55 protein-coding genes and 2 tRNA genes (2 of these 57 running past the window's edge) are annotated in these 55,237 nt (G+C 63.3%); 34 read left to right on the forward strand and 23 right to left on the reverse strand.

What is annotated here, in order from left to right; all coding sequences use genetic code 11:
* Positions 1–22, reverse strand: the beginning of a protein-coding gene (cls, locus tag CAER_RS0123440) for a cardiolipin synthase (protein WP_027237654.1). Its footprint begins 1,394 nt before the window's first position; 22 of the gene's 1,416 nt are visible here — the first part of the coding sequence; the start codon lies at positions 20–22; its stop codon lies beyond the left edge, outside the window.
* 146 nt (positions 23–168) lie between these two features.
* On the opposite strand from cls, the gene CAER_RS0123445 reads away from it, so the two are divergent.
* On the forward strand, positions 169–1,035 hold the full coding sequence (locus CAER_RS0123445; protein ID WP_027237655.1) for a YihY/virulence factor BrkB family protein: 867 nt from the start codon (positions 169–171) through the stop codon (positions 1,033–1,035).
* A gap of 129 nt (positions 1,036–1,164) precedes the next feature.
* A complete protein-coding gene (locus CAER_RS0123450) occupies positions 1,165–1,353 on the forward strand; it encodes a hypothetical protein (protein ID WP_027237656.1) in 189 nt (62 codons plus the stop codon).
* Positions 1,354–1,359: 6 nt separating this feature from the next.
* Here the strand turns inward: CAER_RS0123450 and CAER_RS0123455 are convergent, their stop codons facing one another.
* The 3 genes from CAER_RS0123455 to CAER_RS0123465 are packed head-to-tail and all read right to left on the reverse strand — an operon-like array spanning position 1,360 to position 3,651.
* The gene (locus CAER_RS0123455) at positions 1,360–2,076 is read right to left on the reverse strand and encodes an RlmE family RNA methyltransferase (protein ID WP_027237657.1); all 717 of its coding nucleotides are present in this window, start codon (positions 2,074–2,076) and stop codon (positions 1,360–1,362) included.
* Between the two features lie 52 nt (positions 2,077–2,128).
* The gene (locus CAER_RS0123460) at positions 2,129–2,509 is read right to left on the reverse strand and encodes a hypothetical protein (protein ID WP_027237658.1); all 381 of its coding nucleotides are present in this window, start codon (positions 2,507–2,509) and stop codon (positions 2,129–2,131) included.
* Between the two features lie 29 nt (positions 2,510–2,538).
* The gene (locus CAER_RS0123465) at positions 2,539–3,651 is read right to left on the reverse strand and encodes a Ppx/GppA phosphatase family protein (RefSeq protein ID WP_027237659.1); all 1,113 of its coding nucleotides are present in this window, start codon (positions 3,649–3,651) and stop codon (positions 2,539–2,541) included.
* A gap of 284 nt (positions 3,652–3,935) precedes the next feature.
* Here CAER_RS0123465 and CAER_RS0123470 point away from each other — a divergent pair, with 284 nt between their 5' ends.
* Genes CAER_RS0123470 through CAER_RS0123480 form a run of 3 tightly spaced genes read left to right on the forward strand, consistent with a single transcriptional unit; the run spans position 3,936 to position 6,257 of the window.
* On the forward strand, positions 3,936–4,232 hold the full coding sequence (locus CAER_RS0123470; protein WP_027237660.1) for a virulence factor: 297 nt from the start codon (positions 3,936–3,938) through the stop codon (positions 4,230–4,232).
* 27 nt (positions 4,233–4,259) lie between these two features.
* A complete protein-coding gene (locus tag CAER_RS0123475; protein WP_027237661.1) occupies positions 4,260–5,186 on the forward strand; it encodes a methylenetetrahydrofolate reductase in 927 nt (308 codons plus the stop codon).
* Between the two features lie 9 nt (positions 5,187–5,195).
* Positions 5,196–6,257 (forward strand): methyltetrahydrofolate cobalamin methyltransferase, encoded by a 1,062-nt coding sequence (locus tag CAER_RS0123480; RefSeq protein ID WP_027237662.1) that lies wholly within the window; start codon positions 5,196–5,198, stop codon positions 6,255–6,257.
* 205 nt (positions 6,258–6,462) lie between these two features.
* On the opposite strand, the gene CAER_RS0123485 is transcribed toward CAER_RS0123480, so the two are convergent.
* Positions 6,463–6,552 (reverse strand) — tRNA-Ser (locus CAER_RS0123485).
* Positions 6,553–6,671: 119 nt separating this feature from the next.
* On the opposite strand from CAER_RS0123485, the gene CAER_RS0123490 reads away from it, so the two are divergent.
* The 7 genes from CAER_RS0123490 to CAER_RS0123520 all read left to right on the forward strand — a co-directional run bounded on the left by CAER_RS0123490 (position 6,672) and on the right by CAER_RS0123520 (position 12,973).
* A complete protein-coding gene (locus CAER_RS0123490; RefSeq protein ID WP_027237663.1) occupies positions 6,672–7,523 on the forward strand; it encodes a DUF2059 domain-containing protein in 852 nt (283 codons plus the stop codon).
* 202 nt (positions 7,524–7,725) lie between these two features.
* A complete protein-coding gene (rplU, locus tag CAER_RS0123495; RefSeq protein ID WP_027237664.1) occupies positions 7,726–8,280 on the forward strand; it encodes a 50S ribosomal protein L21 in 555 nt (184 codons plus the stop codon).
* 11 nt (positions 8,281–8,291) lie between these two features.
* Positions 8,292–8,561 carry a 50S ribosomal protein L27 gene (gene rpmA, locus CAER_RS0123500; protein ID WP_027237665.1) on the forward strand — a complete coding sequence of 90 codons (270 nt, stop codon included), beginning with the start codon at positions 8,292–8,294 and terminating at the stop codon, positions 8,559–8,561.
* Positions 8,562–8,845: 284 nt separating this feature from the next.
* Positions 8,846–9,382 carry a GNAT family N-acetyltransferase gene (locus CAER_RS0123505; RefSeq protein ID WP_027237666.1) on the forward strand — a complete coding sequence of 179 codons (537 nt, stop codon included), beginning with the start codon at positions 8,846–8,848 and terminating at the stop codon, positions 9,380–9,382.
* Between the two features lie 121 nt (positions 9,383–9,503).
* Positions 9,504–10,538 (forward strand): GTPase ObgE, encoded by a 1,035-nt coding sequence (obgE, locus tag CAER_RS0123510; protein WP_027237667.1) that lies wholly within the window; start codon positions 9,504–9,506, stop codon positions 10,536–10,538.
* Entirely contained in the window at positions 10,526–11,632 is a 1,107-nt protein-coding gene (proB, locus tag CAER_RS0123515) for a glutamate 5-kinase (RefSeq protein WP_027237668.1), read from the forward strand. The genes obgE and proB overlap by 13 nt, the downstream gene beginning before the upstream one ends.
* A 75-nt stretch (positions 11,633–11,707) precedes the next feature.
* Entirely contained in the window at positions 11,708–12,973 is a 1,266-nt protein-coding gene (locus CAER_RS0123520) for a glutamate-5-semialdehyde dehydrogenase (protein ID WP_027237669.1), read from the forward strand.
* Between the two features lie 62 nt (positions 12,974–13,035).
* Here the strand turns inward: CAER_RS0123520 and CAER_RS0123525 are convergent, their stop codons facing one another.
* A complete protein-coding gene (locus CAER_RS0123525) occupies positions 13,036–13,632 on the reverse strand; it encodes a histidine phosphotransferase family protein (protein WP_027237670.1) in 597 nt (198 codons plus the stop codon).
* Between the two features lie 34 nt (positions 13,633–13,666).
* Between CAER_RS0123525 and CAER_RS0123530 the strand changes: the two genes are divergently transcribed.
* From CAER_RS0123530 to tsf, 5 genes are all read left to right on the forward strand, one after another.
* Positions 13,667–13,849 carry a DUF3553 domain-containing protein gene (locus CAER_RS0123530; protein ID WP_027237671.1) on the forward strand — a complete coding sequence of 61 codons (183 nt, stop codon included), beginning with the start codon at positions 13,667–13,669 and terminating at the stop codon, positions 13,847–13,849.
* Between the two features lie 106 nt (positions 13,850–13,955).
* The gene (olsB, locus tag CAER_RS0123535; protein ID WP_027237672.1) at positions 13,956–14,717 is read left to right on the forward strand and encodes a l-ornithine N(alpha)-acyltransferase; all 762 of its coding nucleotides are present in this window, start codon (positions 13,956–13,958) and stop codon (positions 14,715–14,717) included.
* A complete protein-coding gene (gene olsA / locus CAER_RS0123540) occupies positions 14,714–15,544 on the forward strand; it encodes a lyso-ornithine lipid O-acyltransferase (RefSeq protein WP_027237673.1) in 831 nt (276 codons plus the stop codon). Before olsB ends, olsA begins: the two co-directional genes overlap by 4 nt.
* A 187-nt stretch (positions 15,545–15,731) precedes the next feature.
* Positions 15,732–16,505: a 30S ribosomal protein S2 gene (rpsB, locus tag CAER_RS0123545; RefSeq protein WP_027237674.1), complete on the forward strand. Its 774-nt coding sequence runs from the start codon at positions 15,732–15,734 to the stop codon at positions 16,503–16,505.
* Positions 16,506–16,583: 78 nt separating this feature from the next.
* A complete protein-coding gene (tsf, locus tag CAER_RS0123550) occupies positions 16,584–17,459 on the forward strand; it encodes a translation elongation factor Ts (RefSeq protein WP_027237675.1) in 876 nt (291 codons plus the stop codon).
* Positions 17,460–17,928: 469 nt separating this feature from the next.
* Here tsf and CAER_RS0123555 read toward each other — a convergent pair whose 3' ends face one another.
* Both CAER_RS0123555 and aroQ read right to left on the reverse strand, forming a co-directional pair.
* Positions 17,929–18,684, reverse strand: a complete 756-nt coding sequence (locus CAER_RS0123555; protein WP_027237676.1) for an autoinducer binding domain-containing protein — start codon at positions 18,682–18,684, stop codon at positions 17,929–17,931.
* A complete protein-coding gene (aroQ, locus tag CAER_RS0123560; protein WP_027237677.1) occupies positions 18,681–19,130 on the reverse strand; it encodes a type II 3-dehydroquinate dehydratase in 450 nt (149 codons plus the stop codon). Before aroQ ends, CAER_RS0123555 begins: the two co-directional genes overlap by 4 nt.
* A gap of 274 nt (positions 19,131–19,404) precedes the next feature.
* On the opposite strand from aroQ, the gene CAER_RS0123565 reads away from it, so the two are divergent.
* The gene (locus CAER_RS0123565; protein WP_027237678.1) at positions 19,405–20,616 is read left to right on the forward strand and encodes a serine hydrolase domain-containing protein; all 1,212 of its coding nucleotides are present in this window, start codon (positions 19,405–19,407) and stop codon (positions 20,614–20,616) included.
* Positions 20,617–20,685: 69 nt separating this feature from the next.
* Positions 20,686–21,549, forward strand: a complete 864-nt coding sequence (locus CAER_RS0123570) for an acyl-CoA thioesterase (protein WP_027237679.1) — start codon at positions 20,686–20,688, stop codon at positions 21,547–21,549.
* Between the two features lie 328 nt (positions 21,550–21,877).
* Here CAER_RS0123570 and CAER_RS0123575 read toward each other — a convergent pair whose 3' ends face one another.
* From CAER_RS0123575 to pdxH, 5 genes are all read right to left on the reverse strand, one after another.
* Positions 21,878–25,522: a vitamin B12-dependent ribonucleotide reductase gene (locus CAER_RS0123575; RefSeq protein WP_027237680.1), complete on the reverse strand. Its 3,645-nt coding sequence runs from the start codon at positions 25,520–25,522 to the stop codon at positions 21,878–21,880.
* 724 nt (positions 25,523–26,246) lie between these two features.
* Positions 26,247–26,323 (reverse strand) — tRNA-Pro (locus tag CAER_RS0123580).
* Positions 26,324–26,366: 43 nt separating this feature from the next.
* Complete coding sequence (locus CAER_RS0123585; RefSeq protein WP_036797559.1) at positions 26,367–26,843, reverse strand: DUF192 domain-containing protein; 477 nt, start codon at positions 26,841–26,843, stop codon at positions 26,367–26,369.
* Positions 26,844–26,847: 4 nt separating this feature from the next.
* Positions 26,848–27,387 carry a cold-shock protein gene (locus CAER_RS0123590; protein ID WP_027237682.1) on the reverse strand — a complete coding sequence of 180 codons (540 nt, stop codon included), beginning with the start codon at positions 27,385–27,387 and terminating at the stop codon, positions 26,848–26,850.
* A 133-nt stretch (positions 27,388–27,520) separates the two neighbouring features.
* Positions 27,521–28,126: a pyridoxamine 5'-phosphate oxidase gene (gene pdxH / locus CAER_RS0123595; RefSeq protein WP_027237683.1), complete on the reverse strand. Its 606-nt coding sequence runs from the start codon at positions 28,124–28,126 to the stop codon at positions 27,521–27,523.
* 134 nt (positions 28,127–28,260) lie between these two features.
* Between pdxH and fabI the strand changes: the two genes are divergently transcribed.
* The 5 genes from fabI (at position 28,261) to trpE (ending at position 34,468) form a co-directional block, all read left to right on the forward strand.
* Entirely contained in the window at positions 28,261–29,064 is an 804-nt protein-coding gene (gene fabI, locus CAER_RS0123600; RefSeq protein ID WP_027237684.1) for an enoyl-ACP reductase FabI, read from the forward strand.
* Between the two features lie 70 nt (positions 29,065–29,134).
* Entirely contained in the window at positions 29,135–29,638 is a 504-nt protein-coding gene (gene gpt / locus CAER_RS0123605; RefSeq protein WP_027237685.1) for a xanthine phosphoribosyltransferase, read from the forward strand.
* Between the two features lie 167 nt (positions 29,639–29,805).
* Positions 29,806–30,981, forward strand: coding sequence for an aminotransferase (locus tag CAER_RS0123610; protein ID WP_027237686.1), 1,176 nt, complete (start codon positions 29,806–29,808; stop codon positions 30,979–30,981).
* A 118-nt stretch (positions 30,982–31,099) separates the two neighbouring features.
* Positions 31,100–32,941 carry a peptidyl-prolyl cis-trans isomerase gene (locus CAER_RS0123615; RefSeq protein ID WP_027237687.1) on the forward strand — a complete coding sequence of 614 codons (1,842 nt, stop codon included), beginning with the start codon at positions 31,100–31,102 and terminating at the stop codon, positions 32,939–32,941.
* Between the two features lie 15 nt (positions 32,942–32,956).
* Positions 32,957–34,468 (forward strand): anthranilate synthase component I, encoded by a 1,512-nt coding sequence (gene trpE, locus CAER_RS0123620; protein WP_027237688.1) that lies wholly within the window; start codon positions 32,957–32,959, stop codon positions 34,466–34,468.
* Between the two features lie 70 nt (positions 34,469–34,538).
* Here trpE and CAER_RS0123625 read toward each other — a convergent pair whose 3' ends face one another.
* Positions 34,539–36,131 carry a divergent polysaccharide deacteylase family protein gene (locus CAER_RS0123625; RefSeq protein ID WP_027237689.1) on the reverse strand — a complete coding sequence of 531 codons (1,593 nt, stop codon included), beginning with the start codon at positions 36,129–36,131 and terminating at the stop codon, positions 34,539–34,541.
* 191 nt (positions 36,132–36,322) lie between these two features.
* Here CAER_RS0123625 and CAER_RS0123630 point away from each other — a divergent pair, with 191 nt between their 5' ends.
* From CAER_RS0123630 to lexA, 7 genes are all read left to right on the forward strand, one after another.
* The gene (locus tag CAER_RS0123630; RefSeq protein WP_027237690.1) at positions 36,323–36,904 is read left to right on the forward strand and encodes an anthranilate synthase component II; all 582 of its coding nucleotides are present in this window, start codon (positions 36,323–36,325) and stop codon (positions 36,902–36,904) included.
* The gene (gene trpD, locus CAER_RS0123635) at positions 36,901–37,920 is read left to right on the forward strand and encodes an anthranilate phosphoribosyltransferase (RefSeq protein WP_027237691.1); all 1,020 of its coding nucleotides are present in this window, start codon (positions 36,901–36,903) and stop codon (positions 37,918–37,920) included. The genes CAER_RS0123630 and trpD overlap by 4 nt, the downstream gene beginning before the upstream one ends.
* Entirely contained in the window at positions 37,917–38,570 is a 654-nt protein-coding gene (locus CAER_RS0123640) for a uracil-DNA glycosylase (RefSeq protein WP_027237692.1), read from the forward strand. Before trpD ends, CAER_RS0123640 begins: the two co-directional genes overlap by 4 nt.
* A 14-nt stretch (positions 38,571–38,584) precedes the next feature.
* Positions 38,585–39,397, forward strand: coding sequence for an indole-3-glycerol phosphate synthase TrpC (gene trpC / locus CAER_RS0123645; protein WP_027237693.1), 813 nt, complete (start codon positions 38,585–38,587; stop codon positions 39,395–39,397).
* Positions 39,398–39,409: 12 nt separating this feature from the next.
* A complete protein-coding gene (gene moaC / locus CAER_RS0123650) occupies positions 39,410–39,880 on the forward strand; it encodes a cyclic pyranopterin monophosphate synthase MoaC (RefSeq protein ID WP_027237694.1) in 471 nt (156 codons plus the stop codon).
* A complete protein-coding gene (locus CAER_RS0123655) occupies positions 39,881–41,053 on the forward strand; it encodes a molybdopterin molybdotransferase MoeA (protein WP_027237695.1) in 1,173 nt (390 codons plus the stop codon).
* A 153-nt stretch (positions 41,054–41,206) separates the two neighbouring features.
* Complete coding sequence (lexA, locus tag CAER_RS0123660) at positions 41,207–41,911, forward strand: transcriptional repressor LexA (protein ID WP_027237696.1); 705 nt, start codon at positions 41,207–41,209, stop codon at positions 41,909–41,911.
* On the opposite strand, the gene CAER_RS0123665 is transcribed toward lexA, so the two are convergent.
* The gene (locus tag CAER_RS0123665) at positions 41,905–43,977 is read right to left on the reverse strand and encodes a ComEC/Rec2 family competence protein (RefSeq protein WP_027237697.1); all 2,073 of its coding nucleotides are present in this window, start codon (positions 43,975–43,977) and stop codon (positions 41,905–41,907) included. The genes lexA and CAER_RS0123665 overlap by 7 nt on opposite strands.
* Before the next feature lie 79 nt (positions 43,978–44,056).
* Here CAER_RS0123665 and gltX point away from each other — a divergent pair, with 79 nt between their 5' ends.
* The 3 genes from gltX (at position 44,057) to CAER_RS0123680 (ending at position 48,061) form a co-directional block, all read left to right on the forward strand.
* Entirely contained in the window at positions 44,057–45,457 is a 1,401-nt protein-coding gene (gene gltX, locus CAER_RS0123670; RefSeq protein ID WP_027237698.1) for a glutamate--tRNA ligase, read from the forward strand.
* A 126-nt stretch (positions 45,458–45,583) separates the two neighbouring features.
* On the forward strand, positions 45,584–46,879 hold the full coding sequence (locus tag CAER_RS0123675; protein ID WP_027237699.1) for a citrate synthase: 1,296 nt from the start codon (positions 45,584–45,586) through the stop codon (positions 46,877–46,879).
* Positions 46,880–47,185: 306 nt separating this feature from the next.
* The gene (locus CAER_RS0123680) at positions 47,186–48,061 is read left to right on the forward strand and encodes a calcium-binding protein (protein WP_027237700.1); all 876 of its coding nucleotides are present in this window, start codon (positions 47,186–47,188) and stop codon (positions 48,059–48,061) included.
* Positions 48,062–48,090: 29 nt separating this feature from the next.
* On the opposite strand, the gene CAER_RS0123685 is transcribed toward CAER_RS0123680, so the two are convergent.
* The 8 genes from CAER_RS0123685 to murI all read right to left on the reverse strand — a co-directional run.
* Positions 48,091–48,867: an enoyl-CoA hydratase-related protein gene (locus CAER_RS0123685; protein WP_027237701.1), complete on the reverse strand. Its 777-nt coding sequence runs from the start codon at positions 48,865–48,867 to the stop codon at positions 48,091–48,093.
* Between the two features lie 103 nt (positions 48,868–48,970).
* Positions 48,971–49,453 (reverse strand): cytochrome c-type biogenesis protein, encoded by a 483-nt coding sequence (locus CAER_RS0123690; RefSeq protein ID WP_027237702.1) that lies wholly within the window; start codon positions 49,451–49,453, stop codon positions 48,971–48,973.
* Positions 49,450–51,414 (reverse strand): heme lyase CcmF/NrfE family subunit, encoded by a 1,965-nt coding sequence (locus CAER_RS0123695; RefSeq protein ID WP_027237703.1) that lies wholly within the window; start codon positions 51,412–51,414, stop codon positions 49,450–49,452. The genes CAER_RS0123690 and CAER_RS0123695 overlap by 4 nt, the downstream gene beginning before the upstream one ends.
* A 110-nt stretch (positions 51,415–51,524) precedes the next feature.
* Positions 51,525–52,100, reverse strand: coding sequence for a holin family protein (locus CAER_RS0123700; protein ID WP_027237704.1), 576 nt, complete (start codon positions 52,098–52,100; stop codon positions 51,525–51,527).
* Entirely contained in the window at positions 52,091–52,702 is a 612-nt protein-coding gene (locus CAER_RS0123705; RefSeq protein WP_027237705.1) for a holin-associated N-acetylmuramidase, read from the reverse strand. The genes CAER_RS0123700 and CAER_RS0123705 overlap by 10 nt, the downstream gene beginning before the upstream one ends.
* Positions 52,703–52,882: 180 nt before the next feature.
* The gene (gene ccmE / locus CAER_RS0123710) at positions 52,883–53,326 is read right to left on the reverse strand and encodes a cytochrome c maturation protein CcmE (RefSeq protein WP_027237706.1); all 444 of its coding nucleotides are present in this window, start codon (positions 53,324–53,326) and stop codon (positions 52,883–52,885) included.
* Between the two features lie 38 nt (positions 53,327–53,364).
* The gene (gene argC / locus CAER_RS0123715; protein WP_027237707.1) at positions 53,365–54,393 is read right to left on the reverse strand and encodes an N-acetyl-gamma-glutamyl-phosphate reductase; all 1,029 of its coding nucleotides are present in this window, start codon (positions 54,391–54,393) and stop codon (positions 53,365–53,367) included.
* A 113-nt stretch (positions 54,394–54,506) separates the two neighbouring features.
* Positions 54,507–55,237: the 3' portion of a glutamate racemase gene (gene murI, locus CAER_RS0123720; RefSeq protein ID WP_027237708.1), read on the reverse strand. It continues 79 nt past the right edge of the window; 731 of the gene's 810 nt are visible here — the last part of the coding sequence; its start codon lies off the right edge, out of view — the gene reads right to left on this strand; it ends in the stop codon at positions 54,507–54,509.

Below are 55,237 nucleotides of genomic sequence, written 5' to 3' on the forward strand. Positions count from 1 at the left end.
TGCTGATAATTAACCAGAACATTCCGCAGTCCCGAATTTGAACCTTTGCACTTACCTAATATGCGCATCGCCCGCACACCATAGGCGGTTATGCTACAGGCAACGCTAAAACCGCATAAAGGGCCATTGCTACTGGATATTTGCGGGCGCCTGTGGAACCTTGCCTGCATGCCGATCCTGCCCCCTCTGAGCCGCTGGCCCGCAGCCCTTCTGACCGCCGCCCGCCGGTTCAACCGGAAGAACGGCTGGGTCATGAGCAGCCACATCGCGATGTCGATGATGCTGGCGCTGTTCCCGTTTGTTCTGTTCACGGTTGCGCTGGCCGGCACCGTGGCCAGCCTGCTGTCGCAAGAGGTGGAAATGGACCTGATGACCGAGCAGGTTTTCAGCGTCTGGCCGGACGCCGTGGCGCGGCCGATTCTGACTGAGATGAAGGCAGTGCTGCAGACGTCGAACACCCAGCTCGTGACCCTGGGCGGGCTGTTTGCGCTGTATTTCGCGTCCAACGGGGTTGATGCGGTGCGGGTGGCGATGGTGCAGGCCTACCACGATACCGACACCAGACCGTTCTGGCGCGCCCGCGCGCTGTGCATCGGGCTCGTCATCATGGGCGGAGCGGGCATTCTGGCGGTCGCCTTTTTTGAGGTGTTTCTGCCGCTCTACGTGCGCCACATCACCAAGCTTCTGCCGTTTGCCAGCGTTCCGCAGGGCTGGGAGCAGGGGCTCAGCGGCCTTCTGGCACTGGCGCTGCCCATCGGAGCGGTGCTGGCCTTTCACATCCTGCTGCCGGGGCGGATCCACCGGTTCCGACGGATTTTGCCGGGGGCAGTGCTGACCCTGCTCCTTTGGCTGGCCTGCGGCAGCGGGTTTGCGGTCTACGTCGGCTCATTCGCCCGGTACTCCGCCACATATGCCGGTCTTGCCGGGGCGATGGCGGCTATGATCTTCCTCTATCTGAATTCCGCGATCCTGATCCTTGGTGCGGAATTCAACGGCGCCTTAAGCGACATGGCAGACGGGATGGGGCGGACGTGACGGCTGCGGCTTTCGTGCAACTGTTTCCGTTTTTGCAACAATAAGGCAGCCCTGCCACAATTGAGCCCCGCTTGCGGCCTAATCCCCATCTAAGCCTGCAACAAAGCAGCGGAACCAGAAGGGGCCATCATGACAAAACTGCAAAACAAACTGCGCCACATGCGGCTGTTCGAACTGATGCGCCAGCGCGATATGGCCAGCCATGTCAGCCGCAAGCTGCGGGTGTCCCGGCTGACCGATGACGATGGTGAGGAGGCGATCCTGCTGCGCACCCTAGCAAGCCGGTCGCTGACAACCCCGCATAACCGGCCGGTCTGATCCCGCTCAGCCGCGGAACCCCGTGGCAACGACAAATTTTTCGGAGCTGTCCGACCGCGAGGAGGGCGGCTTCATGTTCATCACCTTGGTGAACTTCTGTTTCAGCAGTTTCTGAAGCTCTCCCTCGGCGCCGCCGGCCAGAACCTTGGCCACAAAGGTGCCGCCCTCTTCCAATACGTCAAAGGCGAAATAGGCCGCGGTTTCGCACAGCGAGATAATCCGCAAGTGGTCAGTCTGCTTGTGGCCGGAACTGGCCGCCGCCATGTCGGACATCACAACATCTGCCTTGCCGCCCAGCCATTCCTTGACCTTGTCGTCGGCCCCGTCATCCATGAAGTCGAGCTGGTGGAACTCGGCGCCCGCCAGCGGCTCCACTTCCTGCAAGTCAATGCCGATGATGCGGCCCACGGCCTTGCCTGGTTTCTCCCCCAGGGCATTGATGCGCTTCACTGCAACCTGCGCCCAGCCGCCCGGCGCGCAGCCCAAGTCGACAACCCGGGCACCGTTGACCAGGAACCGGAATTTGTCGTCCAGCTCCATGATCTTATAGGCGGCTCGGCCGCGATACCCCTCAGCCTGGGCGCGTTTCACATAAGGGTCGTTCAGTTGCCGCTGCAGCCAGCGGGTCGAGCTCAGCTTGCGGCCGCGCGCCGATTTCACCTTGACCTTCAGGTCGCGCTGCCCGCGCCCGGAAGTGTTTTTCCCAGTGGGGGTCTTTGCCATAAGCGTATTCTCCGAAAGTAAGGGCTGCAGATAACCTCTTGCTCCAGCCGGATCAAGGCGATGCTTTCTCCCCGGACAATGCTAGCTCGGGCCAGGGAGCGGATACGCTGCAAAGGACATATCCTAGAATGTTTGCAGCCTTGTCCCGAAGGCGCTTTTTCTCTAGCGGCGCGGGAAGGGTATCAGCTTCGCACCCTTCTGTTTCCAGAGGGCTGATAGTCCCGCTGTGAACTGCTTTGAGAAACTCAGAGGCCTCGGCTGCAGTTTTGGGCGGAACAGCGATCGGAACGCCGCCAAATGCCAGGCTGTAATGGGGCAGCAGCGTCATGGTGTTGATCCACGGGCAAAATACCTTGAACCCCGCTGCCTCCAACGCGGAAACCGTTACTGAAACGGTGCTTAGCCGGTAAGCTATGGCAATGGTCGTATACATGAACAGGACCTTCAGACGATGCTGAGCTGTTAGTAGGGGCCGTCCTCCAGAACGCCATCCGCACTCATCTGCGCATAGAGCAGGCCCTCGCGCAGCCCGCGGTCGGCAACCGACAGCCGGTCGGTCGGCCAGCAGCGCAGCAGCGCCTGCAGGATTGCGGATCCGGACATGATCAGCGCCTGCCGGTCCTCGCCGATGCGGGGGTCGCGGCGGCGGCCCTGGGGCCCGAGTTCCAGATAACCCCGGATCACTTTGTCAATCTGATCGCTGGTCATCCGCAGCCCGTCCACTTTGGTCCGGTCATAGCGCTTGAGCCCGAGGTGCGACGCGGCAACGGTTGTCACGGTGCCGGAGGTGCCAACGATCTGGAAGCCTGCGCGCGCCTGCTCATCTTTGTAGGGGGCAAAATCCGCCAGGTTCTCCTCAAAGAACCAGCTCATCAGCGCAAAGCGGGCGGCATCATCCTCCACATCGTTGAACTGATCGCGCAAAGTGGCGACCCCCAGCGGCACGGAAATCCAATCCACCACCTTAGCAGCGGGGAAGGGGCTTTCGGTCGAGTGGAACCCGTTGTGCAGCCGCATGATGGCGGATGGGCGGTCGCGCCGCGGCACGGAGGAAATGTCGATCCACACCAGCTCTGTCGAGCCGCCGCCGATATCAACCACCAGAAGCTGTTCCGTCTTGGTCGAAACCAAAGGTGCGCAGGAAATGACCGCCAGACGCGCCTCTTCCTCCGGCTGGATGATTTCCAGCGTCAGGCCTGTCTCGCGCTTGACCTGGCGGATGAAGTCGCGGGCGTTTTTGGCGCGGCGGCAAGCCTCAGTCGCGACCAGCCGCATCCGGCGCACGCGGTTGCGCTTGAGTTTCTGCTGACAGATCCGCAGCGCCTGAATGGTGCGCGCCATCGAGGACCGCGACAGCCGTCCGGTCCGCTCCAGCCCGGCGCCCAACTGCACCGACTTGGAGAAACTGTCCACCACATGAATGCCGCTGCCCTTGGGCTGGGCAATCAGCATACGGCAGCTATTTGTTCCCAAATCCAAAGCGGCATAGAGCGCATCTGGATCGGGACGGGCCGGTGCAGGGGTCTCAACCGCTTTGGGAAACGCGCCCGCACCTTTCGAGCGCCTGGGCGCCATGATTCACGCCCTCCGATTATCGTGTTAACATTGACAATAGGTGCGCAGCTGCGGCGGCGCAAGCTCTGGCCGCCAGAAGCGGAGCAATTTCCGCTGCCTAGCGGGCTCCTCATAATCCACATGAATATTTTGGCGGAAAACCCCTGTGGCATTCGAATGTGCACAAAGCTAGTGTCGCGGCAGCAAAACGTCGCTCAATCCCATCGTGTTGTCGAAATTCGACCAACTTGCCGAGCGCCACCGCTCTAGAACGTGGTCTATCCAGGCTAGGAGGAAAACAGGGCATGCCCGACGTTACGATCGTTTACTGGCGCGATATCCCCGCGCAGGTCATCGTTGGCAAAGGCCGCCGCGGCGCCAAGCGCCAGCTCGAGGAACGGTTCGAGCAGGCCATCGACCGCGCGGCCATGAAGGTGAACGCAAAGGACGCGGACGCCTATCTTGCCGAGTGGCGCAAGGCGGCACCGTTTTCCGCTGAGGGCGAAGCAGCCGATGTTGCCGAAGCCGAGGCCAAACGCCTGGAAGCTGAGTATGATCAGGACCGCCTGAAGGCCCTGATTGCAAATGACGGATGGGCATGACCCGTAGACCATTCTTGGGAGGCCGTGATGGCTTTGCTGAACTTTAAAAAACGTGACACTGGCGCCGCTCAGACCGTCAACCCGCAGGTCGAGGCCTTCTTGCAGGACTACTCGATCGAGGTCATGCCGCGCACCGCCGAAAAGGTCGCCGACTTCCGCGACCTGCTGCCCGCGGGCACCCGCGTTTATATCGCGCACATCGAAGGCACCCCGATCGAAGATATGGTCGCCACTGCCAAACGCCTGAACGCCGAAGGCTTCCCGGTGATGCCGCACTTCCCGGCGCGGATCATCAAGGACGAGGCCACGCTGGCTGACTGGATCGCCCGCTACCAGGGCGAAGCGGACGTCAAGCAGGCGCTGATGCTGGCGGGCGGTGTTGCCAAGCCGCATGGCGACTTCCACAGCTCCATGCAGCTGTTGGAAACCGGCCTGTTCGACAAGGCGGGCTTCACCAGCCTGCACGTTGCCGGCCACCCGGAAGGCAACAAGGACATCGACCCGGACGGCTCCACCAAGAATGTCTCCGAAGCGCTTCAGTGGAAGCAGAAGTTCTCCGAGCGCACCGACGCCAAAATGGCGCTGGCCACCCAGTTCGCCTTTGAGGCCAAGCCGATCATCGAATGGGCCAACGGCCTCAAAGCTGCGGGTGTCGACCTGCCGATCCACATCGGCATCGCCGGCCCGGCCAAACTGCAGACCCTGATCAAATTCGCCATCGCCTGCGGGGTTGGCCCGTCGCTGAAGGTTCTGCAAAAGCGCGCGATGGACGTGTCCAAGCTGTTGCTGCCCTATGAGCCGACCGATGTTGTGGCTGAACTGGCCGCCTACAAGGCGGAGAACCCGGACTTCAACATCACCAATGTCCACTTCTTCCCGCTGGGCGGCATCAAGACCAATGCCACCTGGGCCATCAACAACGGCGGCGCCTCGGCGAAGCCGGTCAACTCCTAAGGATCAACAATGACCCGTACAGTCGTAGAATCAAAAACAAAAACCGCGGTCCTGGGCTTTGATGAGCCGTTCTGCGTGATTGGTGAGCGGATCAACCCGACCGGCCGCAAGAAACTGGCGGCCGAGCTGGAAGCCGGCGATTTCTCCACCGTTGAGAAAGACGCTGTGGCCCAGGTTCTGGCCGGTGCAACCGTGCTCGATATCAACGCGGGCGTGGTGTACAACTCCAACCCGAACCCCAACGAGACCGAGCCGCCGCTGATGCGGAAGATCGTCGAGCTGGTGCAGGGCCTGGTCGATGTGCCGCTGTGCATCGACTCTTCGGTTCCCGGCGCGCTCGAAGCCGGTCTGGAAGTCTGCGAAGGCCGCCCGCTGCTGAACTCTGTCACCGGCGAAGAAGAGCGCCTGGAGCAGATCCTGCCGCTGGTCAAAAAGTACAACGTGCCGGTTGTGGCGATCTCCAACGACGACACCGGCATCTCTGAAGACCCCGATGTGCGTTTTGCCGTGGCCAAGAAAATCGTTGAGCGCGCTGCCGATTTCGGCATCCCGGCGCATGACATCGTGGTTGACCCGCTGGTGATGCCGGTTGGCGCCATGGCAACTGCCGGCCTGCAGGTGTTTGCCCTGGTCCGCCGCCTGCGCGAAGAACTGGGCGTGAACACCACGTGCGGCGCCTCCAACATCTCCTTTGGCCTGCCGAACCGTCACGGCATCAACAACGCCTTCCTGCCGATGGCAATGGGCGCGGGCATGACCTCTGCGATCATGAACCCGGTGGCGCTGCCGGTGACCCAGAAGGCGATTGCCGAGAAGAAGGCCGCGGTCGAAGCCGCTGGCATCATTCTGCCGGAAGGCATGGACGACGAAGCGTTTGTCACCATGTTCGGCCTCGGCTCCACAAAGCCGCGCGCAGGCAAGGAGATGGAAGCCATCCGCGCCGCCAACTTCCTGACCAACAACGACCCGCATGGCGGCGACTGGATCAAGTTCAACAAGGCACCGGCAGCCGAAGGCGAAGAAGGCCGCGGCCGTGGCGGCCGCGCCGGCGGGCGCCGCCGCCGCGCCTGATCCGCGCAGTCCAGAACACAAGAGGCCGGGCAGAAATGTCCGGCCTTTTTTGTTGTATGACAGGCTGTTGCAGCGTTTTCTTTGAGTGAATGGCTGGAGGGCGTTCAGACAGATCAAAACACAGCGAAGCAGCCAATCCGAAGATTGCCTCGTTGCTGTGGCGCAGGCTGGGCGGCTTGTCCGGGAAGCGGTCTGTAAGGGAAAATGGCGGAGAGACAGGGATTCGAACCCTGGGTGGGCTTGCACCCACAACGGTTTTCGAGACCGCCCCGTTCGACCACTCCGGCACCTCTCCGCGGGGGGTGAGGCGCGGTTTAATGTTGATTCCGGACCGGCGCAAGGGGCGAAATGCGGCTTTGACAAAAAAAGCCGGAAATCCGTTGCCAGCCAAAGGTTTTTGCCTAGATTTGCCCTATGCAGATGATCACCCCAATCCCCGCTGTGCTTGTGCGTTTTCTTTCGGTGCTGTGTCTCGCCTTCGCCGCCTGGCCGCTGCCGGCCCTGGCGGCCGACCGGGAGCGGGTGGAGGCGTTTCTGGAAGTGACCGGATTTGATGTGGCGCTCGACAGCATCGCGCTGTCCGCCTCAAGCGCGCCGGAAATGCTGGGCGTCGACACCGGCGCCTTCGGCAGCCAGTGGACCGAATTGTCGGAGGACGTTTTCGACACCCGCGAAATGCGCGGGCTTGCCGTGGAGATTCTGGAAAACACACTGGATGACGAGGCGCTGGATCACGCCGCAGCCTTTTATGCCAGCGATCTGGGCAAGCGGCTGGTGCGGGCGGAAAACGCCTCTCATATGGTCGAGGATGATGAGGTAAAGCAACTGGCCGGCAACCGGATCATTTCCGATCTGGTCAAGGAGGGCAGTGAGCGCGTCGCCATGTACCAGCGGATGGGGTCTGCCATTGATGCGGCCGGCACCGGCGTGCGGGCGCTGCAGCAAATCCAGTTCCGCTTTCTGATGGCCGCTGCCGCCGCGGGCGTGATTGAACTGGAGCTGGACGCCGAGGGCTTGCGGGCGCTGATGAAGGAGCAGGAGAGCGACTTGCGCCTCAGCCTGCAGGCGTCCAGCCTGGCGGCCTCTGCCTATACCTATCAGGAGTTCACCGACGCCGAGGTCCAGACCTATGTCGAGGCGCTGGAGGAAGCGCCGATGCAGCGGGTTTACGAGCTGTTGAATGCGGTGCAGTATGAAATCACCGCCAACCGTTTTGAGGAACTGGCGCACCGCATGGCTGACCTGACACCGGGGCAGGACATCTGAGCCCGCCAACCGTTTGGCGCGGCCTGTGGAAAACGGTTGACAGCCCTGGCATTCCGAACCATAAGCCCGCATCCCGGCCCGGAATCCGCGTGCCGGGATTCACTTGTAATCCGCCCTTTGAATGGGCGCGCTGTCCGAGGCGGCATCAGCCGGAACACCCGCAAGGGGGCCGTAGGACGCGGTAAGAAAAGGAAAGACGCATATGTTTGCGGTCCTCAAGACTGGCGGCAAGCAGTACAAGGTTCAGGCGGGCGACGTGCTCCGCGTTGAAAAACTTGCTGCAGATGCTGGCGATACCATCCAGTTCGACGAAGTTCTGATGCTTGGCGGCGACGCACCCGTTGTGGGCGCTCCGCTGGTGGAAGGCGCTGCCGTGAAGGCAGAAGTGATCGACCAGATCAAAGGCGAAAAGCTGATCAACTTTGTGAAGCGCCGCCGGAAGCACTCCTCCAAGCGCACCAAAGGCCACCGTCAGAAACTGACCCTGGTCCGGATCACCGAGATCCTGGCATCGGGTGCAACCAAATCCGCTCCGAAAGCTGCTGCCAAAGCTGCCCCGGCCGCTGACGCTGCTTCTTCGGACGACCTGACCCAGCTGACCGGCGTCGGCCCCGCAGCTGCCAAGAAACTGGCAGAAGCAGGCCTCACCAGCTTTGCCCAGATCGCAGCCTTGTCCGAAGACGACATTGCTGGTATCGAAGCAATCAAAGTGAAGCCCGAGTGGGTTGAGCAGGCCAAAGAGCTGGCTAAAGGCTAAGGAGAGAGAGAATGGCACATAAAAAAGCTGGCGGTTCCTCCCGTAACGGCCGCGACTCTGCCGGTCGCCGCCTTGGCGTGAAACTCTACGGTGGCCAGGCGGCCATCGCAGGCAACATCATCGTGCGTCAGCGCGGCACCAAGTTTTGGCCGGGCGAAGGCGTGGGCATTGGCAAGGACCACACTCTGTTTGCCACTGCTAACGGTGCTGTGACCTTCCGCAAAGGCCTGAAAGGCCGCACCTTTGTATCGGTTCTCCCAGTGGCGGAGGCCGCTGAGTAAGCCGACCCGAAGGGTAAAGAAATCTTTAGGGGGATCGGCTATAAGGCCGGTCCCTCTTTCTGTTTTTGAGTATGCGAGTGAATGATGATTTTCCCAGCACAGGCCAAGCCCCCCAGTGCAGCGCCGCCGCTCCCGGGTTTTCACGCCCGGCCTACGGGAAGTTTTGCGCAATTTGAACAGCGCGTATCTTGCCGTTGGGGCAGGACGTGCACATCTGAATTTGGCCGCCACAATAAACAGGGCCCTGTCCGCCCGGAGAAAGACGGCAGAGGAGGAGCACATCCATGAATCTGGATCAAATCGTGTGCCAGCAGGTCATTGAAACCGAGCGTTTCATTCTGCGCCCGGTGCGAAAATCTGATGCCGGGCTGATTGAGCATTATGTCAGCGACGAGCGCGTTGCGCGCATGACCCGGTCGATCCCGCACCCGCTGCCGCCCGGCGCGGCTGAGGCTTTTGTGGCGCGCGCCATGGCGGACGAACGCGACGAGGATGTCTGGGTGATTGACGGCACTGCTGATGGCGATGCCGAGCTGAAGGGTGTGATCGGCCTGAAACGAATGGACCGCAACCAGTCGGAAGTGTCTTACTGGACCGCGCCGCCGTTCTGGAATACCGGGCTTGCCTCTGCGGCGCTCAAGGCGCTGGTGGACGCAAACCCGCAAAACAACGCGGCGATGTTTGCCTGCGTGTTCCAGGATAACCCGGCCTCTGCGCGGGTGCTGATCCATTGCGGCTTTGATTATCTGGGCGACGCCGAGAGCTTTTCGGTCGCGCGCGACGCCACCGTTCCAACTTGGACCTACAGCCGAAAACTGTGATTGGCGCGGCGCGCGCTTTGCGGTAAGGCAAACCAAACATTCCTGCCACAGCCCAGGGCCTTGGCGGGACACTTGTACTGCGCGGGCAGGCCGCAAGATCCTGCCGCATTAAGGAGCTGTCATGAAATTCCTCGATCTGGCAAAGGTCTACATCCGCTCGGGCGCCGGCGGGAACGGCTGCGTCAGCTTCCGGCGTGAGAAGTACATCGAATATGGCGGCCCTGATGGCGGTGACGGCGGCAAGGGCGGTTCGGTATGGGCCGAGGTCACCGAGGGGCTGAACACCCTGATCGACTTCCGCTATCAGCAGCATTTCTTTGCCAAGAACGGCCAGTCCGGCATGGGCCGGCAGCGCACCGGCAAGGACGGCGACGACATCGTTCTGCGGGTTCCGGTGGGAACCGAGATCCTGGACGAGGATCAGGAAACCGTTTTGGCTGACCTGACCGAACCGGGCCAGCGGGTGCTGCTGGCCAAGGGCGGCAACGGCGGCTTTGGCAACCTGCATTTTAAGTCCGCCACCAACCAGGCGCCGCGCCGCGCCAACCCGGGGCAGGAGGGCGTTGACCGCACCATCTGGCTGCGGCTCAAGCTGATTGCAGATGCGGGCCTTCTGGGGCTGCCGAACGCGGGCAAGTCGACCTTTCTGGCGGCGACCTCCAACGCGCGCCCTAAGATTGCCGATTACCCCTTTACCACCCTGCACCCGAACCTTGGCGTCGTAGGTATCGACAATACCGAATTTGTGGTGGCCGATATTCCCGGCCTGATCGAAGGCGCGCATGAAGGCCGCGGCATTGGCGACCGCTTCCTGGGCCATGTTGAACGCTGCGCGGTGCTGCTGCACCTGGTCGACGGCACCTCCGAAACGGTGGTCGAGGACTACGAGACCATCATCAGCGAGCTTGAGGCCTATGGCGGCGAGCTGGCCACCAAGCCCCGCATCACCGCGCTGAATAAGGTTGACGCCCTCGACCCCGAAGAACGGGACGAGAAGCGCGCGGCGCTGGAAGCCGCGGTTGGCGGGCCGGTGATGATGATGTCCGGCGTCAGCCGCGAAGGCCTGAACGAGGTGCTGCGCGCTGTGCGGGCTGAAATCGACGATGACCGCGTGCGGATGAAACCCGCTGAGGAGGAAGATCCTTGGCAGCCCTAAGCTCAGCCAAACGGATTGTCGTCAAGATCGGCTCGGCGCTGCTGGTCGACCGGGACACTGGCGAGCTGCGGGCCGGCTGGCTGCATTCGCTGGCCAATGACGTCGCCTGGCTGAAGTCCCGCGGCACCGATGTGGTTCTGGTGTCCTCCGGCTCCATCGCCCTGGGCCGCGGCGTGCTGGGCCTGCCGCGCGCTGATCTGCCGCTGGAAAAATCCCAAGCCGCGGCCGCCGTCGGCCAGATCCGTCTGGCCCGCGCCTATGAGGAGGCGCTGGCGCCGCACCGGATCACCACTGCGCAGGTGCTGGTGACGCTGGAAGACAGCGAGAACCGCCGCCGTTACCTGAACTCCCGCGCGACGCTGGAAACGCTGCTGAGCATGGGCGCGGTGCCCATCGTCAATGAAAACGACACCATTGCCACCGATGAGATCCGTTACGGCGATAATGACCGCCTGGCCGCGCAGGTGGCGGTGACGGTGGGGGCTGATTGCCTGATCCTGCTGTCCGATGTCGACGGGTTCTACAGCGCCAACCCGGCGCTGGACCCGGACGCCCGGCGCTATGACCGGATTGATGAGATCACGCCCGAGATCGAGGCAATGGCGGGCGACGGTGTCTCCGGCCTGTCCAAAGGCGGCATGATCACCAAGCTGCTGGCCGCCAAGATGGCCACCGCAGCCGGCTGCGCCATGGCGATCACCGAAGGATCGCCTCTCAACCCCTTGAAAGCACTCCAAGAAGGCGCGGCTTGCACTTGGTTCACTGGGCAGGGTGATCCGCAAACCGCCCGCAAACGCTGGATCGGCGCCATGAAGACGCGCGGTGTCCTGACAATTGATGACGGCGCGGCGCGCGCGCTGATGTCCGGCAAAAGCCTGCTGCCCGCAGGCGTCCGTCATGTGGAGGGTGACTTTGGCCGCGGCGATCCGCTGGCCATCCTCGGCCCAGACGGGCGCAAGCTGGGGCAGGGGTTGTCGCGCTATACTGCCGATGAGGCCCGTGCCATCCAGGGGCGCCGCTCGCATGATATCGAGGCCACGCTGGGCTATCCCGCCCGCGCCGCGCTGATTCACCGCGATGATATGGCGCTTTGATCAGACCACCTGATAGTTTATTCCAGCCGGCAAGCACGGAAGTGCCAGACAGGGACCGGCAAGGGCGCGAGACACATGAAAGACAATGAGAACATTCCCGCAGTGATGGCGGAGCTTGGCAAACGTGCAAAGCAAGCGGCACAAATCCTGGCAACAGCCAGCGCGGAGCGCAAAGAGGCGGCCCTGATCGCTGCCGCAAACGCCGTTTGGAGCCGCCGGGCCGAGATCATTGCAGCCAATGCCAAGGACTTGGAGTTCGGCCGCAACAAGGGCCTGTCGGACGCGATGATGGACCGGCTGATGCTGGACGAGGCCCGCATCCAAGGCATCGTTGACGGCCTGCGTGCTGTGGCCGGCCAGCGCGATCCCGTTGGCGAGGTGATGGAGGAGTGGGAGCAGCCCACCGGCCTGAAAATCCAGCGCGTGCGCACCCCGCTGGGGGTGATCGGCGTGATCTATGAAAGCCGCCCCAATGTGACCGCCGATGCCGGCGCGCTGTGCCTGAAATCGGGCAATGCGGTCATTCTGCGCGGCGGCTCCGAAAGCTTTCATTCGTCGCAGGCCATCCACACCTGTCTGGCGGAGGGCCTTGAAACCGCCGGCCTGCCCGAGGACGCCGTGCAGCTGGTGCCGACCCGCGACCGGGCGGCGGTGCAGGAACTGCTGACCATGACAGAATATGTCGATGTCATCGTGCCCCGCGGCGGCAAGGGCCTGGTCGGCTTGGTCCAGCGCGAGGCGCGGGTGCCAGTCTTTGCCCACCTCGAAGGCATCGTGCACATCTACCTCGACAAATCCGCCGATCCGCAAAAGGCGCTGGACGTGGTGCTGAACGCCAAGACCCGCCGCACCGGGATCTGCGGCGCCGCGGAATGCCTGCTGATTCACCAGGACATTGCGCCGTCGCTGGGCAAGGCGGTTTTGGAAGCTCTGGCCGCAGCCGGCGTTGAAATCCGCGCCGAAGCAGGGCTGCCCGGACCGGACGGCATGACCGCAGCGCAGGACGAGGACTGGGGCAAGGAGTATCTGGATTCCATCATTGCCGCCAAGCAAGTAGCGGACATAGATGAAGCAATCCAGCACATCCGCGCGCACCATTCCCAGCACACCGATTGCATCATCACTGAGGATGAGGACGCGGTGAAGACGTTCTTTGCCGAGCTTGACAGTGCCATCCTGATGCACAATGCCTCGACCCAGTTCGCCGATGGCGGTGAATTCGGGATGGGGGCGGAGATCGGTATTGCCACCGGCAAGATGCATGCCCGCGGACCGGTCGGTGCCACGCAGCTCACCAGCTTCAAATACCTGGTGCGTGGCGACGGCACCACCCGCGCCTAACCCTCACAAACGCAAAACGCCGGGCGCATCGCCCGGCGTTTCTTTGTGCAAGTGCTGCTAGATCAGAACTGCAGCGTGATCTTTTCCAGGTTCTGCTCCAGGCGGACGGTGCGGTTTGCTTCCTTGGCCGCCTCGGGCAGCAGCGCGAACTGGACCAGCGCGGGGGTGATTTCAGCGTTGGATGTGCCGCCGCTGACACGGGCCCACAACTCGTCATCCACATTCAGCTTGCTGCCTTCGCCCATCACGGTCCACTTGCCGTCGGCGCAGAAAATCTTGACCGTGCCGCCATAGGGCAGCGCGGATTCAAGGCACAGCGCCGCCAGCAGCGCCAGGCGTGCCTCGCTGCGGGTGCATCCCTCCAGCGGCGACCACTGGTACTTGATCCGGCCGGATTTGCTGATGTCTTCCAGCACCGAGACCACCTCGGCGCGGCCAATTTGCTGGTCGCCGGCCGCTCCGAACGCGATCCGGAAGAACCGGATGCGGGCATTGGCGTTGGCAACGCTGTCGGAGATCAGCTCCAGCTCCGGGCCCGACATGCTGCCGGCCATGCCCAGCAGCTCCAGACCGTTATTGATGGCGCCGACCGGGCTGATCAGATCATGGCAGATCCGGGACCCTACCAATGCTGCCAGATTGGCGTTATCTACACCCATAACTTCTACTTCCTCCGAACTGGGCCACCTGCAAATGAATGACCTCAACGCTATTTTAGCCCCCGGCATGTTCGTCCGGCACCCGGATCACCCCGAATGGGGGGTCGGTCAAGTGCAGTCGAACGCCGGCGGCAAGATCACCGTGAATTTTCCCGATCAAGGAAAGCTCGTGATTGACGGAGCGCGCGTCTCCCTTATCCCCGTCTTTGAGCCATAACGGTTTATGAAGGGTTAATGAACTCCCTCAAATTAGCCTGAAATGATGCGCACTCTTTGCCTCAATGGCAGGCGGCGCTCAAGCCCGAAACATGCAAGGAAACCGAATGCAGGACAGCGTTCCGGAGTTTTCCGTGAAAATCGCCGCCACCGAGGAAGAGCTGCGGGCCGCGCAGGCCTTGCGGTATGACGTGTTCGTCCGGGAATTGGGCGGCGGCGGGGCCATGGTCGACCATGACGCCGGACTGGAGCAGGACCGGTTCGACCCGTTTTTCGACCACATGCTGGTGACCGATACCGCCAAGGGCATGGTCGTGGGCGTCTACCGGCTGCTGCGCGACGATCAGGCGGCCAAGGCCGGGCAATTCTATTCCGAGGATGAATACGATCTTAGTGTTCTCAAAGCCTCCGGCCGCAGGCTGCTGGAGCTGGGGCGGTCCTGCCTGCACCCCGACTACCGCGGCGGGATGGCGATGTTCCACCTTTGGTCGGGGCTGGCGCAGTATGTCGAGAAGCACGGCATAGAGGTGCTGTTCGGGGTGGCCAGCTTTCATGGGACCGATCCGCAGCAGCTGGCCAGCCCCCTGGCGATGCTGCACCACAACCATTTGGCACCGCCTGAACTTCGCGTCCGGTCAAAATCTCTTCAACCCATGGACTTGGTGGCCAAAGCTGACCTGGACCGCAAACGCGCGATGCTGGAAACCCCCGCGCTGATCAAGGCCTACCTGCGGCTTGGCGGATTTGTTGGCGAGGGTGCCTATATCGACCATGCATTCAACACCACCGATGTCTGCCTGATCCTGGACACCGCCCGGATGAATGAACGCCAGCGCAAGATTTATGCAGGAGGCCGCGGTCACGCATGAGCATCAGCTGGCAAAGTGAGGACGCCCCCGATCCGGTCCGGATCAATGCATTGGGCTGGTGTCTGGCGGTGCTGCGGGGCGTGCCGCTGGCGCTGCTGGTGTTTGGCGGGTTGCTGGTTCTGTTGACCGTCCGCCTGGCGGAGCGGCCGCTGTTCGGGCTGCAGCGGCCGGTCACGCCGTTCATCACCCAGTTTGTCTGCCGCAATGCGTTCCGGCTTATGGGGATCCGGTACAAAACCCGCGGCTCGCTGATGCGGCAGCGCGGCCCGGTTGTTGCCAACCATTCCTCCTGGCTGGACATCTTTGCCCTGAACGCGCGCAAGCGGATCTATTTCGTTTCCAAGGCAGAGGTTGCAAAATGGCCAGGCATCGGCTGGCTGGCGCGCGCCACCGGCACCGTGTTCATCGAGCGCAATCCCAAGAAGGCCAGGGAGCAGGCAGATCTGTTCGAGCAGCGGTTGCGCGCCGGGCAAAAACTGCTGTTTTTCCCGGAAGGCACCTCAACCGATGGATTGCGGGTTTTGCGTTTCAAAACAACCCTCTTTGCCGCGTTTTTCAATGAGCATCTGCGCAACGGCCTGCACGTTCAGCCGGTTTCGGTGGTGTATCATGCGCCCAAGGGGGCGCCCGACCGATTTTACGGCTGGTGGGGAGACATGGACTTTGGGCCGCATTTGCTGAAGGTTTTGGCCGCCCCGCGCCAAGGCGCGGTAGAGCTGATCTATCATCCGCCGTTAAAGGTGGCCGACTTCCCGGACCGTAAGGCACTGGCCGCCCGGGCAGAGGAGATGGTGCGCAGCGGCCATCAAACCGCCTTGAAGGCATGAATTGGGGGCAGGGCGCTGATTTCTGCGGGACAGCTATTGCCAGCTGACAATATCTGATCTATAGGCGCGGCTACGAACCCGCAGGCGGGGTTTGGCCTGGTCAGGGGAGACATCCCTGACGGACCCCCGGTTGGAGCATCTGCTCTGAACCCCCGCCGAGGATAGAAACCGGAAAGGAAAGAATAGCATGGCTCTTCCCGAGTTCACCATGCGTCAGCTGCTGGAAGCTGGCGTTCACTTCGGTCACCAGACTCAGCGCTGGAACCCGCGCATGTCGCCCTTCATCTACGGCGCGCGCAACGGCATCCACATCATGGACCTGACCCAGACTGTTCCGATGCTGGACCAGGCGCTGCAGGTTGTCCGTGACACCGTCGCCAAAGGCGGCCGCGTGCTGTTTGTCGGCACCAAGCGCCAGGCAGCCGGCCCGATCGCCGAAGCAGCCGAGAAGTCCGCTCAGTACTACATGAACCACCGCTGGCTGGGCGGCACCCTGACCAACTGGAAAACCGTTTCCCAGTCGATCAACCGCCTGAAGGAAATCGACGAGAAGATGTCCTCCGGCGCCGAAGGCCTGACCAAGAAAGAGCGTCTGGGCATGGAACGCGACCAGGAGAAGCTGCAGGCCTCCCTGGGCGGCATCCGCGAAATGGGCGGCGTGCCGGACCTGCTGTTCGTCATCGACGTGAAAAAAGAAGCGCTGGCCATCGCCGAAGCCAAGAAACTGGGCATCCCGGTTGTGGCTGTTGTCGACACCAACTGCTCGCCCGACGGCGTGGACTTCATCATCCCGGGCAACGACGACGCATCGCGCGCCATCTCGCTGTACTGCGACCTGGTTGCCCGCGCGGCGCTGGACGGCATGTCCGCTCAGCTGGGCGCAGCAGGCGTTGACCTGGGCGCGCTGGAAGAGGCACCGGCTGAAGAAGCCGTGGCTGAAGAAGCCGCCGCCGAAGCCTGATCCGTCCTGTCACGGAATTGACATGCGGGGCAGGGTATCTCCTGCCCCAAATCCGTTTTTGAATTGAGGGAGCCTAACATGGCAATCACTGCAGCAATGGTGAAAGAACTGCGCGAATCCACCGGCGCAGGCATGATGGACGCGAAGAAAGCACTGGTCGAAAACAACGGCGACATGGAAGCCGCTGTCGACTGGCTGCGCACCAAGGGCCTGGCGAAAGCCGCCAAGAAATCCGGCCGTACCGCTGCTGAAGGCCTGGTCGCTGTGGTCGTCGATGGCGGCAAAGGCGTTGCGGTTGAAGTGAACTCCGAAACCGACTTCGTTGCCAAGAACGGCGAATTCCAGGAAATGGTCGCTGGCATCGCCAAGGCCGCTCTGACCGCCGACGGCGTCGAAGAGCTGAAAGCAGCCGACCTGGGCGGCAAGACCGTCGAAGCGACCCTGACCGACAAAATCGCCACCATCGGCGAGAACATGTCGCTGCGCCGCATGGAGAAGCTGGAAGGCGAGACCGTCGTCTCCTACGTCCACAACGCGGCCACCGCCGGCATGGGCAAGATCGGCGTTCTGGTTGCCATGAACGGCGGCGACGAAGCGATCGGCAAGCAGGTTGCGATGCACATCGCAGCCGTGAACCCGGCCGCGCTGTCCGAAGCTGAGCTGGATGCGTCCGTGGTCGAGAAGGAAAAGCAGGTCCAGATGGACATCGCCCGCGAATCCGGCAAGCCGGAGCAGGTGATCGAGAAGATGATCGAAGGCCGCATGAAGAAATTCGTGGCTGAATCGACCCTGCTGAACCAGCAGTTCGTGGTGAACCCGGACCTGACCGTGGAAGCCGCTGCCAAGGAAGCTGGCGCCACCATCACCGGCTTTGTCCGCGTGGAAGTCGGCGAAGGCATCGAAGTCGAGAAAGAAGACTTCGCAGCAGAAGTGGCAAAGGCCGCTCAGGGCTGATCAGCACCGCTGACAGTTTGTGAATTGACCGGCGGGTGGAAACTTCCACCCGCCGGTTTTTTTTGTGCCGTCACACGTCCACGGCCTGCGGCACACGCAGAACGCGGCCGGGCAGGCGGTCTTGAAAGTCTGGGAACATTGCGGGGGAAGGTTGAGGGGCCCCACTGATGGGGATGGATGGAGCCCCTCTGGTATCCGGGATAGACGCGGACCAATACGCGCCTATACCCGACCAGGTAGGAGAGCCTTGAAATCGCAAGGGGTCGTTACCCAAAGTTCCTTGGCCAAAGCCACCACTCACGGAACACGTGCAACATGCAGTGAATTACCCTATAACGGTAGTACTGAATTCCATACTTTTGGTCGCTAATGGGCGTCTGGCCTTTGCGCAGCGGACAATTCCCCAATCCGCGCGGCAGGCCGCGTGGATCTGGAAAACCAAAATATTTCAGACGTCTGGGCGGCCCTCTCAGGCGTCAATGACATACATCTGATTGTGCAGCGCGGCCTTCAGAACGGCCTGTGCCGTGGTCTCAACCGCCAGGGACTCCCGTGCAAGCCGCAGGTGTTTTTCAATCGTAGCGGGAGTGAGCCCCATCAGCAGGGCAATATCCTGCGTGGTTTTGCCGTCGCCGACCCATTGCAGAACTTCCCGCTGCCGCTTGGTGAGGCTTCGGTTTGGCGCGGCATAGGGCAGGCTGAGGATCTTCAAGTGCGCCACATTGTTCATCAGAATGATGTCCTCGCCGCACTCCGCCCAGAGCGCGTCCACGTCATCCTGGGACATGCCCGGTTTGGCCGCCAAGGAGATCGCGCCCTTGTACCTGTTGGACACCGAATGAAAGCTGATCGTATACCCGGCCGTCATGTCCAGCTTCTGGTTGAATTCCTGCACCTTTCTGGCCTCTGGCGTCAGCGAGCCGGTGGCGGCCATGTCCTCGACAATGCGCCAGCTGCCGGCGCCTTCGTTCTCCAGCGCCCAGCGAAGCATCGGTGCCGACAGGTACAGGCCCTCCTTCAGAAACCCGTTCAGGTATTCGTTCGGATGGTTGGACAGGATGACAAAATCTTCGGGATCGCCCAGCGACGTCTCCGTCCTGAAGCGGGTGTGCCCGTAGATCAGCCGATCAAATCCGAAAGAGGACATTTGCTTCACATGTTCGCACCACAGCTCCTCAGTGCTTTGGGCGCCGCACAGGAAATTGAGATAGTCCTTTAAATTCATGATGGTGCAGCCTCAGCCAGATGTGCCGCCAAGGCATCCAGCGCCAGCAGGTACCCCTTGGCGCCGAAGCCGCAGATCTGACCCAGCGCAGCCTTGGCGATATAGGACGTGTGGCGGAAAGGCTCGCGGGCGTGGATGTTTGAAAGATGCACCTCAACTGCCGGGATTTCCACGGAAATCAAGGCGTCCATCAGCGCGATGGAGGTATGGGTGTAGGCCCCGGCATTCAGGATGATCCCCTGGTGCTTGCCCTTGGCGGCGTGAATGGCGTCAATCAGCGCGCCCTCGTGGTTGGACTGCAGGCATTCAACATCAAAGCCCAGCGTTGTGCCATGCGCTTTGCAGTCCTGCTCCACCATCGCCAAAGTGACAGAGCCGTAGACCTCAGGCTGCCGGGTGCCGAGCAGGTTCAAATTGGGGCCGTTCAAAACCAGAATACTCTTCATCAGATGTAATTCCTTGCTGTCCTTCTTCTTGAACTTCTAAGACAATTTCCTTTGGAATGCGAATACACAAAAGGATGCGAATATGAAAAACATCGCGCCGGACAATTGCCCGGATCCCGGTCAGGATTGCGCGGATTACTGGCAATAGAGCTGTTTCATTTCACCTCTTGCCAAGGCATGCCTCCTTGCGCGACTTTCACCCGGCCGGGCGGCCACAAGGGCCCAACGGTCGCGCGCGATCTGACGGCAACTAGCACAAATTAGGAGAGCTGCAATGCAATCTGACCGGCTCGGCAGGATCAAAACCTGGCAGCAACGCTATGTGGAGGAACGGAAATATCCCGGAAGCGCGCTGCTGATAAACCGCGGCGGCGATGAGGTGTTCTTTCACGCGGCCGGGCTGCGCAACATAGAGGAACAGCTGCCGTTCAGCCGCGATACGCTGGTGCGGCTCTATTCGATGACCAAGCCGGTCACATCGCTGGCGATGATGATCCTGCTGGAGCGGGGCCTGTTTCACCTGGACGCGCCCGTCAGTGATTTTCTTCCGGAATTCAGCAACATGCAGGCTTTGATTGAAGGAGCTTCCGCGATCAGCCAGACAGAACCATGCCCGGCTCCAACGCTGCAACAGCTTCTGACCCATACCAGCGGGCTGAGTTACTCCTTCAATCCCGGCCTTCTGCCGCAGGCGATGGAGGCCGCGGATCTGCTGTTCAAACCCGATCAGGGCAACCTGGCCCCGATGGTGTCGCGTCTGGCTAAGCTGCCGCTGGCGTTCCAGCCCGGAACCCGGTGGGAATACTCGGTGGCCACCGATGTACTGGGCCGTGTCATTGAAGCTGTCTCCGGCAAGACCCTGGGCGACTTCTTTGCCGAGGAAATCTTTGCACCGCTCGGCATGCACGAAACCGGATTTCAAGTGCCGGCCGGGGCAGGGAACCGCTTTGCCTCTCTCTACACACCGCTGGCGGGCGATGCCATGGCGCTGAATTCAGCCGAAACAGGCGCAGAAAGCTTGCGTTTGACCGACAGCTGGCAGTCCTCGCCGTTTCAGCGGGCGGAACTGCAGTCCGGCGGTGGCGGCCTGGTCGGAACGCTTGATGACTACATGAAGTTCGCCGAGATGCTGCGGCGCCGCGGGCGCTGCGGTGACGGCTTTATTATCAGCCCGCAAACCGCTGATTTCATGATGCAAAACCACCTTCCGGGTGAGATTGCCTCGATGGGTCCGCAAAGCTTTGCGGAACAGCCGATGGAGGGCATGGGCTTCGGGCTCGGTGGTGCCGTGGTGCTGGATCCGGCCCGCGCGCGCTGCCCGGGATCGGTCGGCGATTTCAGCTGGGGCGGCATTGCCTCGACATTCTTCTGGATCGACCGGAAACAGGATCTGTCAGTGGTCTTCCTGACCCAACTGGCGCCATCCAGTTCGTATCCGTCGCGGCCGGAGCTTAAGGCGCTTGTGCATGGCACGCTGACAGCGTGACTTCCCCGCGCTGCGTTTCCGGGTATGATGATGAGCCTGTAAGAGACCTGACCATAGAAAGCGCTTCTTATGACCGATACCGCCAAGGTGCTTCTCGATCTGCTGGATCTGGAGACATTGGACACCAATCTTTACCGCGGCTCCGGGTCCGGCGGTGAAACCCCGCTGCGCATCTACGGCGGTCAGGTGATCGCGCAGGCGCTGGCGGCGGCTTATGCGTCTGTTTCCGGACGGTTGTGCCATTCGCTTCATGCGTATTTCATCCGCCCGGGCGATCCATCCAGGCCGGTCATTTATGAGGTCGATCCGGCCCGCGATGGCCGCAGTTTCACGACCCGCCGGGTTGTCGCGATGCAGAACGGCAAGCAGATCCTGAACCTGGCGGCGTCATTCCATGCCCAGGAAGACGGCTGGCAGCACCAGCATCCGATGCCGGAGGTTACCGGGCCCGAGGGCTTGGAGCCGCGCCACGAGATCCTGCTGCGCAATGCATTCCGGGTGGACCCGGCCAAGCGCGGCGAGTTCACGCGGCCGCGGCCGTTTGAGATCCGCGAGGTCGCGCCGCGCGATCCGCTGGCGCCCGAAGAAACCAGTGACGTCAACCATATGTGGATCCGAATGGAGGCCGCCAAAGACGCCGGACCGGAACTGCAGCATATCCTGATGGCCTATGCGTCGGACTTTGGTCTGCTGGGGTCGTCGATGCGGCCGCACGGGCTGACATTTCACAAACCCGGCGCCATGACCGCCAGCCTGGACCACGCCATGTGGTTCCACGCGCCGGTGCATTTTGAGAACTGGCATCTTTACACCATGGACGCGCCATTCACCGGCAACGGCCGCGGTTTCAACCGGGGTGCCATTTATACAGAGGACGGCCAACTCGTTGCCAGCGTTGCGCAGGAAGGCTTGCTTCGACCGCTAAAACAGTGATCTTGCAACGGCTTAGGGCGATACTTTAGCCTCTGGGCTGCGTAACGCACATCCGCAATTAACATAATTCTGATTATAAGACACGCATACGGCTCACATCCGCCTTCTGCATCAGGCAAAGAAAAAGGCTTCCTCTGCGACAGAGGAAGCCAGTTATCACCGGTCAGGCTCCTTCATTGACTGCCCGAAAGTATTTTCTTACCTGGGCCATCCCGGTGTTCAGAACGGGCGCACCCGTTCCTGATCCTGTGCACAGCAGGTTCGTCCTGCTTGCGGTTACTTGTTTGCGGCGCCGTCGGGGGTATGCCGGCGCCGCAGGCAGAGGTCCTCAGCTGCAGCCGGAGGTGCCCCCGCAGGTGTTGCATTTCATGCAGGTGCCGTTGCGCACCAGCGTGTAGTTGCCGCATTCGCCGCAGGCTTCGCCCTCGTAGCCTTGCATTTTTGCCTTGGTGCGTGCGTCCATGCCGCCAGTGGTTTGCGCCGGTGCGTCCGTGGTCTCCGGTACCAGTGACTGCAGCGCGGCAACCGGATCAGCTCCGGTGCCCACGGTGCCGGTTTCGGTCTGGCCGCCCTGCAGCACCACCAGTTCCTGCGGCAACCGCTTGCGCAGATAGCCGGTCGAGGAAATCTGCTTCAGCACCTCCAGCGACCGCGATGCGGCGCTTTCGCTCAGCTCCGTAACGTTGGAGACGCCTTCTTCCTCACCGCGGCCCAGATCGTCAAAGGTCGCGCCCTCGGGCTTAACATGCGCCAGATCGGTGCGGTCCAGATAGCTGACCGCCAGCTCGCGGAACACGTAGTCGAGGATCGAGGTTGCGTTCTTGATCGAGTCGTTGCCCTGGACCATGCCAGCGGGTTCGAACTTGGTGAAGGTGAAGGCGTCGACAAATTCCTCCAGCGGCACGCCGTACTGCAGGCCGACCGACACCGCGATGGCAAAGTTGTTCATCATTGCCCGGAAGCCCGCGCCTTCCTTGTGCATGTCGATGAAGATTTCGCCCAGGGTGCCGTCGGAATACTCGCCGGTGCGCAGGTACACCTTGTGGCCGCCGACAACCGCCTTCTGGGTATAGCCCTTGCGGCGCTGCGGCATCTTCTCGCGGTGGCTGCGGACCAGTTCCTTGACCACAACTTTCTCGACGATCTTCTCCGCCAGAACCGCGGCCTTTTCCTGGGTCGAACCGCTTTCCAGAATCTCCGCCGCGTCGTCGTCATCCTCGACTAGTGCCGCCGCCAGCGGCTGGCTCAGCTTGGAGCCGTCGCGGTACAGTGCGTTGGCCTTCACCCCCAGGCTCCAGCTCAGCTCATAAGCCTTCTGGCAGTCCTCGATGGTGGCCGAATTCGGCATATTGATGGTCTTGGAAATCGCACCGGAGATAAAGCTCTGGGCTGCCGCCATCATGTAAATGTGGCTATCAACACTCAGGAAACGCTTACCTTTTTTGCCGCACGGGTTCGCGCAGTCAAAGATGGCGTAATGCTCTTCCTTCAGATGCGGCGCGCCTTCCAGGGTCATGGTGCCGCAGACATGGTCATTGGCCGCGTCGATGTCCGCCTTGGTGAATCCCAGATGGCGCAGCAGGTCGAAGGTCGGATCGTTCAGCTTGGGCGCCGGGATGCCCAGCACGCCGGTGCAGAAATCTTCGCCCAGGGTCCACTGGTTGAAGACAAAGCGGATGTCAAAGGCCGATTCCAGCGCCGCGTCCACCTTGGCGAGCTCATTGGGGCCAAAGCCGTGACCGGCCAGCGACGTGTGGTTAATGCCCGGGGCATTGCCGATGGAGCCGTGGCCCACCGCATAGGAGACAATCTCCTCAATCTGGGCAGAGCTGTAGCCAAGCCCCTCCAGCGCCGACGGCACCGAGCGGTTGATGATCTTGAAATAACCGCCGCCCGCCAGCTTCTTGAACTTCACCAGGGCAAAGTCCGGCTCGATCCCGGTGGTGTCGCAGTCCATCACCAGGCCGATGGTGCCGGTCGGTGCAATCACCGTGGTCTGCGCGTTGCGGTAGCCGTGCTTCTGACCCAGCTCCAGCGCCTCGTCCCAGGCGCTTGCGGCCAGATCGGTCAGCAGCGCATCCGGGCAGTTTGCGATGTCCAGCGGCACCGGTGTGACCGACAGTGCTTCATAACCCTCGGTGTTGCCCTTTGCAGCGTTGCGATGGTTGCGGATCACCCGCAGCATATGGTCTGCGTTTTTCGCATAGCCCGGGAAGGCACCCAGTTCCGAGGCAATCTCGGCCGAGGTGGCATAGGCAACACCGGTCATCAGCGCGGTCAGCGCACCGCAAAGCGCCCTGCCCTCATCCGAGTCGTAACCGTAGCCCATGTTCATCAGCAGCCCGCCGATGTTGGCATAACCCAGGCCCAAGGTGCGGAAGTCATAGGAGCGCTGCGCGATTTCCTTGGACGGGAACTGCGCCATCATCACCGAGATTTCCAGCGTCAGCGTCCACAGGCGGCAGGAATGCATGAAATCATCCGCCTGGAACAGCCCGTCTTTCAGGAAGCTCAACAGGTTCAGCGACGCCAGGTTGCAGGCGGTGTCGTCCAGGAACATGTATTCCGAACAAGGGTTTGAACCGCGAATCTCACCGTCTTCCGGGCAGGTATGCCATTCGTTGACGGTGTCGTGGAACTGGATGCCCGGATCGGCGCAGGCCCAAGCCGCATGGCCGACCTTCTCCCACAGGTCGCGGGCCTTGACGGTTTTGGCGACCTTGCCGTCGGTGCGGTTGATCAGCTGCCAGTCGGCGTCCTTTTCCACCGCGTGCAGGAAGGCGTTGGTCACCCGGATCGAGTTGTTGGAGTTCTGCCCGGAGACAGAGCTGTAGGCCTCAGAGTCCCAGTCGGTGTCATAGGTCGGGAACTCGATCGAGGTGTGGCCCTGCTTGGCGTAATCCAGCACCCGCTTGATGTAGGTTTCCGGGATCGCCACCTTCTTGGCTTGGCGGATGGCCGATTTCAGCCCGCCGTTGACCGCCGGGTCATAGGCGTCAGCCTCTGCCCCGTCCCAGCTGCGGATTGCCTCAAAAAGACCGTTCAGCATCTTTTCGTGCATCTTGGAGCCGGCCACGATCGAGGCAACCTTCTGCTCTTCGATCACCTTCCACTGGATGAAGTCTTCGATATCCGGGTGATCGGCGTCGACGATCACCATTTTTGCTGCCCGACGGGTTGTGCCGCCTGATTTGATGGCGCCCGCCGCGCGGTCGCCGATTTTGAGGAAACCCATCAGGCCCGAGGATTTGCCGCCGCCCGACAGCGGCTCGCCTTCGGCGCGCAGATGGGAGAAATTGGTGCCGGTGCCGGAGCCGTATTTGAACAGCCGCGCCTCGCGCACCCACAGATCCATGATGCCGCCGTCCTTGACCAGATCGTCCGAGACAGACTGGATGAAGCAGGCATGCGGCTGCGGGTGCTCATAAGCGCTGTCCGATTTGGTCAGCTTGCCGGTCTTGTAATCGACATAGTGATGGCCCTGCGCCGGGCCGTCGATGCCATAGGCCCAGTGCAGGCCGGTGTTGAACCACTGGGGCGAGTTCGGCGCCGAGCGCTGGGTCGCCAGCATATAGCGCATCTCGTCGTAATAGGCGCGCGCGTCCTCCTCGGAGGAGAAATAGCCGCCCTTCCAGCCCCAATAGGCCCAGGCGCCCGCCAAACGGTCGAACACCTGCTTGGAGGAGGATTCACCGCCCAGCTCCGCGCCCTTTTCCGGGACCGAACGCCACAGGAATTCCGGCACGCCCTTTTCGCGGACCTTCTTCAGGCGGGACGGCACGCCGGCCTTGCGGAAGTACTTTTGCGCGATGACGTCGCTGGCCACCTGGCTCCAGGACGCGGGGATTTCGATGTTGTCGAGACGGAAAACGATGGTCCCGTCCGGGTTGCGGATTTCCGACGTGGCCGAGACAAAGGCCAGATCGGCATAGGCATCCTGTCCGGGTTTGGTGAATTTCCGTTCGATCTTCATGCTTTGCCCCTTCTCAAGCACTCGTCGTTCATGTGTCGCGGTGCCCCCGCACCATCCAGCCCCGGCTGCAGAACACACGAACAATCCTGCGTCCGCCGCATTTGGCGCACCCGAGGCCCTCGCCGGCCATTCTCCCAGGACTGTGTGCTGTTTTTCAGCGTTGTTGCTGCGGCTCTGAAACCCACCAGATTTAGTGCCACCACAACCGGTGAACACAATTTGGCGTATTCTGACACAAGGGGTCAACGTAAAATTTACGTCTTGGAAAGGATCTTTGCTGTTGACGCTTTCTGCGGTTTGCAGGGTCCGGCGAACCGCTTCGATTCATCCACAGGCCGTCTCTGTTTCTGCTGCGTCAGGCGGTCTTTGGAGGACCCCGAATTTCTATTGTCAGGCGAGTGACTTGCCGACTTGAAAGCGAAACCTGGCACCCGGGAATGCCGGGCTGTGACAGGATTCCGTCAACATATGCGGGGATGGAAACGCCGAAGGGCGTTAACGGTTGGATTACCGTGCGGTAACGCCGCTACCCCAGCGGCACCTGCGCCGCAATTAACCTTTTGATGCGCCTCCGCGACAAGTCATTAAAGAAGCCTTAACAGAGTGTTAAGAAAGCATTAACACCATAGATTGCATCAATGGAAAATCGCTCGCGCAATGCGAGAAACGATTCTCGCAGCAGTGCCTGATCAGCAAAGAGCCACCGCGAGTTATGAGAGTGGAGTGGTCGGGGCGGCGAGATTCGAACTCACGACCCCCTGTACCCAAAACAGGTGCGCTACCAGACTGCGCCACGCCCCGGACCGTGCGCCTTCCTATCTCCGGCGGATGGATTTGAAAACCCCTAACAGGGCCAAACTGCGCCACTGCGCGAAAAAATTTGGTGCCGCATCTGAGTGCCCGCCGAAATGCCGTAACGGCGGGCCAGCCCGCCGTTTATTTCCAGCACCGCAAACACCCGGTTGCCGCCGGGGATCGGGGTCAGATCCCCAGGCACAGCGTTTTCGTGAACCGATGTCACCCGGCCCAGCTCATCCAGGAATATGATGTCCAAGGGGATAAGTGTGTTTTTCATCCAGAAGGCGGCCGGCTGGGGCTGATCGTACACAAACAGCATCCCTGCCCCGCGCGGCAGCTCCTCGCGGAACATAAGGCCCTGCGCCCGTTCTGCTTCGCTGTCGGCGATTTCCACCTCAAATGCGGCCTGCCCCCAGGCACCGCGCAGGTCGACCCGGTCCGGCGCGCAGTCCGCTGCCAGGGCCGGGGCGGCCCAAAAGGTCAAGGCGGCGCACCAGCTCAGCGGAACCAGGCGCCGTTCCATTGTATCAGTCCGTGCCGCCGGACATCAGCGCGGCTTCCCAGGCCAGCACTTCCACCGCCATGCGGCCGCGTTTGCCGTCGATCACCCGCATCGCCAGCGCTTCGCCGGGCTGCAGGTCGGCAAGCCCGGACTGGCGCAGAACCTCTACGTGCAGGAAAACATCCTCGCCGCGGCCAAAGACATTGGCAAAGCCGAACCCCTTGCCCTTGTCGAACCATTTGACCCGCGCCGGCTCCAGCGGCTCGCTCTGCAGGCTGTCCATGTCCAGCTCGGCAAAATCGCTCAGCACCGGGGTGTCGTCGCGTTCCGGCGGCATGATCGACAGCACTTCCACCGCCTGCACACCGCGGTCGGTCTGATGCGTCACAATCTCGATCCGGGCCCCGTCCGCAACAGAGCTTTGGCCGAAATTACGCAGCACATTAACGTGGAGAAGAATGTCCGGGCCGCCCTCGTCAGATACGACAAAGCCGTACCCTTTGGCCGGGTCGAACCACTTCACCAGCCCCTGGACCTGCTGCAAGCTGCTGAGATCTTCTGCCACTTAAATCACCCACCGCGTTTTCTTATTTTTGATGAAGCTCTGATGCGCGATTCTGACCTTGGATTTCAAGCTAAAAAGTCTGGAAATTGTCATGAAACTGCTATTGACCCTAGGTAAACCTTAACCATTTCCGTCACGGGTTCAGCCGCAGAATTTCCCATTCTGCGGTGCCCTCTTTGCGGCGCCAGCGGAACCGGTCATGCAGCCGGAATGCGCCGTCAGCCCAGAATTCGATCTCCACCGGCGTCAGCCGGTAACCGCCCCAAAACGGCGGCCGCGGCGGGTTCGGGCCTTTTGCGGCCGTCACTTTCGCCACCTCCGCCATCAGCGCGCCGCGGCTTTCCAGCGGCTGCGACTGCTTCGAGGCCCAGGCACCCAGCCGGCTTTTGAGCGAGCGGGACCTGTAATATTCGTCGGCCTGCGGCCCGTCTTCGCGGGTGATGCTGCCGCGCACGCGGATCTGGCGGCGCAAGGATTTCCAGTGCATCACAAATGCAGCCTTGCCGGCCTGATCCAGTTCTTGCGCCTTTGCGCTTTCGTAATTGGTATAGAACACAAACGCGCTGTCCTCAATTTCCTTCAGCAGCACCATCCGGCTGTTCGGCAGCCCCGTTTCATCCACAGTTGCCAGCGCGATGGCATTGGGATCATTCGGTTCGGCTTGCTCCGCCTCAGCCAGCCAGGCGCGGGCAATGGCAAACGGATCCTCGCCCGCGAAAATACCGGAACGGTCGGACATTCATGCACCTCATCATGGGGTTTCACTGCAACCTATGCAGCTTCCCGGCCATCGGCAAGGGCGTGCACTCTTGAAGCGGCCCGCGCGGCATACTAAACACCGTCTAATTCACAGATCACAGGCGGAGAACCTGCATGTCTAGTCAACTGATGGCCGGTAAGCGCGGCCTCATCATGGGCCTGGCCAACGACAAATCCATTGCTTGGGGGATTGCCAAGGCCTGCGCCGATGCCGGCGCCGAGCTTGCCTTTTCCTATCAGGGCGAGGCGCTGAAAAAGCGGGTCGGCCCGCTGGCCGAACAGCTGGGCAGCGATATCGTCCTGCCGTGCGACGTCTCGGACGAGGCCTCGATCGACGGTTTGTTCGCCGAGCTGGAGGCCAAATGGGGCAAGCTGGACTTTGTTGTTCACGCCATCGGCTTTTCCGACAAGAACGAACTGCGCGGCCGCTATGTCGATACCAGCCGCAGCAATTTCCAGATGACCATGGACATCTCGGTCTTTTCCTTCACGGCGGTTGCAAAACGCGCCGAAAAACTGATGGGCGAAGGCGGCTCGCTGCTGACCCTCACCTATTACGGCGCTGAGCAGGTGATGCCCCATTATAACGTGATGGGTGTCGCCAAGGCCGCGCTGGAGGCCTCCGTCAAATACCTGGCCGAGGATCTGGGCAAGGACGGCATCCGCGTCAACGCGATCTCCGCCGGGCCGATCAAGACGCTGGCCGCTTCCGGCATCGGCGATTTCCGCTACATCATGAAGTGGAACGAATACAACTCGCCGCTGCGCCGCAATGTGACCATCGGCGATGTCGGCAACTCGGCGCTTTACCTGCTCTCCGACCTCAGCTCCGGCGTGACCGGCGAGAACCTGCATGTCGATGCCGGCTACCACGTGGTGGGCATGAAGGCGGTGGATGCACCGGACATTTCGAAGTAAAAACGTATACCGGGCCCGGGCTGCTGCCGGGCGCCGGCAAGCTGACGCGATCTCGCGGGGAGCAAGAAATATGACTGACCGTTTGCCGCACGAAAAAGGCTTTCACATCAGCTGGGACCAGATCCACCGCGACAGCCGCGCGCTGGCCTGGCGCCTGGACGGGCAAGGCCCCGGCAACGGCACCTGGCGTGCTGTGGTGGCGATCACCCGCGGCGGCATGGCGCCGGCCATGATCGTCAGCCGCGAGCTGGATATCCGCACCGTCGACACCATCTCCGTCCGGTCCTACCACCACCAGGCCCAGGGCGAGGCCGAGGTGCTGAAAGCGCCCGATGCCGATCTGATGGGCGACGGCGAGGGCGTGCTGATCATTGACGACCTGGTCGACAGCGGTAAAACCCTGGAACTAGTGCGCGAAATGTATCCCAAGGCGCATTTCGCCACCGTCTATGCCAAGCCCAAAGGCCGGCCGATGGTGGACACCTTCATCACCGAGGTGAGCCAGGACACCTGGATTTTCTTCCCCTGGGACATGGCCCTGCAATATGTGGAGCCCTACCGCGGCAAGGACTGACCCGGACCCGGCAGCAAGATCGGAAAGGCGCGCGTGACAGCGCGCCTTTTTCTTTGGCCGGACCCGGGCCGCCCGTTACCGCTTGAGCTGTCTATGCCGCCGTGCCAGACATAGGCCGGCGCCCGGTCCGGTGCGCCCGCCACCTCAGCCGCAGCCCGGAGCCGCTCATGCCCCTGCCCCGTACCCAAGCCACCTTTGTCTCGCCCATCGTCGAATCGCGCCGCTGGGTGGCGGGGGCCGCGTTTCCGCCGGACCGCCCGCTCTTGAACGTGAGCCAGGCCGCCCCGGCCGAGGCCCCGCCCGAGGGGCTGCGCCAGGCGCTGGCCGATGCCGCGCTGAACGACGTTTCTGCCCATCTTTACGGCCCGGTGCTGGGCAATGAGCCGCTGCGCCGGGCGCTGGCGCGGCAGATCTCAGGCCACTACCAGGCGGATGTGCGCCCGGAGCAGGTCGCCATCACCTCCGGCTGCAACCAGGCTTTTGCCGCCGCCATCGCCGCGCTTTGCGGTGAAGGGGATGAGGTGATCCTTCCGGTCCCTTGGTACTTCAACCATAAAATGTGGCTGGACATGGCGGGCGTCACCGCGGTGCCGCTGCATGTTGGCGAAGGCATGCTGCCGGACCTCGCGGCGGCCGAAGCGCTGATCACGGACCGCACCCGCGCTATCGTGCTGGTGACCCCCAACAACCCCTGCGGCGTCGAATACCCCGATGGCCTGGTGCAGGCCTTCTTCCGCCTGGCCCGCGACCGCGGCCTGGCGCTGATCGTGGATGAAACCTACCGCGATTTCGACAGCCGCGAGGGCGCGCCGCACGGGCTGTTCCAGGTGCCGGACTGGGACCGCACGCTGATCCATCTTTACTCCTTCTCCAAGGCCTACCGGCTGACCGGCCACCGGGTCGGCGCCATCGCGGCGTCTGAGGACCGGATGTTCGAAATGGAGAAGTTTCTCGACACCGTCACAATCTGCCCCTCGCAGCTGGGCCAGGCCGGCGCGCTTTGGGGGATCGAACACCTGCAGGACTGGCTCGCGGGTGAACGCGAGGAGATCCTGAGCCGCCGCGCCGCGATCGAAGACGGCTTCCCGGTGCTGGCAGACAAGGGCTGGAAACTGCTCGGATGCGGCGCCTATTTCGCCTATGCCGAGCACCCCTTCGACGCCCCGTCAGAGGAGATCGCTAAACGGCTGGTGGCCGAAGCTTCAATCCTGATGCTGCCGGGGTCCATGTTCATGCCCGCAGGCGACCCGGACGGCGCCCGCCAGTTCCGCATCGCCTTTGCCAATGCCGACCGGGCGGGCATCCGAACGCTGTTTGACCGCCTTGCGCGTTTTGAACCCTGATCATCCGGCAGTTTGATCCGCAACCGTCTTGCCCCTCTGCGGGCAGCCGCGTATTCAGTCAGCGGCATTTCCCGCTGCCAGGCAATCCCTTGCGCAGCAGAACAATAAAGAGGGCATCATGGCCGCAGGCATGAAAAAGCTATCCAAAACCTTTGTCTGGATCCTGATGGGGATGCTGATCGTCGGCCTTGCCGGATTTGGCGCGGTGAATTTCACCAGCTCCTCCTCCTCCGTTGCCCAGGTCGGCGACGAAGAGGTCAGCATCGGCAACTATGTGCGCGAGCTGCAGCGCGAACAGCGCGCCCTGCAGGCACAGACCGGGCAGGCGGTGACCATGGCGCAGATGACCGCCTTTGGCATGGACCGGATGGTTCTGGGGCGGCTGATCTCCCTGGCGGCGCTGGACCACGAATCCAGACAGCTGGGCCTGTCGATCGGCGATGAGAACCTGATCAAGGAACTGTCGGCCATTGATGCGTTTCAGGGAGTGGATGGCGGCTTCGACCGTGACGCCTACCGCTTTGCCCTGCGCAACGCCGGCCTGACCGAGAAGGAATTCGAAGAGGACCTGCGCCGCGAGGCTGCCCGCACGATGGTGCAGAACGCTATTCTGTCCGGTACCAAAATGCCCGAAACCCTGACCCGGACCTTGACTGATTTCATCGGCGCGCGCCGCAGCTTCTCTTACGTGCAGCTCGATGCGGCCGGCATCGCCCTGACGGCCGAGGTTCCTTCTGATGAGGAACTGAAAGCCTTTTACGAGGCCCGCCAGGACCAGTTCATGCTGCCGGAAACCAAGGTCATCACATATGCAGCGCTGCGCCCCGCCATGCTGCTGGATGAGGTCGAGGTAGACGAAACCGCGCTGCAGCAGCTGTTCGAGGACCGCGCCGACCAGTACCAGGTGCCCGAACGCCGCTTGGTGGAGCGCCTGGTTTTTGCCGATAAGGAAGCCGCCGCCAGCGCCAAGGCACAGCTGGAAACCGGCGGTGCCACCTTTGAAAGCCTGGTCGAGTCCCGCGGCCTGACGCTGCCGGATGTCGATATGGGTGACGTCACCATGGGTGATCTCGGCGCAGCCGGCACTGATGTTTTCGCTGCTGAGGTCGGCACCGTGGCCGGCCCCCTGCCCTCCGATCTCGGCCCGGCGCTCTACCGCGTGAATGGCCGCCTCGAAGCACAGATCACCACCTTTGAACAAGCTGAGCCGGAACTGCGCGAAGAGCTCGCCGCCGGCCGCGCCCGCCGCCTTGTCGAGTCGCAGGCCGAAGACATTGACGACATGCTGGCAGGCGGCGCCACCCTTGAGGAGCTGGCCACCGAGAACGGCCTGGAGCTTGTCCAGATCAAGTGGACCGAAGAGGCCAGCGACGGCATTGCCGCCTATGAAGGCTTCCGCGCTGCCGCCGCCGCTGTCACGGCTGAGGATTTTCCGGCCGTGGACTTCCTGACCGACGGCAGCCTGTTTGCCCTGCGGCTGGATGAGGTTCTGCCGGAACGCCCGGAACCCTTTGCTGGGGCCAAGGAGAAGGTCCTGGCCGCCTGGCAGCAGGACCGTCTGGCCAAGGCGCTGAAGGATCAGGGCGAGGACTTGCTGGCGCAGGCTGAACAGGCAGGCAGCTTTGCGGAAGACGCCGAGGTCAAAACCGAAACCGGCCTCACCCGCACCGCCTATATCGACACCGTGCCGGCCGAGCTGGTCACCAGTGTATTCGGCATGGAGGTCGGCGATTTCCGCCTGGTGCAGGACGCGGACTCGGCTGTTGTGGTGCGTCTAGATGCCATTCTGCCGCCGGAGCAGAGCGACGACATGACCCTGCTCACCCAGGCGCTGCAGGCGCAGCTGGACCAATCCCTGGCCGAGGAGCTGTTCCAGGCCTATGTGCAGGACGCCCAGGCCCGCGCCGAACCCCGTGTCGACCAGCAGGCGCTGAATGCAGCGCAAGCGAACTTCCAGTAACCAAGGCAAGCACCCATGGCCCTGACCCCCGATTTCGACACTTTCGCCAAGGCCTATGAGCGCGGCGAAAACCAGGTCGTCTACACCCGCCTTGCCGCCGACCTCGACACGCCGGTGTCGCTGATGCTCAAGCTGACCGGCGCCCAGAAGGACGCCTTCATGCTGGAATCGGTGACCGGCGGCGAGGTGCGCGGGCGATACTCGATCATCGGCATGAAACCGGATCTGGTCTGGCGCTGCCATGGGGAGCAGTCGGCCCTGAACCGCTCGGCGCGGTTTGATGCGGATGACTTCACCCCGCAGGACGGCAACCCGATGGACAACCTGCGGGCGCTGATTGCCGAAAGCAAAATTGACCTGCCCGACGATCTGCCCCAGGCCGCGGCCGGCCTCTTCGGCTACCTCGGCTATGACATGATCCGGCTGGTGGAGCATCTGCCGGACGTGAACCCGGATCCGCTGGGCCTGCCCGACGCGCTGATGCTGCGTCCCTCGGTCATCGCCGTGCTGGACGGGGTCAAGGGCGAGGTCACCGTGGTCTCTCCGGTCTGGTCCAGCGACGGTCAGACCGCCAAGGCGGCCTATGCCCAGGCGGCGGAACGGGTGATGGACGCGGTGCGCGATCTGGAACGCGCCATGCCCGCCGAAAGCCGTGACCTGGGTGACGCGCACGAGGCCGCGCCGCCGGTGTCGAACTTCACCAAGGAAGGCTATATGGCTGCGGTGGAGAAGGCCAAGGACTACATCCGCGCAGGCGATATCTTCCAGGTGGTGCCGGCGCAGCGCTGGACCCAGGACTTCCGCCAGCCGCCCTTCGCGCTCTACCGCTCGCTGCGGCGCACCAACCCGTCACCCTTCATGTTCTACTTCAACTTCGGCGGCTTCCAGGTGGTGGGCGCCTCTCCTGAAATTCTGGTCCGCGTCTTCGGGCAGGAGGTCACCATCCGCCCCATCGCAGGCACACGCCCGCGCGGCGCCACGCCTGAAGAGGACAAGGCGCTCGAGGCCGATCTGCTGGCCGATAAGAAAGAACTGGCGGAGCACCTGATGCTCTTGGACCTGGGCCGCAACGACACCGGCCGGGTGTCCAAGATCGGCACCGTGCGTCCGACTGAAAAGTTCATCATCGAACGCTACAGCCACGTGATGCACATCGTCTCCAACGTCGTGGGCGAGCTGGCAGAGGACAAGGACGCGCTGGATGCCTTCTTTGCCGGCATGCCCGCAGGCACCGTCTCCGGCGCGCCCAAAGTGCGCGCGATGGAAATCATCGACGAGCTGGAACCGGAAAAACGCGGCATCTACGGCGGCGGCGTCGGCTATTTCTCCGCAGGCGGCGACATGGACATGTGCATTGCGCTGCGCACCGCCATCGTCAAGGATCAGAACCTCTATATCCAGGCCGGCGGCGGTGTGGTCTATGACAGCGACCCGGAGGCGGAATATATGGAGACGGTCCATAAATCCAACGCCATCCGCCGCGCCGCGGCTGACGCCGCCCGCTTCACCGGCAGCGGCAACCGGTAACGCCGCCCCAAAGGCCCTCGCGCCGCTTCATCTTTCCGGAAATACTCCTCTTGGAGCCGACGGCGCCCGCTCAGGGGGCGCCGTTTCCTTTTGAAGGCAGCTGTGCCTCCAGGCTCGCCGAGACAGGCGCCAGCGCCACCCGGGCAGCCCGGTCCTGCAGGCCCCAGATCAGCAGCGCCGAGATCGTGTCAGGCCGCAGCCGGCCCAGCATGATCACCGCGCCCTCCTGCCCGGCCCGGAACGCGGCCTGATCCAGAAACCGCCGGATCGCTCTGGGGTTTTGGCCAGCGCCGTCAAAATCGCGGAACACCACGCCGGCGGGCACGCCATCGCGCAGCGCCAGTTTCTGCACCGTGTTCAGGCCGCTGTTCTGCGTCACCAGGCCATAGCCGGCCGAGGCCGCCATTGCCGCCACCTGGTCCGCCAGCGGCCGGTTGCCCTGCACCCCGGTTTCCACTCCTTCGAGAATGGCAACCGCCTCCGGCAGCCTGCTGCGCCAGACTTCCAGCGCCGTCTCCGCGTCCTGCGGCGTGGCAGCGCGCGGCAGGTCCGCCAGCATCAGCACCTCAAACCCGGCCGCCCGGCGCGCCGCCATCTTCGCCGCGGCATCCGGATCGTCAGGGTCGATGGCAAAGCTCAAGGGATAGGGGAACTCCGCCAGTGCCTCGGCGCCCACGGCACCGGCGTCATCAATCAGCACGATCGACATCAGCGGCCGGTCTTCCGGGTTATAGAAAGGTTCGGAGAACGCCACAAACGGCTGCGTGTCCAGCGGCTGCGATCCGGCCAGCGCAATCTCCTGCGCCTCGTCCCGCTCGGTCAGCGGAACCACCGGCGTGCCGATCCGCGGCGCCAGTGCCTCCTGCTGCGGCGCTTCTGTGTCTGGCGCTTCCTCTGCCGGCACAGCGTCATCATCGGCGCTGGCGTCTGGCACGGGCGGCGCCGCACCGATCACCGGCAGCGTGGTCGCCTGCGGCGCCGCGCCGATATCCGGTGCCGATACCGATGCCGTTGCCTGAGTGCCGGGAGACTGCTGAACCGGCGGCAGAGGTGCAGTTTCCTGAGGCGCAGCGGCGGCAGCCGTCTCTTCCCTTTCTGCCGGCTGTTCGGGCTCCGGCGCCGGGTCCGTTGCCGCTATCACAGCGGCCTCGCTGCCGGGCGGCGGCGGTGCCGCCGGCTGGGCCGCCTGCGGCTGGCCTTCAGGGCCGGCGTGTTCCAGTCCCGGTGCCGCCGCAGGTGCAGGGCTGCTGCCCTCCACCGCAGAGGCAGCAAGGCCGACCTCGGGTTTGCCTGCGGGCGCGGTGTCCGCTCCGGCCAAGGCGCTCAGGTCGTCGCTGGCGCCGGTTGCGGCCGGTCCCGCGGGCTGCGCTTCAACCAGATCGGCGTCGCGCCCCTGGCCGTTGCCGGGGACTTCGGCAGTCTCACTGCCGCCATCCGGCATTTGCGGTGCATCGCCAGGCTCGTGCAGAACCGGATCCGGCACGGCACCGGCGGTATCTTCCGCAGGCGGCTGTTCCGCAGGCTGCGGCACAGCCGCGACCGGATCTTCGCCCGGCTGGTCTTCCGGCCCGCTGACCGGCAGCGGCACCGACAAAGACAACATCGCCAGCCCGCCTGCGGCCAGCAAAGCTCCCACACTCACGCCGCCCAGAAATCCACGCATGCCTGTTTCGCCTCTCAATCCGTATTTCCGTGCTGCGCCATTCCGGCCTGCCTGGAGGGAACCTGTTACCGGCCCTCACCCGCATTCGCCTTTCCTGCCCTTGACGCTGCCCCGTATCCCTGAACATGTATGTTCCGACCACTATACTGCGGCGCGCCCCCGGCCCGCCACCCTTAAAAGAGCCCGCTACGATGCTGCTGCTGATCGACAACTACGATTCCTTTACCTACAACCTCGTCCATTATCTGGGCGAGCTGGGCGCGGAAATGGAAGTGCACCGCAACGACGCCATCAATGTGCAGGAAGCGATGGCGATGAGGCCCGCAGGCATCCTGCTGTCGCCGGGCCCTTGCGACCCGGATCAGGCGGGCATCTGCCTGGCACTGACCGAAGCGGCGGCCGAAACCGGCACACCGCTGCTGGGTGTTTGCCTCGGCCACCAGACCATCGGTCAGGCCTTCGGCGGCAAGGTGGTGCGCTGCCACGAAATCGTGCACGGCAAGATGGGCAAGATGCACCACAAGGACACCGGTGTTTTCAAAGGCTTGCCGTCGCCTTTTGAAGCGACGCGCTATCACTCCCTGGTGGTGGAGCGCGACAGCCTGCCGGATTGCCTGGAGATCACCGCAGAGCTGGAAGACGGCACCATCATGGGCCTGCAGCACAAGGAACTGCCGATTCACGGGGTGCAATTCCACCCCGAATCCATCGCCTCCGAGCACGGCCACGCGCTGCTGAAGAACTTCCTCGATGTCATGAAGGTGCCCGCATGAGTGACCGCCTGAAACCGCTCATCGGGGCTGCTGCCGAGCGCGCCCTGACCCGCGAGGAGGCCGAGACCGCCTTTACCCTGCTGTTCGAGGGCGAGGCAACGCCCAGCCAGATGGGCGGCCTGCTGATGGCGATGCGCACCCGCGGCGAAAGCGTCGATGAATACGCTGCCGCCGCCGCGGTAATGCGCGCCAAGTGCAACCCGGTGAAGGCGCCGGCAGGCGCGATGGACATCGTCGGCACCGGCGGCGATGGCAAGAACACCCTCAACATCTCCACCGCGACTGCCTTTGTGGTTGCAGGCGCAGGCGTTGTGGTGGCGAAGCACGGCAACCGCAACCTCAGCTCCAAATCCGGCACCGCCGACATGCAGTCCCAGATGGGAATTAACGTGATGGTCGGCCCGCAAGTGGTTGAAAAGGCGATCAATGAGGCCGGGATCGGTTTCATGATGGCGCCCATGCATCACCCGGCAGTGGCGCATGTGATGCCCACCCGGGCTGAGCTGGGCACCCGCACCATCTTCAATATTCTCGGCCCGCTTACCAACCCGGCCGGCGTCAAACGCCAGCTGACCGGCGCCTTCCGCCGCGAGATGATCCGCCCGATGGCGGAAACGCTTAAAACCTTGGGCTCTGAGCGCGCCTGGCTGGTGCACGGCTCCGACGGCACGGATGAGCTGACCATTACAGGCATCAGCTGGGTTTCCGCGCTTGAGGAAGACGGCAGCATCCGCGACGTGGAACTCCACCCCGAGGACGCGGGGCTGCCGGTGCATTCCTTCGACAAGATCGTCGGCGGCACCCCCGAGGAAAACGCAATGGCCTTCCGCGTGCTGCTTCAGGGCACGCCCTCGGCCTACCGGGACGCGGTGCTTTTGAACGCGGCAGCGGCGCTGGTTGTGGCCGGCAAGGCTGCTGATCTCAGGGAAGGTGTCGCACGTGCCGCCGAATCCATCGACAGCGGTGCCGCCAAAGCCAAGGTCGAGGCCCTGGCCCGCATCACCTCAGCCGCATGACAGATCTGCCTCCAGGGCTGGGCCGCTGGGCCGGCCTGCCGTTTTTCACGGATCACTGGCCCGGGATCGCCGCCGCGCTGAAAGAGGACCCGCGCGACATCCAGCCGCCGGCCCCTCAGCGGTTTGCCGCGCTGGAGCTGACCCAGCCGGAGGCCACCCGCGTGGTGATCCTGGGCCAGGACCCCTATCCGACGCCCGGCCATGCCCATGGTCTCGCCTTCTCGGCAGAACCGGACGTGCGCCCGCTTCCCCGCTCCTTATCCAATATTTACAAGGAGCTGGAGGCGGATCTTGGTGTCTCTCGCCCGAACGGCGACCTGCGCGGCTGGGCCCGCCAGGGGGTGCTCTTGCTGAACACCGCCCTGTCTGTTCCTGCGGGCGAGGCAAACGGCCACAAACACCTCGGCTGGCACCATCTGGTCCATCAGGTGCTGGAGCTGACGTCTGAACGCCCCACCGCATACATTCTCTGGGGCAATGCGGCGCAAAAGCTTGAAAAACATATTAAACCGGGCGATCACCTGATCTTGAAAACCGCCCATCCTTCGCCCCTGTCGGCGCGGCGCGGCTTCTTTGGGTCCCGGCCCTTCTCAAAAGTGAACAATTGGCTCGCCGCCCGCGGTGAAGCCGGCATAGACTGGAACGCATGAACGGAGGCGCTGGTATGACCCAAAACGTGCTGGACAAGATCAAGGCCTACAAGCTCGAGGAAGTGGCCGCCGACAAGGCCGCCAAACCGCTGGAAGCGGTCGAGGCCGAAGCGCGCGAAGCCTCCGCGGTGCGCGGCTTTGCCCAAAGCCTGATGCAGGCCAACCGCGAAGGCTACGGGCTGATCGCAGAGATCAAGAAAGCCAGCCCCTCCAAGGGCCTGATCCGCCCCGATTTTGAACCCGCGGAACTGGCCAAGGCTTACCAGGACGGCGGCGCCGCCTGCCTGTCGGTGCTAACTGACACACCCAGTTTTCAGGGCGCCAAGGAATTCCTGACCCAGGCCCGTAACGCCTGCTCCCTGCCCGCGCTGCGCAAGGATTTCATGTACGACACCTACCAGGTGGCCGAGGCGCGTGCTCTGGGGGCTGACTGCATCCTGATCATCCTGGCCTCCGTCTCCGACGACCAGGCGCAGGAGCTGGAGGAATGCGCCTTTGACTGGGGCATGGATGTGCTCTTGGAGGTGCATGACGCCGAAGAGCTGGAGCGCGCCTGCAACCTGAAATCGCCGCTGATGGGCATCAACAACCGCAATCTCAAAACGTTTGAGACCACGCTGGACACCACCCGCGAACTGTCGCGTATGGTTCCGGCTGACCGCACCATCGTCTGCGAGAGCGGCCTGTCCACGCCCGAGGATCTGGCCGACATGGCCCGCTATGGCGCCCGGACATTCCTGATCGGCGAAAGCCTGATGCGCCAGGACGACGTCGCCGCGGCGACCCGCGCGCTGCTCGCCAATCCGCTGACCCCCGGCATGATGTAAAGGAGGCAGCCGATGAGCCTCACCCATTTCGACACCAAGGGCGACGCCCATATGGTCGACGTCTCGGACAAGGCAGTGACTTCGCGCATCGCCACCGCCGAGGGCCACATCACCATGGCGCCGGAAACCTTTGAAATCATTTCCGAAGGCCGCGCCAAAAAGGGCGATGTTCTGTCGGTGGCCCGTCTGGCCGGCATCATGAGTGCCAAGAAAACGCCGGACCTGATCCCGCTTTGCCATCCGCTGCCGGTGACCAAGGTCGCGGTGGAACTGACGCTGGACCCGGACCTTCCTGGCGTCCGGATCGAAGCCACCGTCAAGACAACCGGCCAGACCGGGGTCGAGATGGAGGCGCTCACCGCCGTCTCCACCGCCGCGCTCACCGTCTATGACATGGCCAAGGCGGCAGACAAGGCGATGCAGATCGGCGGCATTCGCGTCACGCTGAAAGATGGCGGAAAATCAGGCAGGTACGAGGCATAAATGATCTCTGTCAGCGAGGCCCGCGCGCATCTTCTGGCGCTTGTTTCCAAGCTTGAGACCGAAGAGGTTCCCCTGGCTGAGGCCGCAGGCCGGGTGCTGGCAGAAGACATGCAGGCGCGCCGCGACCAGCCGCCGTTCTCCGCCTCCGCCATGGACGGCTATGCCGTCAACGCGGCTGAGGTTGAGATGCACGCCATGTTCAAAGTCATTGGCGAGGCCGCTGCCGGCCACGCCTTTGATGGCCGCGTTGGCGCGGGCCAGGCGGTGCGCATCTTTACCGGCGCCCCGGTGCCCGAAGGCGCAAGTTTTGTTGTGATTCAAGAGGATGTCACCCGTACCGGCAACCTCATCACCATTACCGGTGAGCCTGGCAGCAACCACAACATCCGCCCCCGCGGCGGCGATTTCACCGATGGCGAGACCGTCTCTGCGCCCCGCCTGCTGACAGCTGCCGACGTCGCCCTGCTGGCCGCAATGAACATCCCCAGAGTGCCGGTCACCCGCCGGCCCGAGGTTGCGCTGATCTCCACAGGGGATGAGCTGATGATGCCGGGCGGCACGCCCGGCCCGGACCAGATCATCGCCTCCAACACCTTCGGTCTCAAGGCGATGCTGGAGGGTTTCGGCGCCCGCGCCCGCATTCTGCCGATTGCCCGCGACACCGAAAACTCGCTGCGCACTGCTTTTGAGCTGGCTGAGGGCGCCGATCTTGTGGTGACCATCGGCGGCGCTTCGGTCGGTGATCACGATCTGGTCGGCAAAGTGGCCCAGGACGCCGGCATGGAGCGCAGCTTCTACAAGGTGGCTATGCGGCCCGGCAAACCGCTGATGGCGGGCCGGATGAATTCTGCCGCGATGGTGGGCCTGCCCGGCAACCCGGTGTCGGCCATGGTGTGCGGCCACGTCTTCCTCGCGCCGGTGATCCGCGCGATGCTCGGCCTGCCGGACACCGGCCAGCCGCTGCTAAGCGCTCCGCTGGCAGAGCCGCTTACTGCTAACGGTCCGCGCGAACACTACATGCGGGCCCGTGTTGAGGACGGCAAGATCCGCGCCTTCCCAGATCAGGACAGCTCGCTGCTTACGGTGCTGGCGGGTTCCAATGCCCTGCTGATCCGCCCGCCCGGCGATGGCGCGCACGACGCAGGCGAACCCGTGCAATATCTGCCAATCTGAAACAGCTCCATCTTTGCAAAAACGCCCCCGCGTGTCGGGCGCGCCGCCGGTGCGTTCATTATCTGACACAACCGAAAGCGGCCATGTTGACACAAAACGTGAACATGCGTAGAACAAAAGAAAACATCTACACGAGGCGCGGAGGGAGCGGCGATGCTCACGAAAAAACAGCTGGATTTGCTGGAATTCATTCACAAACGCCTGCAGCGGGACGGCGTTCCGCCCAGTTTTGATGAGATGAAGGAGGCGCTGGATCTGCGCTCCAAATCCGGCATCCACCGGTTGATCACCGCGCTGGAAGAGCGCGGATTCATCCGCCGCCTCGCCCACCGCGCCCGCGCCATTGAAATCTTGCGCCTGCCCGAAAGCCTGGGCGGCACCTCCGAACCGCAGGGGTTCGCCCCCACGGTGATCGACGGCGGCCAGACCAGCCCTCGCGCCGGCGCTGCGGCCGCGGATCCGATGCGTCAGGCGGCGGTTGAGCTTCCGGTAATGGGCCGCATCGCGGCCGGCGTGCCGATTGAGGCGATCAGCCAGGTCTCGCACCAGGTCGCGGTGCCGGGCGGCATGATTGCCCCCAACGGCCAGCATTACGCGCTGGAGGTCAAGGGCGACTCGATGATCGAGGCCGGCATCAACGACGGCGACATCGTGGTGATCCGCGAAGCCGACACCGCCGACAACGGCGACATTGTGGTGGCGCTGGTCGAAGGCCAGGAAGCCACCCTGAAATATTACCACCGCCAGGGCCGGACGATTGCGCTGGAAGCCGCGAACCCGGTTTACGAAACCCGGCACTACCCCGAGGATCAGGTGCAGGTCCAGGGCCGCCTCGTCGGGCTGATCCGCACTTACTGAAGCTGCGCCGGCGCGGCCAGCAGGCGGCGCAGGCGCCGGATTTCCGGCCCTTCCGGATACCATCCGCTCCACAGGCGCGCGCCGGTTGCGGCGCGGGCTGTCAGCAGACCGCCATCGGGCCGGACCGCGATGCTGCCGGTCTGCCGCAGAATCCCAGGCGTCAGCAGCAAGCAGGTGCCGGGCTCCGGCTCAGCCACCGTGGACACGATGATATCCCCCTCTTTACAAGCGCTTGCCTGCATAAGCTTACGTTTTCCCGGTGCATGAACCAGCCGGAAGCCTTGACCTTGCCAGACAGGCAGCACGCCGTCCCAGGCCTGCCAGCGGGCCGCGGCCTCTGGCTGGGTGGCGGCATCGCCATCATTCTCCAGCCAGATCCCTGCCGTGAACCCCTGCCCCTTTGGCCGCGACAGGGCGCGCCCCTCCGCCTCCATCACGCCGATCAGCCCGCCGGAGCTGGCAATGATCACCGGCGGCCGCTCTGCTCCGCTCCAGAGCCAAAGTGCTGCAGCTGCCGGCACCAGTCCCGCCAGCCGCAGCCGCCCGTGCCAGATCACGGCAAACACCGCACCGGACGCAAACAGCGGCAGCACCGCATCGCCGGGCGCCGCCACCTGGGACACGGCGCCCTCAAACCCCGCCACGGTCTGTGCAACCGCCAGGATCCAGTCCATCCCCCACCGCATCACCGACAGCGCAGCCCCTTCCAATCCAACGGGCACCAGGCACAGCGCCAGCACTGCTGCCGGGATCACCCCGGAGCCCATGACCGGCACTGCCAGCAGATTTGCAAAGAGCCCGTAATGCGGAACGGTGTTGAAATGCGCGGCTGCAAAGGGCGCGGTTGCGGCGCCTGCCACAGCAGAGGAGATCACCAGAGCCGCAACCGGCCGCAACCAGCGCGGACCCGGCGGCACCTCCCTGTCCCGCAGCGCGGCAAAGACCGCGACCAGCGCCGCCGTCGCGGCGAAACTCATCTGAAAACCGGGGCTGAGCAGGCTTTCGGGCCGCCGCAGCAGCACGATCAGCGCCGCCGCCGCCACCGCGCGCAGTGTGATCGCGCGCCGGTTCAGCAGCACCGCCCCCAGCATCACGGCGACCATGACAAAGGCCCGTTCCGTCGCCACATTGCCACCTGACAACAGCAGATAGCCCGCCCCGGCCGCCAATGCGGCCAGCGCCGCCAGTTTCTTGACAGGCCAGCGCAGGGCAACCGGCGGCACCAGGCAGAACAGCACCCGCACCGCAGCAAAGACAAAGCCGGTGAGCAGGCCCATATGAAGGCCGGAGATGGCCAGCAGATGCGCCAGGTTGCTTTTCCGCAGGGCCGTCAGCGTCTGCTCCCCGACACCGCTGCGGTCGCCGGCAGTGATGGCCGCGGCAAATCCGCCGGTCTCGCCCGGAATCCGCTGCTGGAGATAGCCCGCCATGGCGCGGCGCAAGCGCTCCACCGGAACGCCATCCCCCGGCGCTCCGGCCAGCAGGACCGGCGCCCTGGTATAGCCAAGCCCGCCCAGCTGCTTGAACCAGGCATGGCGGCGGAAGTCGAATCCTCCCGGCTCCGCCGGCCCCTGCGGCGGCAGCAGATGCGCGGTTGTCATCACCAAGGCGCCCGGCGGCGGCACCTGCTCCGGGCCTTTCAGGGAAATCCGCACCCGGGCCGGGGTTTTCACAGCCGGAACGCGGTCCAGCCGCACCTGGTCCAAGGTCAGCCGCAGCGCATCGGTCGGGGAACGGTCCACCGATACCACCCGGCCCTCAACCGGGCCGTAATAGCGGAAATCAAGAACCGGCGCCGCAACCCAGTGGGCGCGGGCGCCCGCCAGGCACAGGCCCGCCGCCGCAAAGGCCGGCGCCCAGAACAGGAACGCCAGCGGCCGCCGCTGCACAGCGCCCCATGCCAGCAGCAGTGAAACCGCGGCAAGACAGGCATAGACCGCCCATCCGGGTTCGCTTTTCAAACTGAAATAGGCCCCGATCCCGGTGCCCAGGAAAACTGGAACCCAGGGGAACAGATCCCCCCGCTGCGCCTGCAGCAGGTCTGCGATGGCTGCGCTCAGCCGCATGCTTGCCCCCCGCCTTCTGGCCCGGTAGACAGGCGGAAACTCTATGCCTCCCATGGTTTCCAAAAGGTAAATCCCGCACATGACCCAACCGGTTGTCACCCGTTTCGCGCCTTCGCCCACCGGCTTTCTGCACATCGGCGGCGCCCGCACCGCACTGTTCAACTGGCTGTATGCCCGCGGCCGCGGCGGCAAATTCCTGTTGCGGATCGAGGACACCGACCGCGAACGCTCCACGCCGGAGGCCACCGCCGCAATCCTGCAAGGCATGGCTTGGCTGGGCCTGGACCACGACGGCGAGGTGATCAGCCAGTTCGCGCGCGCGGACCGCCACGCCGAAGTCGCCCGACAGCTGCTGTCCGAGGGCAAGGCCTATAAGTGTTTTGCCACCCAGGAGGAAATCGCAGCCTTCCGCGACCAGGCCAAGGCCGAGGGCAAATCCACCCTCTACCGCTCCCCGTGGCGCGACGCGGATGAAGCCACCCATCCGGACGCGCCTTATGTGATCCGCATCAAGGCGCCGCAAAGCGGCGTTACCGTTATCAAGGATGAGGTGCAGGGTGATGTGACCATCCGCAACGACCAGCTGGACGACATGATCCTGCTGCGCTCCGACGGCACCCCGGTCTATATGCTGGCGGTTGTGGTCGATGACCATGACATGGGCGTCACCCATGTGATCCGCGGCGATGACCACCTCAACAACGCCGCCCGCCAGATGATGATCTATGAGGCGATGGGCTGGGACGTGCCGGTCTGGGCCCATATCCCGCTAATCCACGGGCCGGACGGCAAGAAACTGAGCAAACGCCATGGCGCCTTGGGAGCGCAGGAATACCAGGCGATGGGTTATCCCGCGGCCGGCATGCGCAATTATCTGGCGCGTCTCGGCTGGTCGCATGGCGATGACGAATTTTTTACGGACAGCCAGGCCAAAGAGTGGTTTAATTTCGACGGTATCGGCAAAAGCCCGGCCCGGTTCGACACCAAAAAGCTGGAAAACCTCTGCGGCCAGCATATTGCCGTTAGCGACGACGCCGCACTGCGGCAAGAAATCTGTGATTACCTGGCAGCTGCCGGGAAACCCGCCCTGACTGACGCGCAGTCACAAGGGCTGGAAGCTGCGATGTATTGCCTCAAGGACCGGGCCCGTACCTTCCCGGAACTTCTTGAAAAGGCGCATTTTATCCTTGCATCACGGCCTCTTGAACGGGATGCGAAGGCAGAAAAAGCGCTGTCGTCTGTATCCGATGGTATACTGGAAGAATTGACGCCGCAGCTGCAAAATGCTAGCTGGGTCCGTGACGATCTGGAGGCGCTTCTGAACGCATTTGCAGAAGCACATGATACCAAGTTCGGCAAACTGGCAGGCCCGTTGCGGGCTGCGCTTGCGGGCCGGGCGGTAACGCCTTCGGTGTTCGATATGATGCTGATTCTGGGCCGCGATGAAACCATCGCCCGGCTCAAAGACGCAACGGGCTGACTCCGGTCTTTACACCGGGGTAAGCCTGCTTTGATACGACAACCCCTGCGCGAAACCGCGCAGGCGCTGCCCCGCATGAAGACGCCTGAACGGCAGCTTTCGTGCCTGTAACAGGAAGGGACATCCATGACCGAGACACAGAAATCTGCCACGCTCAGCCTGAATGGCGAAAACTACGAGCTGCCCATTTTCTCGCCAACGGCCGGGCCCGATGTTCTCGACATCCGCAAGCTTTATGCGCAGGCAGGCGTGTTCACCTATGATCCGGGCTTCACCTCCACCGCCAGCTGCGACAGCACCATCACCTATATTGATGGCGGCAAGGGCGAGCTGCTGCACCGCGGCTATCCGATCGACCAGCTGGCGTCGAAATCGCATTACCTGGAGGTCTGCTACCTGCTGCTCTACGGCGAACTGCCGACTGCCGCGCAGCTGGAGGATTTCGAGACCCGTGTGACCCGTCACACCATGGTGCATGAGCAGATGCACAACTTCTTCCGCGGCTTCCGCCGCGACGCGCACCCGATGGCGACCCTGGTGGGCGTGGTCGGCGCGATGTCGGCCTTCTACCACGACTCGCTGGACGTGACCGATCCCTGGCAGCGCGAGGTTGCAGCGATCCGGCTGATCGCCAAACTGCCGACCATCGCCGCGATGGCCTACAAGTACTCGATCGGCCAGCCCTTCGTGTACCCGAAGAACGACTTGGATTATTCGGCCAACTTCCTGCACATGTGCTTCTCGGTACCGGCCGAGGAATACCACGTGAACCCGATCCTGAGCCGCGCGATGGACCGGATCTTCATCCTGCACGCAGACCATGAGCAGAACGCCTCCACCTCGACCGTGCGCCTGGCGTCTTCCTCCGGTGCCAACCCGTTTGCCTGTATCGCGGCCGGTATCGCCTGCCTCTGGGGCCCGGCCCACGGCGGCGCCAACCAGGCTTGCCTGGAAATGCTCAAGGAAATCGGCTCTGTTGACCGCATCCCTGAGTTCATCGAACGCGCCAAGGACAAGAACGACCCGTTCCGCCTGATGGGCTTTGGCCACCGCGTGTACAAGAACACCGACCCGCGCGCCAAGGTGCTGAAGCAATCCGCGGACGAAGTGCTGGAGCTGCTGGGTGTCGAAGACAACCCGCTGCTGCAGGTCGCCAAGGAGCTGGAGCGCACCGCGCTGCACGACGACTACTTCATCGAGAAGAAGCTGTTCCCGAACGTCGACTTCTACTCCGGCATCATCCTGGAGGCGATGGGCTTCCCGACCTCGATGTTCACCCCGATCTTCGCGCTGTCGCGCACCGTCGGCTGGATCTCGCAGTGGAAAGAGATGATCGCCGATCCACAGAACAAGATCGGCCGCCCGCGCCAGCTGTACCTGGGCGAGACCCTGCGCGACTACGTCGACATCGAAAAGCGCTGAGCGCTGCTCGGACGGTAAGACAAACGCCCCGCACTGCGCGGGGCGTTTTTCGTTTTGCGGCAGTCTGGTTTCCGGAGGGCGGCAGGCTCTGTTCCAGACCCGCGGCCGTTCCACCCGGCCCAGCCAGGCAACAATTCCATCATGTTTCGCGCACTGTTTCTTCCGAAAGTTCAATATTTACGAGTATTTGACTAAATTCGCTCAACCCCGTACTCAACTCATGAGTTTACTTGGTTCTGGCAGAGCGCTCCCCGCGCGCGCATTATTGCAGAACGCCAGCTGCCAGGCGGCAACGGGATTGATGACATGGAACTTTTGATCTTGCTTGGGATTGGCCTGACCATTGGCGGTGTGGCCTTGGCGATGGACGATGATGATGACGGTGGCGCGAGCGAGCCGGACACTTCGGAGCCGCCGCAGACCGTCGAACCCGGCAGTACAACCACCGGGTCGGACGCTGCAGATGACTTGATTGGCACCGGCCAAGACGAAACCGCTTACGCCAGGGGCGGCAACGATATCCTTGAAGGCCGCGGTGGTGATGACCGCCTGTTCGGAATGGACGGGGCCGACATTCTGGTCGGCGGCACCGGCGACGACTTTATGCGCGGCGGAGCAGGCGATGACTATCTGATCGACAATGAAGGATCGGACACTCTGCACGGGGACACCGGCGATGACAGGATTATCACAACCAGCGGCATTGACGGCGAAGGAATTGTCGGCCTCTCGCGCGGGCTGGCTGACGGGTCCGTCACCGTCCTCAGCGGTCTGGCCGAATTTATTAACCCCGATACGGATCTTGACGGCGACGCCGACAGCGTGTCAGCCGGATACGGCGATGATACAGTAATCGCAGGGGATGGAGATACCGTCTCCCTTGGCGAAGGAAGCGACACCTTGGTGGTCGGAGATTGGATCGCGTCCGACGATGACCCCGTTATCGTGACGGATTTCGATCCCGCCGACGACCTGCTGATCTATTCTTACGACGGCGATGGGCTGCCGCCCAGATTGTCGGTTCAGACGGTCGGCGACGGCACCGGCGACGAGGGACAGGGCTCGGCGCTGCTCTTTGCCGACGATGTGTTCGTCGCGCGGATCCACGGCGCAGGAGGGTTGCTCACGGTCAGCGATGTCTCCATCGTTGACCGCTCGGAGGACGGATCGCTGTTTTCCTGATCCAGCGGTTCCGCACGACTGAAAACCTCTCAGCGCCCCTCGAACTTCGCGGGGCGTTTTTCCATGAAGGCTGTCACCCCTTCCAGGAAATCCCGGGTCTTGCCGCATTCCCCTTGCAGATGCGCCTCTTCCGACAGCTGCTCCATCAGGCTGCGGCCGGTGCTTTCGCGCAGGGCGGACTTGGTGGCGGCAAAGGCCTTGCTGGGGCCTTGGGCCAAATATTCGGCGCGCGCGCGCCAGCGGGTGCTGAACTCCGCGTCGGGCACCGCTTCCCAGATCATGCCCCAATCGCTGGCCTGCTGCGCGCTGATGCGATCGGCAAACAGCGCCGCACCCATCGCCTTGGCCATGCCGACCTGACGCGGCAGGAACCAGGTGCCGCCGGCATCAGGCATCAGCCCAATCTTGCTAAAGGCCTGCATGAAAAACGCGCTTTCGCTGGCAATCACCACATCCGCCGCCAGGGCCAGGCTGGCACCGGCTCCCGCTGCGGCGCCGTTCACCGCGGCCACAACCGGCACCGGGCAATTATAGATCGCTTCCACCATCGGCAGGTATTCGTCGCGCAGCGTGCGCTCCAGATCCAGGTCGCCCGCGCTGGAGGCATCGCTCAGGTCCTGGCCGGAGCAGAACGCATCACCTGCACCCGTCAGCACAACCGCGCGCGCCTCTGCCGAGGCCATTCGCACCGCATGGGTGATTTCCGAGCGCATCCGGCTGGTCAGCGCGTTCTTGCGGTTTGCGCGGTTCAGCGTGATGACCGCCAGCCCGTCCTCCAGCGTGAACAGGATTTCCTTGTAGTCCATAGGGGTGCCTCATGCAGATTGCGTCCCGCACGGCGCAGCGCCGGCGGGACCGTTTGACGCTATGGTGACGCAAAGCTTAGCCGCCGGAAAGACAGACCCGGCGTCAATCCTCCAGGATTTTGCGCAGCCGTTCCTGCTCTTCCGCGCTCAGCCCCTGCTCCGCCGCCCGGGGCGCCCGGGCGCGTCCGCGCAGATAGAAAAGCGCCATCACCAGCGCCGCCAGCAGCATCAGCGGCCCCGCCGCCCACAGCAGCCAATTGGCCCCGCTGGTGGTGGGGCGCAGCAGCACGTACTCGCCATAGCGGGCAACGATAAAATCCATCGCCTCCCGGTCGCTGTCGCCCGCCACCAGCCGCTCGCGCAGCAGCACCCGCAGGTCGCGGGCCAGTTCGGCGTTGGACTCGTCGATGCTCTCATTGCGGCAGACCAGACAGCGCAGGTCCTTGGAGAGCTCGCGCGCGCGCGCTTCCAGGGCCGGGTCCTCCAGGATTTCATCCGGCTCCACCGCCAGCGCGGGCGCCGGTGTGAACAGGGCGGCGGTCATCAGGGCCGCCAGGGCGACGATCAGAAAACGCATCCGTTTCATTCCGCAGGCACTCCCGCTGCCGGTGTCTTGCGCGCGCCCGCGGCCACGCGGAAACGCCGGTCGCTCAGGCTCAAGAGCCCGCCAAGCGCCATCAGGATGGAACCCGCCCAGATCCAGTTGGCAAAGGGTTTAATGTAGGTGCGCATGGTCCAGCTGCCGTCGGCCTGCTGATCGCCCAGCACGACATACAGGTCGCGTGTCACCCGGTAGTCAATCGCAGCTTCGGTGGTCGGCATCTTGGCCACCGGATAGTCGCGTTTCTCCGGGAACATCATCGCCTCGGGCCGCCCGTTGCGGGTGACCTCGACGCGTCCCTTGGTGGTGAAATAGTTCGGCCCCTGCTCACGGGTCACCTCCTGCAGCACCAGCGTGAAGGCGCCGACCTCAAACGGCTCGCCGATACGGGCCACGCGGATGTCCTCCTGCTCCCAGGCGGTCAGGCCCGCGATGGCAAAGATAGTGACGCCGAGGCCTGCATGGGCCGTGGCCTTGCCCCAATCCGCCCGCGGCAGCCGCAGCATCCGCTGGAGGCGGCCGGATTTTCCGCTGCGCATCCACAGATCCGCCAGCGCACCGAACACCACCCAGGACCCCAGGAACAGCCCCACAGGTCCCAGCGCCGAGCGCCCGGTCTGCATCGACCAGGCCAGCACGCCGAGCGACACCGCCAGCAGGAACACATAACGCAGCTGCCAGGCGGTGCGCCCGATCCGGCCGCGCTTCCACGGCAGCATCGCGCCGACGGGCAGCAGCAGACCCAGCACCACCATGAAGGGGGTGAAGGCCGAGTTGAAGAACGGCGGCCCGACGCTCAGCTTCCGGTCCAGTAGCATCTCGGCAACGATCGGCCAGATGGTTCCGAAGAACACCACGAAACAGCTGACCGCCAGCAGGATGTTATTGGCCACCAGCGCGCTTTCGCGGCTGATCATACCAAAGACCCCCTTGGCCTCCATCGCCTGCGCGCGCGCGGCAAACAGGGTCAGCGCGCCGCCGGTGAAGAAGGCGAGGATGAACAGGATGAACACGCCCCGCTCGGGGTCGTTGGCAAAGGCATGCACGCTGGTGATCACGCCCGAGCGCACAATGAAAGTGCCGATCAGCGAGAAGCCGAAGGCAAGGATCGCCAGCAGGATGGTCCAGCTTTTCAACGCCTCGCGCTTTTCCACCACGATGGCGGAATGCAGCAGCGCAGCGGCCAGCAGCCAGGGCATGAAGGAGGCGTTTTCCACCGGGTCCCAGAACCAGAAGCCGCCCCAGCCAAGCTCGTAATAGGCCCACCAGGACCCCAGCGCGATGCCGATGGTCAGGAAGATCCAGGCGGCCAGCGTCCAGGGCCGCACCCAGCGGCCCCAGGCGGCATCCACCCGGCCTTCGATCAGGGCCGCAACGGCAAAGGAAAACGCCATGCTGAGGCCCACATAGCCGAGGTAGAGGAACGGCGGATGGAAGGCGAGGCCCGGGTCCTGCAGCAGCGGGTTCAGGTCCTGTCCGTCAAACGGCGGCACCGTCAGGCGCAGGAACGGGTTCGAGGTGAACAGGATGAAAGCGAAAAACGCCACGCCGATCGCGGCCTGCACGGACAGCACACGGGCCTTCAAGGTCGGCGGCAGGCCGCCGCCAAAGACCGAGGCCAGCGCCCCGAACAGGCTGACGATCAGCACCCACAACAGCATCGAGCCCTCGTGGTTCCCCCAGGTGCCGGAGATCTTGTACAGCATCGGCTTGGCTGAATGGCTGTTCAGCGTCACCAGCTTCAGCGAGAAGTCTGAGGTGATGAAGGCCCACATCAGCGCGCCAAAGGAAAACGCGGTGAACAGGAATTGCGCCTGCGCCGCCGGTTCCGCGACGGCCATCCAGCCGGGCCAGCGTTTGTGGGCGCCGATCAAGGGGATAACGGCCTGCACGATGGCTATCATGAAGGCGAGAATTAGGGCGAAATGTCCGAGTTCTGTGATCATGTGCCGGTGTGTCCATGCATGCTCTGTAGGGATGGGTTCCCTATACGCTTCTCAGCCGGGAGGGCCAATGGCAAACGCCGCGCCATGCCGCCGCAGAAAGCAAAATGTGATCAACCACGGCGCGCCTTCCAGGCTTCCAGCGCGGGATTGTTCCCTGCCGCGGTGGCGTCCAGCCGCGCCGCGGCATCCGTGCTTGTGGCGGCGGCAGCAGGGGCATCCGCCCTGAGCCGCTCCAGCGCGGCGATGTTTTCCGCCACCTCGGGCACCCGCGCCATGCTGGCGGCCAGCCCCTGCTGGAATTCCTGGCTCTTCACCTGATGGCGGGCGCCGAAATAGAAAGAGACGATGACCCCCAAAAGCCACCACAGCGGCTCCGGCACCAGCGCCAGACCTTGCATTCTTGCAGCAAACCAGACCGGATCGCTCAGAGATGCGCCTATCAGTGCAAGAGTCCCAAGCGCCAGCAAGGGGCGCGGCAGACGGTTCACCCCGTCCATGAACCGGTCAAACCGGCTTTTGCCGCCATACTGAAACTCCGCCGCCAGCTGGCTGAGTGCAGCGCTTTGCATATCGTGCGCGCGGGCGGCGCCGGCCTCAGCGTTTTCGCGAAAGACTTCAAGCGTTTCCCGCAAGGCATTGCTCTGCCGCCCAAAAACCAATCCAAACACATCCGCGATCAGCCCCATGCCGCCGTCCTCCGCTGAAACTCCTGCTGGCTGAGGCGGTAGGCGGGCGAGATGAACTCCTCAGCCCGGGTGATCCAGCCGCCCTTGCCGCCAGCACGGGTGCGCGCGTATTTGCGGCTGGCCGGACGCCGGTCCGCCAGGCGGAAGTAATAGTTGCGGCGCGCCACCCCGTAGGCGTCGCGCAAGGTTTCCGCACCGACCTCCGCCGCTTGCGCCGCCGCGTCTGCGGTCTGCGGGCCGATGGTGCCATCAACCGCCACGGCATAGCCCATGTCGCGCAGCAGCCGCTGCAGAATGCGCACCGCGTTGCTGCCCGCGTTCACATACATGTCAAACACCGACGCCTGCAGACAGGGCGGCAAGCTGGCGACCCGCGGCGCCTCGAAATAATGGCGGATGAAGATCTCCACCGCCTGCGCCTGGCTCACGGCCTTCACGTCCTGAACATTCACGGCGCCATCGCCGGTCAGATCCAGCCCCAGCCGCCGCAGCGTGCCGATGGTCACGCCGTGTTTGGTGGCGCCGCCGGGATCATCCGGATCATTCACAAACCCGCCTTCGCGCGCCACGATCTGTTGTGCAATTTCCTGAACGCTCTGCATGTCACCTCACCACTTCCAACCGGGTCAGGATGCCGCAAAGGCGCTAAAACCCTCTGACACCACCGCGCGCCTGCTGCGCAACACCCAAGGGGAGAGGTTCTGTTTGCTGGTGAGCCCTGAAGCAAAAAGCCCCGCAGGACGGCAATCCTGCGGGGCCATTGTGTCACATCCGTTTGGGTATCAGGTTCCGGGTTCCTGATAGACGCCCTGCTCCTTCAGCGCGTCCATGACTTCCTTGGGCATGTAAGTCTCGTCATGTTTTGCCAGGATTTCAGTGGCTTCAAAGACGCCGTTCACGTAACGCCCGGTGCCGACCATGCCCTGGTTCTCTTCAAACAGGTCGGGCAGAACGCCGGTGTAGGCGACGTTTACGGTCGCGCCGCCATCGGTCACCGCAAAGCGCACGGTCTTGCCCTGGCCGCGCTGCAGCGAGCCTTCCGCCACCAGCCCGCCGATGCGGAACACTTCGGTCGGCTTCGGCGGCTCCTCCATCACCTGGCTGGGCGAGCGGAAATAGTTGATGCCGTCCCGCATGGCATAGCCGATCAGGGCGGTTGCCACGATCAGGGCCACCGCGGCAACCGCGATGACCTGGATCCGGCGCTGTTTCTTCAGGTTCTTCATGGTGTCCTCTATTCAGGCCCGAACAGCGCCGCCCCGGTTCAGGGGAACAGCGGCGCCATCATCAGCCCTTCGGTCTCGTTCTCACCTAACATCAGGTTTGCGTTCTGCAAGGCCTGGCCGCTGCTTCCTTTTGTCAGGTTATCCAGTGCCGCAAAGACGATAGCGCGGCCGCCGATCCGGTCCTGCGCAACGCCGATATGGCAGAAGTTGGAGCCGCGCACGTGATGGGTCGAGGGCGCCTCGCCAAACGGCAGCAGCTCGATGAAAGGCTCACCGGCGTAAGCCTTGGCAAAGGTATCATGAATCGCCTGCGCGTCGCCCTTCACATAGACGGTCGCGAGGATGCCGCGGTTCACCGGCAGCAGATGCGGGGTGAACTGCACTTTCACCGGGCGGCCTGCGATCTTGCTGAACTCCTGGTCGAACTCGCCCAGGTGCCGGTGGGTGCCGCCGATGGCATAGGCGTGGTAGCCCTCGCTCAGCTCTGCATGCAGAAGGTTTTCCTTGAGCGACCGGCCGGCGCCGGAGACCGCGCATTTCAGGTCCAGGATGATCTCGTCCAGATCGATGACGCCTGCCTCGATCAGGGGCCGCAGGGCAAACTGGCCGGTGGCGGCGTTACAGCCCGTGCCGGCCACCAGACGCGCGGATTTGATCTCGTCCCGGTAGAACTCGGTGAGGCCGTAAACCGCCTCTTCCTGCTGCTCCAGCGCGGCGTGGGGGTTGCCGTACCACTTCTCGTATTCCGCCGGGTCGCGCAGCCGGAAATCCGCCGACAGATCGACGATTTTCAGGGTCTTGGGCAGGGCTGCGATCACTTCCTGGCTGGTCTTATGCGGCAGCGCGCAGAAGCAGAGGTCGATGCCGGAGAAATCAATCTCGCCAATCTTGCACAGCACCGGCAGTTCCATATGGCGCAGGTGCGGGAACACTTCCGCCATGGTCATGCCGGCCTTGCGGTCGGCGGACAGGGCCGCGATCTCGATGTTCGGGTGCTGGGCGATCAACCGCACCAGTTCGGCGCCGGTATAGCCGGACGCGCCAAGGATAGCCACTTTGTGGGTCATGTCAGACCTCGTCTTTCAATGTGATATGCCGGTTCCGCAGCCATCTGCGGAGAGAAATAGGAGGATTTGCGCCCGCGCTCTTTGACCTGGAACAAGGTTCCGGGCGGATGCGCTCAGGCCGCCTGAAAGGTGATTTCCCGTCGGAGAAACTGGGTCGCGCGGTCGCTGACGCGGCCCGGGTTTCCGGTGGTGAAAAAGCCGCCTGCGCCGTTGCCGTACATGTCGGGATGCCGCTGCAGGTAATCCGCCAGGCTGTCCGCCACCAGGCTGCCCTGGCTGAACACCTTAACCTCCGGTCCCAGCGCATCCTGAAAGGTTTTTTCCATCAGCGGATAATGCGTGCAGCCGAGGATCGCGGCCTGCGGGTGCGGCATCTTGCGCTTCAGCGCGTCCACATGGCTGCGCACCAGGGCTTCGGCGAGGATCATGTCGCCGTCCTCGATCGCGTCCACGACGCCGCCGCAGGCCTGCGCCTCCACGTCGACGCCGATGGCGCGGAACGCCAGTTCACGCTGAAAGGCGCGGCTGGCAACGGTCGCCGGGGTCGCGAACAGCGCCACATGCTGCACCGCAACCTCGCGCGGCGGAGAATTGTCGCCCCATTGCCGCTCAGTCAGCGCTTCGATCAGCGGCACAAAGACGCCCAGCACCCGCTTGCCCTTGGGCAACCCGCCCTCCTGCATCCGGCGCAGCGCGGCGGCAGAGGCGGTGTTGCAGGCCAGGATCACCAGGTCACAGCCCTTGTCCCACATGTCCTGCACCGCGGATTTGGTCAGCTGATAGACATCCTCGGCATCGCGCACACCATAGGGGGCGCGGGCATTGTCGCCGTAATAGAGGAAAT

The sequence above is a fragment of the Leisingera caerulea DSM 24564 genome (assembly GCF_000473325.1).
In the GTDB taxonomy this organism is placed as follows: domain Bacteria; phylum Pseudomonadota; class Alphaproteobacteria; order Rhodobacterales; family Rhodobacteraceae; genus Leisingera; species Leisingera caerulea.

What these genes read in the sequence shown, in the direction of transcription:
- CAER_RS0123665 (WP_027237697.1), bottom strand. Translation starts at nt 43,977, where the DNA reads ATGCGGCTGAGCGCAGCCATCGCAGACCTGCTGCAGGCGCAGCGGGGG.
- fabI (WP_027237684.1), top strand. Translation starts at nt 28,261, where the DNA reads ATGTCTAGTCAACTGATGGCCGGTAAGCGCGGCCTCATCATGGGCCTG.
- obgE (WP_027237667.1), top strand. Translation starts at nt 9,504, where the DNA reads ATGAAATTCCTCGATCTGGCAAAGGTCTACATCCGCTCGGGCGCCGGC.
- CAER_RS0123610 (WP_027237686.1), top strand. Translation starts at nt 29,806, where the DNA reads ATGCCCCTGCCCCGTACCCAAGCCACCTTTGTCTCGCCCATCGTCGAA.
- CAER_RS0123570 (WP_027237679.1), top strand. Translation starts at nt 20,686, where the DNA reads ATGACCGATACCGCCAAGGTGCTTCTCGATCTGCTGGATCTGGAGACA.
- CAER_RS0123655 (WP_027237695.1), top strand. Translation starts at nt 39,881, where the DNA reads ATGATCTCTGTCAGCGAGGCCCGCGCGCATCTTCTGGCGCTTGTTTCC.
- CAER_RS0123470 (WP_027237660.1), top strand. Translation starts at nt 3,936, where the DNA reads ATGCCCGACGTTACGATCGTTTACTGGCGCGATATCCCCGCGCAGGTC.
- olsB (WP_027237672.1), top strand. Translation starts at nt 13,956, where the DNA reads ATGCAGGACAGCGTTCCGGAGTTTTCCGTGAAAATCGCCGCCACCGAG.
- CAER_RS0123505 (WP_027237666.1), top strand. Translation starts at nt 8,846, where the DNA reads ATGAATCTGGATCAAATCGTGTGCCAGCAGGTCATTGAAACCGAGCGT.
- CAER_RS0123705 (WP_027237705.1), bottom strand. Translation starts at nt 52,702, where the DNA reads ATGCAGAGCGTTCAGGAAATTGCACAACAGATCGTGGCGCGCGAAGGC.
- CAER_RS0123520 (WP_027237669.1), top strand. Translation starts at nt 11,708, where the DNA reads ATGAAAGACAATGAGAACATTCCCGCAGTGATGGCGGAGCTTGGCAAA.
- gltX (WP_027237698.1), top strand. Translation starts at nt 44,057, where the DNA reads ATGACCCAACCGGTTGTCACCCGTTTCGCGCCTTCGCCCACCGGCTTT.
- CAER_RS0123575 (WP_027237680.1), bottom strand. Translation starts at nt 25,522, where the DNA reads ATGAAGATCGAACGGAAATTCACCAAACCCGGACAGGATGCCTATGCC.
- trpC (WP_027237693.1), top strand. Translation starts at nt 38,585, where the DNA reads ATGACCCAAAACGTGCTGGACAAGATCAAGGCCTACAAGCTCGAGGAA.
- CAER_RS0123640 (WP_027237692.1), top strand. Translation starts at nt 37,917, where the DNA reads ATGACAGATCTGCCTCCAGGGCTGGGCCGCTGGGCCGGCCTGCCGTTT.
- CAER_RS0123625 (WP_027237689.1), bottom strand. Translation starts at nt 36,131, where the DNA reads ATGCGTGGATTTCTGGGCGGCGTGAGTGTGGGAGCTTTGCTGGCCGCA.
- CAER_RS0123615 (WP_027237687.1), top strand. Translation starts at nt 31,100, where the DNA reads ATGGCCGCAGGCATGAAAAAGCTATCCAAAACCTTTGTCTGGATCCTG.
- CAER_RS0123565 (WP_027237678.1), top strand. Translation starts at nt 19,405, where the DNA reads ATGCAATCTGACCGGCTCGGCAGGATCAAAACCTGGCAGCAACGCTAT.
- CAER_RS0123490 (WP_027237663.1), top strand. Translation starts at nt 6,672, where the DNA reads ATGCAGATGATCACCCCAATCCCCGCTGTGCTTGTGCGTTTTCTTTCG.
- CAER_RS0123525 (WP_027237670.1), bottom strand. Translation starts at nt 13,632, where the DNA reads ATGGGTGTAGATAACGCCAATCTGGCAGCATTGGTAGGGTCCCGGATC.
- aroQ (WP_027237677.1), bottom strand. Translation starts at nt 19,130, where the DNA reads ATGAAGAGTATTCTGGTTTTGAACGGCCCCAATTTGAACCTGCTCGGC.
- trpD (WP_027237691.1), top strand. Translation starts at nt 36,901, where the DNA reads ATGAGTGACCGCCTGAAACCGCTCATCGGGGCTGCTGCCGAGCGCGCC.
- CAER_RS0123480 (WP_027237662.1), top strand. Translation starts at nt 5,196, where the DNA reads ATGACCCGTACAGTCGTAGAATCAAAAACAAAAACCGCGGTCCTGGGC.
- CAER_RS0123555 (WP_027237676.1), bottom strand. Translation starts at nt 18,684, where the DNA reads ATGAATTTAAAGGACTATCTCAATTTCCTGTGCGGCGCCCAAAGCACT.
- CAER_RS0123690 (WP_027237702.1), bottom strand. Translation starts at nt 49,453, where the DNA reads ATGAAACGGATGCGTTTTCTGATCGTCGCCCTGGCGGCCCTGATGACC.
- CAER_RS0123465 (WP_027237659.1), bottom strand. Translation starts at nt 3,651, where the DNA reads ATGGCGCCCAGGCGCTCGAAAGGTGCGGGCGCGTTTCCCAAAGCGGTT.
- tsf (WP_027237675.1), top strand. Translation starts at nt 16,584, where the DNA reads ATGGCAATCACTGCAGCAATGGTGAAAGAACTGCGCGAATCCACCGGC.
- moaC (WP_027237694.1), top strand. Translation starts at nt 39,410, where the DNA reads ATGAGCCTCACCCATTTCGACACCAAGGGCGACGCCCATATGGTCGAC.
- lexA (WP_027237696.1), top strand. Translation starts at nt 41,207, where the DNA reads ATGCTCACGAAAAAACAGCTGGATTTGCTGGAATTCATTCACAAACGC.
- gpt (WP_027237685.1), top strand. Translation starts at nt 29,135, where the DNA reads ATGACTGACCGTTTGCCGCACGAAAAAGGCTTTCACATCAGCTGGGAC.
- rpmA (WP_027237665.1), top strand. Translation starts at nt 8,292, where the DNA reads ATGGCACATAAAAAAGCTGGCGGTTCCTCCCGTAACGGCCGCGACTCT.
- rplU (WP_027237664.1), top strand. Translation starts at nt 7,726, where the DNA reads ATGTTTGCGGTCCTCAAGACTGGCGGCAAGCAGTACAAGGTTCAGGCG.
- olsA (WP_027237673.1), top strand. Translation starts at nt 14,714, where the DNA reads ATGAGCATCAGCTGGCAAAGTGAGGACGCCCCCGATCCGGTCCGGATC.
- CAER_RS0123530 (WP_027237671.1), top strand. Translation starts at nt 13,667, where the DNA reads ATGAATGACCTCAACGCTATTTTAGCCCCCGGCATGTTCGTCCGGCAC.
- pdxH (WP_027237683.1), bottom strand. Translation starts at nt 28,126, where the DNA reads ATGTCCGACCGTTCCGGTATTTTCGCGGGCGAGGATCCGTTTGCCATT.
- CAER_RS0123675 (WP_027237699.1), top strand. Translation starts at nt 45,584, where the DNA reads ATGACCGAGACACAGAAATCTGCCACGCTCAGCCTGAATGGCGAAAAC.
- CAER_RS0123630 (WP_027237690.1), top strand. Translation starts at nt 36,323, where the DNA reads ATGCTGCTGCTGATCGACAACTACGATTCCTTTACCTACAACCTCGTC.
- CAER_RS0123445 (WP_027237655.1), top strand. Translation starts at nt 169, where the DNA reads ATGCCGATCCTGCCCCCTCTGAGCCGCTGGCCCGCAGCCCTTCTGACC.
- rpsB (WP_027237674.1), top strand. Translation starts at nt 15,732, where the DNA reads ATGGCTCTTCCCGAGTTCACCATGCGTCAGCTGCTGGAAGCTGGCGTT.
- CAER_RS0123450 (WP_027237656.1), top strand. Translation starts at nt 1,165, where the DNA reads ATGACAAAACTGCAAAACAAACTGCGCCACATGCGGCTGTTCGAACTG.
- CAER_RS0123700 (WP_027237704.1), bottom strand. Translation starts at nt 52,100, where the DNA reads ATGGGGCTGATCGCGGATGTGTTTGGATTGGTTTTTGGGCGGCAGAGC.
- CAER_RS0123685 (WP_027237701.1), bottom strand. Translation starts at nt 48,867, where the DNA reads ATGGACTACAAGGAAATCCTGTTCACGCTGGAGGACGGGCTGGCGGTC.
- trpE (WP_027237688.1), top strand. Translation starts at nt 32,957, where the DNA reads ATGGCCCTGACCCCCGATTTCGACACTTTCGCCAAGGCCTATGAGCGC.
- CAER_RS0123680 (WP_027237700.1), top strand. Translation starts at nt 47,186, where the DNA reads ATGGAACTTTTGATCTTGCTTGGGATTGGCCTGACCATTGGCGGTGTG.
- ccmE (WP_027237706.1), bottom strand. Translation starts at nt 53,326, where the DNA reads ATGAAGAACCTGAAGAAACAGCGCCGGATCCAGGTCATCGCGGTTGCC.
- CAER_RS0123475 (WP_027237661.1), top strand. Translation starts at nt 4,260, where the DNA reads ATGGCTTTGCTGAACTTTAAAAAACGTGACACTGGCGCCGCTCAGACC.
- CAER_RS0123455 (WP_027237657.1), bottom strand. Translation starts at nt 2,076, where the DNA reads ATGGCAAAGACCCCCACTGGGAAAAACACTTCCGGGCGCGGGCAGCGC.
- CAER_RS0123585 (WP_036797559.1), bottom strand. Translation starts at nt 26,843, where the DNA reads ATGGAACGGCGCCTGGTTCCGCTGAGCTGGTGCGCCGCCTTGACCTTT.
- argC (WP_027237707.1), bottom strand. Translation starts at nt 54,393, where the DNA reads ATGACCCACAAAGTGGCTATCCTTGGCGCGTCCGGCTATACCGGCGCC.
- CAER_RS0123695 (WP_027237703.1), bottom strand. Translation starts at nt 51,414, where the DNA reads ATGATCACAGAACTCGGACATTTCGCCCTAATTCTCGCCTTCATGATA.
- CAER_RS0123460 (WP_027237658.1), bottom strand. Translation starts at nt 2,509, where the DNA reads ATGTATACGACCATTGCCATAGCTTACCGGCTAAGCACCGTTTCAGTA.